Genomic DNA, 57,671 nt, shown 5'->3' on the forward strand with positions numbered 1-57,671 from the left:
TCGTTTGCCACGGTACCCCTTTCATGTCGTGGGCGCGCACGCCCGTTGGGCACCAGAAAAAAGCGCCCGTCCCTGCAAGCTGGGACGAAGCGCCACAAAACGGGCTGCACGCCCGCAAAAGCTCTTCGCTTAACCACCCAGCTTAGATGCCCTCGCCCGCGTATTCGCGCGCTCGCATCCGTTACTCGGCTGGCCTGTATCGACGACCATCTCGGCGATGTCTACTAAGACGAACCTGCGCGGCACGTCCGTTGGGACCGCAGCTCCGGGGTGATTTTCATCGGTCGCATGCACGGGTTCTCAGCGCTCCCCGCTCTCTGTAGCATGCGGACGGCCGACTACTCGTCCCCATCAACGCTTATGCGGAGTATGCTAGCACGTTCCGCGCCAGCGAAAAACCCTCAACACTGGTTTTATACGTTCGAAATTTCTTGCGGCCGTGGACCTTCTCCTGGAGCAAAATACCTGTAAGAACTTTATCGAACGAAAGAAGGTTGCTATGCGCACGATCGGAATGAGCGACTACACCGTTGGCGAGGATTGTTTTACCGAGCTGCCCGCCGCACTGACAGAGTACGGAGCGACCAAGGTCGCCATCATTGGCGGCAAGCGAGCCCTGGCTGCAGCGCTGCCGGGCATCGAGGCGGCTCTTGAAGGTACCGATGTCGAGGTTCTGGAGACGCGCGTCTATGGCACCAACAGTACGCGTGCCAATATCGCCAAAGTCGTGAACTCCCCTGCCTGCCAGGAAGCCGACGTGCTCATCGCCTGCGGCGGCGGCAAGGCGCTCGACACCGTGAAGACGGCGGCCATCGAGCTCAAGAAGATCGTCTTTACCGTGCCGACGATCTGCTCCAACTGCTCCGCCGCGACCGCCATTGCCGTTGTCTACAACGACGATGGATCACTCGAGGGCTATTCGTACCCCAACCGACCGGCGCACATCTTCATCAATCCCAAGATCATCGCCGAGGCTCCGGCGGAGTACTTCTGGGCCGGCGTGGGCGATGCCCTGTCCAAGCAGCCCGAGGTCGAGTACGCCACGAGCGCCGGCAACTTGGAGCACACCGCCGGTCTTGGCCTGGCACTCGCCCACACCTGCTCCGAGCCGCTGTTTACTTATGGCGTCCAGGGTCTTGAGGACGTACGCAAGAACCTGTCGAGCGAAGCCGTCAAGCAGATTGCGCTCGACATCGTGGTCAACACGGGCTATGTCTCGAACCTGACCAACCAGAACGATTACTACTACAACTCGAGCGTGGCGCACGCATTCTACAACGCCACCTGCAGTATTCCGCGTGAGGGATCCTACCTGCACGGTGAGGTCGTGAGCCTGGGCGTGCTGGTGCTGTTCGCCTACACGGGCGATACCGAGAACCTTGAGCGCTACGCCGCCTTTAACAAGCAGATGGGGCTGCCCGTGACGCTTGAGCAGGTCGGGCTTTCCGAGGCCGATATCCCTGCCCTGTGCGAGCACGCGCACGCCACCAACGAGTGGAAGCAGGGCAACCCTGAGCCCTTCACCGACGAAAAGTTCGCCGCCGCCATCAAGGCCGCCAACGCCTACGGCCACACGCTCTAGGCCTAGCCCAAAACCACCACAAGGGAGCAGTGCCCTTGTGGTGGTTTTTTTATTGCTCCAGCATGCTGGAGTCGAACTCACTAACCGGGATCACGCGATAACCGTGGCGGAGCAGTAAATCAACGAAGACAACGTTGCCCACGGTGAGCGTACCGCTGAACATTCCGTCGTAGATGCGATCTACGCCACACGAGGGGCTGCGGTCCTGCAGGATGCACGCGGCGATCTCTTCCGGACCGCCCGCTTGCTCGCACATATCGAGCGCACGTTGAGCGCCTAGGCGAAACTCGCGATCGACCGAGATGCCCTCGCAGGTACGGACCTCGCCGTCCACGATCTCGGACGGCTTGCGCGGTGTGGGCAGGCCGCCAAAGACCTCAGGGCACACCAAGAGAACCTCGGTCCCCGTACGTTCGCAGGCCTCGACCAACGCGCGGTGGTAGTTGTCGAGCCCGTTATACTTGCAGCTCTCGCCCATCAAGCAGGCACTTACCACGATCTTCATATACAACTCTCCCCACGCAAAACGCCCCATTTGAGATAAACACTCAAATGGGGCGATTGACACTGCGCAACCAGTATTACTGCTGCTTTGGCATCAGCGGATTCTCGCGCGTGAGGAGATTCATGAACTCCTCGCCCGTGATCGTCTCCTTCTTGTACAGATAACGAGCCAGCTCGTGGAGCTTGAACTTGTTCTCCTTCAGGATCTGCAGGGCGCGGTCGTGCGCATCCTCGATCAGCTTGGCGACAATCGCGTCCACGCGCTCGGCCGTACCGGGGGCGCAGGTGAGCGACGTGTCCTGGTTAAGGTACGCATTCTGAACGGTACCGAGTGCCATCATGCCAAACTCATCGGACATACCAAAGCGCGTCACCATGTTACGGGCGAGCTTGGTGGCCTGCTCGATATCGTTGGCGGCGCCGGTCGTCATCTCGCCAAAGATGAGCTCCTCGGCGGCACGTCCACCGCAATAGACGGCGAGCTTGTCCAGGACCTCCTGGCGCGTTGTCAGGAAGCGCTCATCCTCCTCGACCTGCATGGTGTAGCCCAGAGCACCGCTCGTGCGCGGCACGATGGTGATCTTCGTGACCGGTGCAGAGCCCTTCTGGCGGGCGGCAACGATGGCATGGCCGATCTCGTGGTAAGAAACAACCTGCTTCTCGTGGTCGGACAGCACCGTGGACTTACGCTGCTGGCCGGCGATGACGACCTCCACCGACTCCTCAAAATCGTCCTGCGTAGCGCGCTTGCGGCCCTCACGGACGGCACGCAGGGCGCCCTCGTTGATGATATTGGCCAGGTCAGCGCCCGAGGCACCGGGCGTGGCGCGGGCAATCGCGGTCAGGTCGATCGGCGGCTGCGTCTTCACGCTCTTGGCATGCAGCTCGAGGATGTTCTTGCGGCCGGTCAGATCGGGCAGCTCAACGGGGATGCGGCGGTCAAAACGACCGGGGCGCAGCAGGGCCGGATCGAGGCTGTCGGGACGGTTGGTGGCGGCGAGGACAACGATACCCTTGTGGTTATCGAAGCCATCCATCTCGGTCAGCAACTGATTGAGCGTCTGCTCGCGCTCGTCGTTGCCGCTAAAGCCGCCGCCGTCACGCTTTTTGCCGATGGTATCGATCTCGTCGATAAACACAATGCACGGGGCCTTTTCCTTGGCCTGCTTAAACAGGTCGCGCACCTTGGCGGCGCCACGGCCGACGAACATCTCGACGAACTCAGAACCCGAAATGCTAAAGAACGGAACACCAGCCTCGCCGGCAACAGCCTTGGCTAGCAGGGTCTTACCGGTACCCGGAGGGCCAACAAGGAGAGCACCGCGCGGCAGCTTGGCGCCAATCTCCTCGTAGCGCTGGGGCTTCTCCAGAAAGTCGACGACCTCCTTGAGGGACTCCTTGGCCTCTTCCTGGCCGGCGACATCCTTAAAGGTCACGCCCACGTCCTTGGAGGCGATCACGCGCGCGCCGGACTTGCCCAGTCCACCGCCGCCAAAGCCACCGCCGCCAAAGTTCATCGAAGGACCGTCATCACCCATGGCCTTCTTCATGCGGCGGTTGAGCCACCAGCCGATCAGGAAGAAAATCGCCATGGGAAGGATGAGCGTAAGCAGGTAGTAGGTCATCAAACCCGAGTTTTTATCGGGAACGACCGACTCCAGCGAAGCGCCAGACTCAAGCACGCGATCGGTAAAGCCCGCATCGTTCGGCACACCGGTCGTCTTATAGGCGATGTTCTCGTCCTCGCCCTTCTTGGTGTAATAAATCGAGTAATCGTCCGTGTTGTACTCGACCTTGTCGACACTCTTCTTATCGAGCGCTTTGACAAACGTCGAGTAATCGGTCTTCGTAATCTGCTGCGTGTGACCGATGTTGGGGAACAGAACGGTCGAGAGCACGAGGTAGACGACGAAGGCGATGAGCACGTAGAGGATCATATTCCGTCTACGCTTGTTGTCATCCATCTCCATCTGCTTGAACTCCATCTACTGGGGTTAATAATGTTTTCTAGAATACCCAACCCGGACGGCGATAAACCGACGCCGGGCACGAAAAGACAGAGATGGCATCACTGGAAGTCGGCAAGGTTCAAATCTATACGGGCGACGGCAAGGGCAAGACGACGGCTGCGCTGGGGCTCGCGCTGCGTGCCACGGGCTATGGACTTAACGTGCTCATGCTTCAGTTTGCCAAGAAGCTGCACTGCGCCGAACATGACGCAGCATCTCGATTGGGGCTACGCATCGTACAAGCCGACCGAGACACACCCGAAGCCTGTGCCGCACAGATCATGGAGCTGGCGCGCGAGCAGATATCACAGGTCGACGTTCTGATTTTGGATGAACTCGGCGAGGCCATGCGCCGCGGCTTCGTGACGCGCGAGGATGTCGAAGCGCTGATCGCGATAAAGCCCGCCACCACGGAGCTCGTGCTAACCGGCCGGGGCTTGCTGCCCCCTCGCGAACCTCGCCGACCTTGTCACCGAAATGCGCCCCATCAAACACTACTTCGACGAAGGACTCCTAGCCCGCCAAGGCATCGAATACTAGCCATTGGGGACGTTCTTAAACGACTAGTCGTTGGGGACGTTCTTGAATGTCTAGTCGTTGGGGACACTCTTTCTTGGGAAAGAGCAAAATCAGGGCCCTAAAACTCACGCCAACCCGACGTGCCATTCGCAACCGTTGCGCGGCCAAGACCAACCGCCCTCACAATTTGATTAACCGTAAGGCCTGATTTCCGCATTTTACAAAGAATCGGCCTACGCTCGGCTGGAGTCATCGCCTTAATGTCGGAAAGAGAAACAGGCAAAGCAATCTCCTTCGCGATTTTAAGCACATCATCGTCGAGAACACGAGGACGGGGCTCGGCATCATAAGGCGCGCTCTCTAGTCGCTCATCAAGATAATGCCGATATTCTAGCGATCCGCCCACGAGGTCCAGCACAATGCCAGGATCGCAAAACCTAAACCCATCATAACCATACGCATATGCTCGATAGCTGGACCAGCGATAATTATCGACAGTCGAAACACCCGCCTTAACGGGATTCATATGGATGTAATCAGCGAGCGCAATTGCCTGGATATCGTTCTCAACTGGAATGTTCTTAAACCGATCCTGAAACAAATGCCCGACACGATCAGTTTTGCGATTGAAATACTTAGCATATGAGGTAAGGATGCCGCTCATGCAAGATGAGATTCTTCCGTTAGGGTCATCAACCATGAGATGAAAATGGTTCGACATGAGGCACCACGCAGTAACGCCGATACCATTCCCAACAAGCTTATCCTCGAACAGCGTGAGCATCCGATAGCGATCCTCATCGTCTTCGAAGATGCAGATGCCGCCATTACCGCGTGCGATTATATGATTATAGCCTGTTAACGAAACGACTCTACCCGTTCTTGGCATATCGCCCTCCCATCACAAACCTACCGGGCAACATCTGATAGGCGCGGACGATCCAATTTGCTAAGCCCATGCTGACAGTTTACAAGGGCATGCAAGACAACCTGGATGAAAACCAGAAAATCGTGGCGCAAAGAGTGTCCCCAACGACTAGTCGTTTAAGAACGTCCCCAACGACTAGTCATTCAAGAACGTCCCCAATGACTAGGCGGTGGCGCGACCTAGCCAGTTGCCGCTGTGGTGGTAGATGGTGAACATTATGGCGGTGATGAGCCAGGTTACGGGGTAGACCAGCAGCAGGTGCTCAAGCGACGGATCGAACGGCATAATCGCAAATACCCAGATCACCCTGAGCACGACGGTGCCAAAAATCGTGAGCAGCATGGGCTGCAAGCTCACGCCGGCGCCGCGAATGGATCCCGACGCGTTCTCGATAATCGAGAAAATCGCGTAGAACGGCGCGATAAAATGGAGGATGGTCGTGGTGTACGCCGAAATCGAAGCATCGTCCACAAACAGACGTGACAACGGACCGGAGAACACCAGCAGCACGGCAGACAGGCCACCAATGAGCATAAACGACAGCACGAGCGACGTATGGTAGCCCTTGCGCATGCGCTCGTAGTTGCGCGCGCCAAAGTTCTGTGCCGAGAACGTGGTGATCGACACGCCAAGCGCCTCGGTAACCATCCAGACAATGCCATCCAGGCGGCCCGAAAGACCCCAAGCCGTGGTGACATCGGCGCCAAACGAGTTGACCGACACCTGAATCAAAACGTTGGAAATCGAATACGCAGCAGACTGAAAGCCAAGCGGCAGACCACATGAGATCATGCTCTTACAAATGTCAGGATCAATACCGAGCTTGGACAGTGAAAGCCGCCACGCACCCGGTGCGTGCATCATACGAATCACGATCATCGCGGCGTTGGAGCAAATGGTCAGCGCCACCGCGATGCCGCAGCCCAGAGCCTCCATATGAAGCACGGCAACGAAGATGACATCCAGCACCGCATTAACAAGGCAACCGGAAGCGATGATCACAGCAGGCCCGCGCGTGTCGCCCACGGCGCGCAGCAATGCCGTTCCCATATTGAGCAGCAGCGCCGCAACCATGGCGGCAAAATAGCAACGGGCATAGGCCACGCCCTCGGCCAATAATTCATGCGGCGTGTTCATAAGCACCAGCATGGGCTCAACGAACACTATGCCAAGAATCGAGAAAACGATACCGCCCACCAGCGCGAGCGTCATGGCCGTATGGACCGATCGGCTCAGGCGCCCGTCATCGTGCTGACCAAAAAACTGGCCCGTAATGACCGCGCAGCCGGCGCCGACGCCAACGCAAAAGCCAATGCAGAGCTCGGTGAGCACCATTGTGGCCTGGATGCCGCCCAACGCGAGCTTGCCGCCAAACTGACCGACGATATAGGTACCGATAAGCGTGTAGGCCTGCTGAAAAAACGAACTAAAAAAGATGGGAACGCACAGAGAAAGCAGCTGCTGCCAAATAACACCCTGCGTTACATCGATAGCCGTAGATTTCTTAGCCACACGCCCTCCCCACTAGCGTACGTCATACAACAAAACGGCAATTTAAGACCAAAGCCAATACCAGCTTAGCACCGACCGATATCGGCCGAAACGCCCCAAACCAGAGCCCGGTGCGAAATATCTGCCTAGTGATACAGCCCCGGCTGGTAGTGATACTCGTTGCTCACGTGCGGGCACAGCTGCCAAAAGGCGACGGCACTCGCCGCGGCCACGTTGAGCGAATCAACCCCGTGCGCCATCGGAATGCGCACGGCTCGGTCGCAGCCAGCAATGGTCTTGGCGCCTAAGCCAGCACCCTCGGTGCCCATAAAGATTGCCAGGCGGTCAATCTCCTGCAGCGCGGGATCGTCCAACGACACCGAATCATCCGTCAACGCCATGGCGGCACACGAAAACCCGGCATCGTGTAACGCCGCCAGCCCATCATGCGGCCATACGCGCGCCTCGCTGCCAATGCGCGTCCAGGGCACCTGGAACACCGTACCCATGCTCACGCGGGCCGAGCGACGATACAGCGGGTCACAGCACGTAGGACTCACCAAAATGCCATCGACGTTCAGCGCAGCCGCCGAGCGGAAAATCGCGCCGACGTTGGTGTGGTCGACAATGCCCTCGAGCACGCACACGCGCACCGGGCGCTCCCCCGCCGCCTCGACGACGCCGCCCAAGAACTCGGCTACCGGAATCTGACGCGGGCGACGGAACGCCGCGAGCGCACCGCGCGTCACGTTAAAGCCCGTCAGCTGCTCCATAAGCTCCATCGAGGCCACGAACACGGGAACCGGGCCCGCACCTTCGCGTACCGCCAGGCGCTCAAACAGCGGCATCATCTGGTCGAGCCAGCGTTCGCCCAAAAGAAAGCTCACCGGCTCGTATCCGGCGCGCACTGCGCGCTCGATGACCTTGGCACTCTCGGCGATAAAAATGCCCTTCTGCGGCTCCAGCACGCAGCGAAGCTCACGCTCGGTCAGTCGCACGTAGGCATCGAGCCGCTCGTCCTCGAGCGAATCGATTCGCAGCACCTCAACGGCATCAGTCATAGCAGCCAGCCCGCACCCTTCTTTACAGCACCTATACAAATATCGGGGCAACGCCATGCGCTGCCCCGCCACTCATTTCAACCCGATAATACCGAAGGGATAATCGGGTTTACGCCTCAACGCGACGATACGTCACGAACTCATAATCGAGACCCTCGTCACCCTCGCCCGCGGCAATCGTGGCAACACCGCCACGCCTCGCAATCTCCCACGCGGGATCGGCATCCAGATCGGGAAAGTACGTATCCACGTCATGCACGCAATGGTTATGCGTAACCTCGGCCTCGACGCAATACGGCAAGAACTGTCGATACACCTCGCCGCCGCCAATCACCCACGCAATGGGCTCATCGGCCACGGCGGCCAAGGCCTCGTCGACGCTATGCACCACGTCGACACCCTCGGCAGCAAAGCTCTCGTCGCGGGTGAGCACGATATTGCGGCGATTCTTGAGCGGTCGTCCGCCGGGAAAACTCAGAAGTGTCTTGCGTCCCATAATGACCGGGCAACCTTTGGTGCACGCTACAAAATGGCGCATATCGGAGCGATTGGACACGACCATGTCACCCTCGCAGCCAATGCCCCAGTCATCGCACACAGCGACAATGGCAGAAAGCTTACACGTCATGCGCGTCACCTACACCGCAATGGGGATGTTCTTGACCTGCGGGCCGTGCTCATAGCCCTCAACAATCAGATCATCGGTCGTAAACGCGTAGAAATCATGCACATCGGGGTTGAGCGTTACCTTGGGAGCCGCAAACTGCGGGCGCTCGATAAGCTCGCGGACGATATCGACATGACGGTCGTAAATATGGGCATCGGCGATCACGTGCAGCAACTCGCCGGGAATCATATCGACCGACTGCGCAACCATCATCAGCAGAATGGCATACTGGCACACATTCCAGTTGTTCGCGGCTAAAATGTCCTGGCTACGCTGGTTGAGAATCATGTTGAGCGTCGGTTTGTCATCCTGCGGGCGCTGCGTCACGTTATACGTCACGCTGTAGGCGCACGGATACAGGTGCATCTCGGACAGATCGCTAAACACATAGGTGTTCGTCATAATGCGGCGGCTGTACGGCGTGTGCTTAAGGTCGTACAGCACGCGGTCCATCTGATCGAAGTCGCCCTCGGCATAATGGCTCTTCTGCCCAATCTGGTAGCCGTAGGCCTTGCCGATAGAGCCGGTCTCGTCGGCCCACTCATCCCAAATATGGCTGTTGAGGTCATGCACGTTATTGGACTTCTTCTGATAGATCCACAGGATCTCGTCCATGGCAGACTTGAGCGCCGTACGGCGCAACGTGAGCGCCGGGAACTCCTCGCGCAGGTCGTAGCGCGCCGTGACACCAAAGTTTTTAATGGTATAGGCAGGGGTGCCGTCCTCCCACACCGGGCGGACCTTTTGGCCCTCGGTCGTGGTGCCATGGTCCAAGATATCGCGGCACATGGCTACAAACTGTTGATCAGCCTTGCTCATTGACCCTCCTGTCAGTCGCCTATAAGCGAGATTCATTGTAGCCCAGGCGCACGCGGCCCCACAGCCCAAACATAAGCCCTCATTTTCTGACATATGACAGAAATTCCTTGCGCAAATCCGCACGTTCGATATTCTATTGTTGACATATGTCAGATAAGGAGTGCGCATGGCAGGAAGACGCGAAAAATTGCGCCGTGTTGGGATCATCCCCGAATATCGCGGTTTTACCCCCGATGGCCTGGCGAGCGGAGACGCTATCGATATGACAGTCGACGAGCTCGAGGTCCTGCGCCTATGCGACCTGGAAGGCCTCAATCAGGAGGAAGTCGCCCAGTGCATGGGCATTGCCCGCGCCACGGTGGCGGCAATCTGCAGCCGCGCGCATCGCAAGGTGGCAAACGCGCTGGTCAATGGACGGGCGATCGTCATCGAAGGCGGAAACATCGCGTACTCCCCCATCACCACGACAACGGCCGCATGGCCAGCAAAGGAGGTCGACACCATGAGGGTGGCAACCACGTACGACAACGGCAACATCTTTATGCACTTTGGCCGCAGCGAGCAGTTCAAGATCTACGACATTGAGGACGGCAAGGTGCTCAACGAGCAGGTCGTGGGCACCGGTGGCACCGGTCACGGCGCCCTGGCGGGTCTGCTCGCCAACGGCGGCGTGGACGCGCTCATCTGCGGCGGTATCGGCGGTGGCGCTATCAACGCGCTTGCACAAGCCGGCATCACGGTATACGCAGGTGCCCAGGGCAACTGCGACACTTGCGTCGAGGCACTTATCGCCGGCACGCTCGCACAGAACGGCGAGGCCACGTGCGGCTGCCACGGCCACGACCACGCCCACGACCACGCCCACGAACATGGCGAGTCCTGCAGCTGCCACGGCCATCACGAGCACGAGGGCCACGAAGGCTGCGGCTGCCACTAACGGCACGGCACCGCGAGCTCGGGGCGCGACGCTAAACGCAACCCCACAATCAAAGCCAACAACAAAGGCCACCCGGTAGCTTCCGAGTGGCCTTTGCCATATCAAGCTTGAATTACAACCCTATTTCTTATTACGCATCTGCGCTTCCATCTGGCGCAGCAGCTCCATATCGGACTTGGGACCGCCCGTACCCAGGCCGCCCATGCCGCCCAGACCCATAGCGTCCAGGCCAGGGATATTGGGCATGCGCATCTTCTTGCCCTTCTTACCCTTTTTGCCCTTCTTGCCGCCGGCCTGTGCCTGATTGGCCATCGTGCGCATGCGGCCCATCATCTTGTTCATCTCGCCCCACTGCTTCATAAGGCTATTGACCTCGGTGGGGGTCACGCCGGCGCCCTTGGCAATGCGGGCACGGCGCTGGCCATTAATGATGGAGGGACGCAGACGCTCCTCCTTGGTCATCGACATGATAATGGCCTCGTTCTTATCGAAGATGCCCTCGTCCAGGTTGCCACCCATCTGGTTGAGCGCACGCTGGCCGCCGGGGAGCATGCCCAGGATGCCCTTCATGCCGCCCATCTTCTTGACGGCCTTCATCTGGTCGAGCATGTCGTTCATGGTGAAGCCCTCGCGCAGCATGCGCTCGGCAGCCTCGAGCTGCTCGGCGTCGGCCGACTCCTGGGCCTTCTCGATGATGCCGACAACATCGCCCATGCCTAAAATGCGCTTGGCCATGCGGTCGGGGTAGAACGGCTCAAGCGAATCGGGCTTCTCGCCCATGCTCACGAACTTGATGGGCTTGCCGGTCACCTGGCGCACGGAAAGCGCGCCGCCGCCACGGGCGTCACCGTCGAGCTTGGAGATGATCACGCCGTCAAAGTCGGTGCGCTCGGCAAAGGTCGAGACGACGTTGACGATATCCTGGCCGGTCATGGCATCGACGACCATCAGCACCTGATCGGGCTTGACGGCCTTCTTGATATCCACGGCCTCCTGCATCATCTGCTCGTCGATCTGCAGACGACCGGCGGTATCGACGATGACCACATCGCGCAGGTGGTCGACGGCCTCCTGGATGGCACCCTTGGCGATATCGACCGGGTGCGCGCCGTCACCGCGGAAGACCGGAACGCCGATCTCTCCACCGAGCGTGGCCAGCTGGTCGGCAGCTGCGGGACGGTAGACGTCGCACGCGGCGAGCAACGGCGAGCGGCCCTGCTTCTTGAGCAGGTAGGCTAGCTTTACGGCAGCCGTGGTCTTACCGGAGCCCTGCAGACCCACCAGCATGATGACGTTGGGGATACGGTTGCTAAAGACGAGCTTGCTCTCGGTGGAACCGAGCATCTCAGTGAGCTCATCGAGCACGATCTTGACGACGTTTTGCGCCGGCGACAGCGACTCCATGACCTCGGCGGTCATGCAGCGCTCCTTGGTCTTGGCGACAAACTCCTTGACGACCTTAAAGTTGACGTCGGCCTCGAGCAACGCCATGCGAATGTCGCGCATGGCAGAGGTGATATCGGCCTCGGTCAGTTTACCCTTGCCGCGCAGGCGGTCAAATGTGTCGTTGAGGCGATCGCTCAGAGAATCAAACACTAGTCACTCCTTAGTTGGACTCGCCCACCAGGGCGCGGCAGAAATCTTTGGCATTAAACTCCTGCAGGTCATCGACCTGCTCGCCCACGCCGATGCGCAGGATGGGAAGCTTGAGCTTCTCGGCCACGGCCATGGCGATACCGCCCTTTGCCGTGCCGTCGAGCTTTGTCATGATAATACCGTCCAGGCCAAGCGCCTCGTTAAACTCGAGCGCCTGGTTCAGACCGTTTTGGCCCGTTGCGGCATCGATCACGAGCACGACATAGACGGGCATGGGGCCGGCGGCCATATTGGCGGCGCGCTTACGGGTCACATTGACCACCTTGGCAAGCTCGCGCATGAGCTCGGGGCTCGTGTGCAGACGACCGGCGGTATCGATGAGCACCAGGTCGCTGCCGCGCTTATCGGCCTCGTCGAGCACGTCATAGCACACGCTTGCCGGATCGGAGCCGCGGTCACGCTTGATAACCGGTACGCCGGCACGCTGACCCCACACATCAAGCTGCTCGATGGCGGCGGCGCGGAAGGTGTCGGCCGAACCGATCACGACGTTCTTGCCGCGGGCGGCCATGGCGCTCGCGATCTTACCGACCGTCGTGGTCTTGCCGGCACCGTTAATGCCCACAAACAGCACGCAGCTCGGCGTATCGGAGAACGGATCGCGCTCGATGGGCACAAAGTGCTGCTCAAGCTGCTCGGCCAGGGCGCGACGGAGTTGCGGGGCGGTCTTGAGGTTCTTCTTAGCCGCGGCATCACGCAGGTCATCGGAGACCTTTATGGCGACCTCGGCGCCCATGTCACCCATGACGAGGGTGTCCTCAAGGTCCTCCCAAAAATCCTCGTCGACCTCGCCGCCAAAGTAGAAGACCTCGTTGAGGGCCTCGCGGCTGCGCTCAAGTCCGCGCGAGAGAGCGTCAAAGAATCCCATTATGCATTCACGACCTTTCCGGTTTCGCGATCGAGTTTTTGCGAGACGACGCGGCTGACGCCGTCGGCTTGCATCGAGACGCCATAGAGAACGTCAGCGTCCTCCATAGTACGGCGCTGATGCGAAATGACCAAGAGCTGTGTATCGGAACGCAGCACATCGAGGGCTCCGATGAGCTTGGACAGGTTGGCGTCATCAAGCGCCGCCTCAACCTCGTCCAGCACATAGAACGGCACCGTGCGCGTACGGTACACAGCAAAGAGCAGGGCGAGCGCCGTCAGACTCTTCTCGCCACCCGACATGAGCATCATCTTGGTGATGCGCTTGCCGCGCGGCTGCGCCACGACCTCAATGCCCGTCTCGGCCGGATGCTCGGGATCGGTCATCTCCAGATGAGCCTGACCGCCCGGGAAGAGCATGGCGAAGATCTCGCGGAAGTTCGCATCGACCTTCTCAAACGTCACCAGAAACGCCTTGCGCATCTTACGGTCGATGGCCACCGTGATCTTGGTGAGCGCCTTGCGCGCGCTCTCCAGATCGGCCAGCTGCTCCTCGATGTAATCGGCGCGGCGCTTGAGCTGCTCGTATTCCTCCATGGCAACCTGGTTCACGGGGCCCAGATTGTTGATCTGACACACGAGCTGGTTGAGCTCGCGCTCGGCGGCGTCGCGGTCGGTGGGAGCAGGAAGCATGAGCGCTTCCTCGAGCACCGTGGTGCCATCGGCGGTAATGGCCTTAATGGCCGCCTCGACCTGCACCTCGAGCTTGCCGCGCGCAACCTTGAACTCATTTTGCGTCGCCGTGGCGGCATCAACCCGCTCCTTAGCGCGGGCAACCTCTGCCTTGGCATCCTCGATGGTCTTCTTGAGCGAAGCGGAGTCCGCCTCCTCCAGAGAGGCCTGATCACGCAGGCGCGCTGCCCAATCCGACGCTCGCTCCAGCAAGGCCGAATAGCGCTCGTGCATGGGGTCGACGCGCAGGCGCAGCAACTCGAGCGAGCGCGAAGCCTGGCGTGTTCCGCGGATACGACGGTCGATGCCCTCAAGACGATGCTCCAGATCGGGCACGCGGCCCTTCAGCGAACGCAGGCGTTCGCTTGTCTGGGCTAGGCGAACCTTGGCGTCGGCGAGCTTGCCGGCAGCCTCGGAATCGTCACGGCGAACGCGATCGAGTTCGTCGTTGGCCTCGGCAATCTGCAAGCCCAGATCGCTTGTCTGCGCGCGGGCCTCGTCACGCGAACGGGTGAGCTCGTCAACGCGCGGGCGCGCAGCGCGAACGGCTTCGGAGGCCTGCTCGCGGCGCTTGGAGATGCGCACGCGCTCGACCTCGGCATTGTTGGCGCTTTGCTCCAAGCGGCCGATCTCGGAGAGCAACGAGCGGCGCTCGCCCTCAAGACGGGCGATCTCGCCGGCGGCATCGCCCTCAGCGGCACGCGCCTCTTCGACGGCCGCATTGGCCTCGACGACCTGATCCGACACATGCTCAAACACGGCAGCCAAATCGGGCTCCAAGCCCTCCAGCTCGCGAATGCGACGCTTGCGCTCCAGGGCACCCGACGCCTCGCCGGCATCGAGGCCCACGCGCACAAGGCCGCCACAGCTTACGCGGGCGCCATCGGGGGTCACATAGGTCACACCGTCAACGACAGGCGCAGCCAGCGCGGCAGCCAAGTCATCGACCACGTAATAGCCACCGAGCAGCGCCTCGACAATCGGGCCATAACCGGCACGCACGGAAAGGCGATCGACCAGACGCGAACCGGCAGCGCCCTCGGAGGCAGCAGAGCCGCTCACGCCGCACGCCACCAACAGCGCCTCACCTGAGGCCTTCTTTTGGTCCAGAGCCGCACGACCGGCACGCTCAAGCGCGGCGGCGTCATCAAACAACAGGGCATCGATATCGCCGGCAAGTAGCTGCTCCACCAGGCCCTCAAGCTCGCGCGGGGCCTCGAGCACGTCGCCCAGACGACCCGAGACATCATCGCCCAACGCACCCACCAGACGGCTCACGAGCGGCGAGCTGTCGGCCATGCGGGCATCAAGCTTCTTTTGGCTGGCAAGCTCCGAGCGCACCTCAGACAACTTGTTGCGCGCCTCGCTCTCGCGGGCACGCAAGTCCTTCAGCGCCGCACGGGCGACCTCGGTGGCCTCACGCGCATCGACCTGGGCCTGGCGCGCTTCCTCAAGAGCACCCTCAAGCTCCTCTGCGCGGTTGCGACGGCTCTCGAGCGAGGCCGTGACCTCCTCGAGCTGCTCGTCAATCTGCTCCAGGCGCGAGACATACATGTTGTCCTCGACCTCAGCGTTGCTCAGCGAGTCCTTCACCTTGGCGAGCTCGAGCGCGGCGTTGTCGGCCACGCGCTGCACATCGCGTTGCTCACGCGTAAGCTGCGAAATCTGATTGTCGAGCGCCGCGCGCCGCTCGTGGAGCTCAGCGGCAGCAGGACCAGCGGCGTCAACGTCCTCCTGGGCCTGCATGTGCGCACCGGTCACTTCCTCAAGCTGCGCACGCGCGTCCTCGAGCTCCTCGACCACGCGACGACGCTGATGCTCGGAGCTCGAAATCTGCCCGCGCATGTCAGACAGGCGCGACACCATGTTGTGGCCCTTTTCCTCGAGCAGGCGCATGTCGGAGTTAATGCGGCCGACCACATCTTGCATATGACGGCGCTGCTCGCCTAAGTCGCCCACAAACAGGCCCTTTTCCTCGAGCATGACCTGAAGCTTCTCGAGCTCGCGCTCCTTTTCGCCCAAGCGGTACTGCGCGAGCTCCAGCTCGGCGGCGCCCTCCTTAGAGCGGCTCTCCAGGTCGTTCCACTGCGATTGCAGCGAACGCAGCTCGTCGACGGCCAGCATCTGCGTAAGCTCGTTCGCGCGCGAGGACAGCTCTTTGTACTTGCGCGCGCGATCGACCTGACGCTCCAGCGGCCGCAGCTGACGGGCGATTTCCTTATTGATGTCGCGGGCACGCGTCAGGTGATCGTCCATCGACTTAATCTTTTTGAGCGCACGCTCCTTGCGGCGCTTGTGCTTGGAGATGCCGGCGGCCTCCTCGATGAGGGCGCGGCGCTCCTCGGGGCGGCTCTGCAAAATGGCGTCGAGCTTGCCCTGGCTGATGATGGAATGCGTATCCTTGCCCAGGCCCGAATCGTGCAGGATGTCCTGAATGTCCATCAGGCGGCACGGACTCGAGTTGATGAGGTACTCGCTTTCGCCCGAGCGATACATGCGACGGGTGATGGCGACCTCGTCAAAATCGACGGGCAGCATATGGTCCGAGTTATCGAGCACCAGTGTGACCTCGGCGACACCCACCGGCTTGCGCGCTGACGAGCCCGAGAAGATGACATCCTCCATGGCCTGGCCGCGCAGCTGCTTGGCGCTCTGCTCGCCCAGGACCCACAGGATGGAGTCGGAGATGTTCGATTTTCCCGAGCCGTTGGGACCGACGATGACGGTCAGGCCCGGCTCAAACGTCATATGGGCGCGGTCGGCAAACGACTTGAACCCTTTGAGCGTGAGGGACTTGAGATACACGGTTCCTCGCTTACACGTGCTTCTTGTTCAGAATCACGCCGTTGGTGGTGTAGCCCATGCGGTCGAGCGCTTCGAGCGCGGCGGCTCCCTCGGCTTCTTTCTTTGAGGAGCCGGAGCCGCGGCCTTGGCGAATACCGTCGATGAGCACCACGGCGGTAAAGGTGGGCGCATGCGCCGGGCCCTCGGAGCCAACGAGCTTGTACGCCGGGGGCTCGTGACCGTCGGCTTGCACGCACTCCTGCAAAAACGACTTGGGGTTCGCAGGATGCTCGGCACGCTCGGAAGCCAAATGCGGCTTAAGCGTACGGTGAATGAACTCTGCCGCGGCATCCCAGCCGGCATCCAGGTACAGCGCGCCCACGAGCGACTCATAAACGTTCTCGAGGGCCGAATGCAGGCCGCGCGCACCGGTACCGGTCTCGGAGGCACCAAAGATGATGATGTCGTCGATGCCCAACTCGTGAGAAACCTCGGACAGCGTAGCGCCCGAGACAAGCGACACCTTCAGGCGCGTGAGCTTGCCCTCGTCAAACTCCGGATAGGACTCAAACAGGGAGCGTGCGACCACAGCGCCCAAAATGGAATCGCCCAAGAACTCAAGGCGCTCATAGCTGGCAGAAACCGGCTGGCCCTCGACTGCCGAGGGATGCGTAAGCGCCGCGCGCAGCAGCACCTTATTGTTGAACTCGTGGCCCAGGATTTCCTGGGCGCGCGTAAGTCGTTCGGATAAAGCCAAGACTTAGGCCTCCTTGGCAGTTTCGATAGCGTCGACGGCGTCGGCGACAGAGTTGAGCGAGAGCAGGGTCTCGTCATCGATCTCGAGGTTGAACTCGTCCTCGATAGCCGTAACCAGCTGCAGGCGCTCGAGCGAGTTGGCATCGAGGTCGTCAAAGGTGGTCTCCTCGCTAATTTCGGCAACATCGACGCCCAGAACGTCAGCAGCGACCTCGGCGATCTTGTCGAAGATTTCGGAGCGGTCCATAGCGCTTCCTCTCATAGTGCATGAATACCAAAAGAATGGTACCGCCCGGGCGGTACCAAGACACGGTTCTGATTCTACCCCACGACGTGCACCGCGAAGCACATAACAGCGCTCTAACTCGCTCTTATAAAACGATACCGTCCATAGAGTTGGCGACATTCTCGACCAGCCCGGCGCGCACGGCTTCGGCCGCCGCGAGCGTACCGTTTTTGACAGCCTCGACCGAGGTGGCACCATGGCCGATCAGGACCACGCCGCGCAGGCCCAAAAGAATCGCGCCGCCCTTGGCGTCGCCCGAAAGTTTGGCTTTAATCTCGCGCATCTGCTTTTTGATGAGCAGCGCGGCAATCTTGGTGCCGAGCGAAGACATAAAGACACCCTTGAGCTCCTGCAGCAAAAACTTGGCAGCGCCCTCGGTGGCCTTGAGCGCAATATTGCCCGACATACCATCGGCAACGACGACATCGAAGTTGCCTGAGGTGAGGTCGGTGCCCTCGCAGTTACCAACAAAGCCGGGAACGGCGGCCTTCATAGCAGGGAAACAGGCCTTGGTAAAGTTAGAACCCTTCTCGTCCTCGGTGCCGTTGGCAAGCAGGCCCACGCGAGGATGCTCGATGCCCAGGACGACGCGGGCATAGGCGCTGCCCATCTGGGCAAAACGCACCATATCGTCAACCTCGACATCGGGGTTGGCACCCATGTCGCACAGCACCGTCAGACCGCCGGCGCGATTGGGCAGCGCATTGGTCAGACAGGGGCGCACCGGCTGCTTCTTGCCTTCGGCCTGATACCTAAACGGCGTCACGTAGGCGGTGGCAGCGGCGGTCATGGCACCGGTCGAGCCGGCGGAGAAGAACGCATCCGCGTTGCCCTTCTTAATGGCGCGGCAAGAAAGCACGATCGACGACTTACGCTTGGTCATCACGGCGCGAATGGGATCGTCATCCATGGCGATAACGTCAGGTGCCTCAAGGGCCTCAACACGTGCATGGGAAGCTGCAAAGGGATTGACGATTTCGGCGGGGCCAGCTGCCAAGACCTCGATATCGGGATCGGCGGCAAGCGCAGCCTCGATACCATCGAGAACAACCTGAGGTTTCTCGTCTCCGCCCACAACGTCTACACAAACGCGAACGTTACTCATATACATGCTCCTTATACAAAAATGGCCGACTCATTGAGCCGGCCATTGTGGTTCCATTTGGAACGGCATCGCATCCAGAGTATACCGTTACTCGGTAACGATAACCTCGCGGTCCTTGTAGAAACCGCAGCTGGGGCACACGTGGTGCGGGAGCTTGACAGCACCGCAACGGGGGCACGTTGACTGAGCCGCAGCCGAGATCTTCATGTTGGCGGAACGACGGGTGTGAGTGCGGATACGACCCTGCTTTTGTTTAGGTACGGGCATAGTGACCTTCCTTATGAACTATCCAGTGTGGCGATTACGCGCAAGTAGCGATACTACCACAGTTTTACTCATCAAGCTTGAGATTCTTCAATGCTGCAAATGGATTTTCCGTGGCAGCGGCCCATTCTGCCTCTGCCTGGGCGGCGCAATCGCATTGCTCGACGTTGAGATTGCAACCGCATGTGGGGCACAGACCACGGCAATCGGGCTTGCAGAGCACCACAAACGGCGTGTCCATAACGACCGCGTCATTGATAGGCTCACCCAGATCGACGATACGGTCCTCACCCAGGAGCTCGTAGCCGTCCTCGTAGGCCTCGGGATCCTCGGGCTCCTCAAAGAGGTAGAACTCCTCAATCTCACCGGCAATATCAAACGAAGCGGGCTCCAGGCAACGGTCGCACTCGCCAGTGGCGTGTGCGCGGACCATACCCGTGAGCAAGACACCGGTACCGGCATTGGTAAAGACAACGTCGTAGTCGATGCCGTCCTGAAGCTGGTACTCCTTCTCGCCCACCGTGTAGGTGGCGACATCGACCTTACCGGTCAGCGGATACGAATCTCCAGGAAACTCGAGCTGCTCGGAAAGATCGACGGTAACGCTCGGGAACTCAGCCATTACCACTGACCATTCTGTTGGGCGGCACCCTCGTTGAGCTGCTGACGGCAACGGGTAACGGTGCCGGTCAGGCTCTTGAGGTTCTCCTCCAGGTGCGTAAAGACCTGCTCTGCGTAGTCCTCGGCAGCATAACGCGTCTCGCGCTCGTACTGCTGGGCACGATCGCGGATGTCGTCGGCCTGCTGCTGCGCAAGTCGGACGATCTCCTGCTCACCGGCAATGGTGAGGGCCTGCTGCTGAGCGTCGGCGATGATGGAATCGGCCTGAGCGGCGGCGGAAGCCATAAGCTCCTCGCGCTCCTTAAGGATACGGCGGGACTTCTGCCACTCCTCGGGATAGCTCATGCGGATCTCGTCGAGGATGTTGAAGAACACGTCGGCGTCGATGACCTTGAACTGAGCGTTCTTGCCGAAAGGCGGCTTGGCTTCCTCGATCAGCCCTTCGAGCTCATCGACCAAGCTGACGATCCTATCGCCAGGAAAATTCTCGCCCGGCATCCGGTCTCCTTTCATAGGTAACATATCATCGTGCTAGTTTACCACATGCCACCAGGCAATAAAAAACGTCACGAAAAGCGATGTCTGAGTGCTTCGACCACGTTGGGCGGCACAAACGTCGATACATCGCTGCCGAGCGAGGCGATCTGGCGAACGACCGAGCTCGAGATATAACCGTACTGCGGCGCACTCATGACAAAGATGGACTCCAGCTCGCTATCCAGGCGATAATTGAGGTCGGCCTGCTGCAGCTCATACTCAAAGTCGGTCATGGCGCGCAGGCCCTTGACCACGGCCCCCGCCCCCTGCTCACGAGCGAAGTCGACCAAGAGGCCGGTAAAGGGCAGGACTTCGACGCCGTCGATATTACCGAGCGCCTCGCGGGCCAGCGCCACGCGCTCATCGAGCATAAACGTGGTGCCCACACCGTTTTTACCCTGCGATTCGGCCACGGCGACAATCACGCTGGGAAAGATGCGTCGGGCGCGGCGGATCACATCGATATGGCCAAACGTGATGGGATCGAAGGTGCCCGGGACGATCACGCGATTGATGGTGTCATTCATGGGCGTCCTCCGGGGATACTGCCTCGTCATTTTCGTTAGCATCAGTGCCGCCGTCCTTGCTATCGCCGACCCAACGAAGCAGGTCGACCGAGGTAATGCCGTAGCGCTTCTCACGTACAGTCTCAAAGCCTGCCGGATGCGCGCCCGCATCGGCGGCGGCATGCTCAAACAGGGCATAAGCGCCAGGTGCAAGCAGACCCTGCTGAGCCAGGTTCTGCAGCATTTCCTCGACCGGCTCGGCACCAAAAGCATAGGGCGGGTCGAGCAGGACCAGATCAAAGGGGCCGCCCGGCACACGACCGCGCGAGGCACTCGCCAGCATGTCGCCCGTGACCACGCGCCAACGCGCGCGGTCACGGCAGAGCGACTCGATATTCTTGGTAATGAGCCGCGCGGCGTTGCGATCAATCTCAAACGTCGTGAGCGAGCGGGCCCCACGAGAGAGCATCTCTAACCCTAAGGCACCGGAGCCGCCAAAGGCGTCCAGCACACGAACCTCGTCCAGATCGAAGTCGAATGCCGACATGACCATAGATGCGCACGCCTCACGTACGCGATCAGTCGTGGGGCGGGTGACATCGCGACCACGGGGCTCCTCGATCTTACGACCGCGCCATTCGCCGCCGATGATTCTCATCCTCCGCTGACCTCCTTAAAAATGTGTCGATATCGCATGGCGACCGCATCGCGCAAGGGGCGCGTCGCCACGGAGTCAAGGGTGCTAGCATACCGCAAGAGCTCGACCGCGTCCAAATGGGCCCACTCGATCAGTTCTTCGTCGGCATCCAGGTCGACAAAACGCAGGGTCACGCCACCATGCTGGCGATAACCCAGGATCTCGCCTTCATGGCGCAGACGCAGGTCCATCTGGGCGAGCGTAAAGCCGTCCGAAGTCTTTTCGAGCGACTGGAGACGGTCTTGCGCCGCCGATGCTCCGCCGTTGCCCTTGGAGTGCGTCATGACCAGGCACGTGCCCGACACGCTGCCACGGCCCACGCGACCGCGCAGCTGGTGCAGGGCAGCCAAACCAAAGCGCTCGCCGTTCTCGATGACCATGACGGTGGCGTTAGGCACGTCGACGCCCACCTCGACCACCGTAGTCGAGACGAGCACGTCAATCTCGCCACGCTTGAAGGCATCGATAACCTGGTCCTTCTCCCCCGCCGGCATGCGGCCGTGAAGGCGCTCGACGGTAAGCCCCGGCAACGCAAGACGCAGTCGGTCGAGCTCGGTTGCCGTATCGTGCAGCGGCACGGGGACCGTCACGCGGCCCTCGTCGTCGCGGGCAATACCGGGCACGTCTTCCAGCTCATCGGCCGAATCACTCGGCTCCACGAGCGGGCAAATCACGTAGGCCTGCTGACCCTTTTCATGCGCCTCGCGGATGGCTCCATAGGCGAGGTCACGGCTCGACTCGGTGAGTACGCTTGTCGTCACGCCAGCGCCAGGGACGGGCCGATGGCGGATGATGCTCGTGTCCAGATCGCCGTAGACCGAAAGCGCCAGCGTACGCGGGATGGGCGTTGCCGTCATAACGAGCAGATCGGCACCGGGGCCCTTCGCGCGCAGGGCGTTGCGCTGGCCCACACCAAAGCGGTGCTGTTCATCGATGACCACGAGCGACAGATGCTTGAACATAACGTCATCCGAAAGAACCGCGTGGGTGCCAAAGAGCACGTCAAGCTCGCCCGATTCCAGCTGTGCATGGATGCGCTCGCGCTCTGCGGCCGGCGTGGCACCCGTCAGAAGCGCCCAGGACATGCCGGCCTGCGAGAGCAGAGGGCCGGTCTTATCGACATATTGGCGCGCCAGCACGCCCGTGGGCGCCATAACGCAGGCCTGCGTACCGCTATCGGCAGCCACAGCCAGCGCGCAAGCGGCAACGGCGGTCTTACCGGTACCGACATCGCCCAGCAGCAGGCGGTTCATCACGCGCCCGCCATCGCACATATCGCGCAGGATATCCTGGAACGCGGCCTCCTGCTCGTCGCTCAGCGAAAACGGCAGGGCCTGCTTGAGCGCGGCCAGGTGCTCGCCCGCGGTGTGGGCATAGGGGACCACATCGACCAGGCCGCCGTCGTTGCGCAGACGCAACGCCAGCTGCAGGTAGAGGCACTCCTCGTAGGCCAGGCGACGACGCGCGATGTCGCGCTCTGCCATACTCGATGGAAAATGGATTGAGCGCAACGCGCGGGCATTGCTCATGAGCTTCCGCTTTGCGCGCAGCGGCGCGGGAATCGGATCGAACGGATTGCCGACGACCTCGAGCGCGCCGCTTACGATGCGGCGCATCCACGCCTGGCTCACGCCATCACTCACGTAATGGACCGGCAGGATGGTGCCTGCGGCACGCCCGTCCTCGAGCTTTTCAAAGTGCGGCGAGGCCATCTGCTTAAAGCAGTAGGCAAACTCGACCTTGCCCATCACGGCCAGGCGGTCGCCCTGCTTAAGCTGCTGGGCAATCCAGGGCTGGCGGAAAAAGGCGACCTGCAGCACGCCCGTCTCGTCAACAAGCGAGACCACGGTCACCTGCATGCGCGGACGCGGCTGCTTTTGGACGATACGGTCGACCGTGGCGATGATGGTGCACACGGTACCGATGGGCGCCATCTCGATAGACCAAGAACGGGTAAAGTCGAGGTATCGATGAGGGATATGGAGAAGGAGGTCCCCCACCGTCCGAATTCCCAGACGGCGAAGGGCCTCCTCGCGTTTACCCGAAACATATTTGAGTCGCGCGATATCCTCGTCGAGCGCATTGCTCTGGGCAAAGCGCTCCGAGACGCGCGGCACGGAGCACAGCTCGGACATGGGCAGTTGCCTACTCGATCGAGAAGATCACGGGATAGAGCGGCTGCTCGCCACGATGGGCGTCGATCTCCAAGTCGGGCTGAGCCTCCTCGATAGCGTCGACGATCTCCTGGAAGGCCTCATCGGACAGCTCCTCGCCGGCCAGAATCGTCAGCGCGTCGCCCTCCTCTTCCTCCTGCATGCGGTTGATGCAGTCGAGCGTGACCTGCTTCACGTCAGAGCCGACCACGTCGATGGAGCCGGCGATGATACCCATGACGTCACCGGAGTGAATCGGAGAGCCGTCAGAGGCGCTGGAATCGCGCACGGCGCGGGTGACCTCGCCATCGCGGACCTCGCTGATGGCGTCGACCATGGCGGCGACGGCGTCCTCGAGCTCGGAATCGGGCAGGACCGCGAACAGCGCGGAGAACGCCTGCGGAACGGTCTTGGTGGGAACGACGGCGACCTTCTTGTCCGTGCAGGCAGAAGCTGCGGCCTCGGCAGCCATGCGGATGTTGCCGTTATTGGGCAGGATGATGACCGAGGTCGCGTTGACCTGGTCCACCGCACCCAGCAGGTCTGCAGTCGAGGGGTTCATGGTCTGGCCACCCGACACGATCACGTCGACGCCGAGGGACTTGAGAATGTCGGCCTCGCCAGAACCGGCGGCAACGGCGACAAAGCCCAGCGCCTTGGCGGGCTCGGCGGCCTTTTCCTGGTCCTCGTGAATCTTAGCGGTACGGTCGTGGGCCTCCATCTCCATGTTGTGGATAAAGACCTCGTAAATCTGACCGAGCTGCAGCATGTGCTCGAGTACCAGGTTGGGGGTGTTGGAGTGCACGTGGATCTTGTAGTCGGGGTAGGCACCCACGAGCAGCTCGCAGTCGCCCATGGAGCCTAGGAACTTAAGGCACTCGTCCTCGTCAAACGGGGCGTCGGCCTTAAACAGGAACTCGTTGCAGTAACGGAACTCCGAGCCCTCCCAGTCGTCGTTGGCCTCGATCTCAACGCGACCGAGGGCCGCATCGCGGGCAGAGCCGGCGGAATCAAACGTAGCGGAGAAATCCTCGACCACGGTGCTGCGACCAAGAGCGGCGGCAACAAAGTTCTCCAGGAAGATGGCAAATCCAAAGGCGCCGGAGTCGACCACGCCGTTCTCCTTCAGAACGGGCAGCAGGTCGGGCGTGCGGGCGACGGACTGGTACGCCTCGACGACGATAGCATCGAGCGCATCCTCGGCCGAGAACTTCTTCTTCTCGCACTCGTCGGCCTTGGTCGAGACATCGCGCAGGACCGTGAGGATCGTGCCCTCGATGGGCTTGCGGACAGCCTGGAAGGCAACCTTGACGGCACGACGGAAGGCGAAGGCAATGTTGGCGGACGTAATAGGCTCGTCGGCAGAGACAAGGCCCTCGGCCACGCCGCGAAGAATCTGCGAGGTAATAACGCCGGAGTTACCGCGAGCGCCCATGAGAGAGCCGTGGGTGATGGCACCGGCGATGGCCTCCATATCGGCATCGGCGGGAAGGACAGAGAGCTCCTTGGTCACCGAGGCGAGCGTGAGCGACATGTTGGTGCCGGTATCGCCATCGGGTACGGGGAAGACGTTGAGCTTGTTGATCTCCTCGGCCTTGTCGGAAACGGCAGCCGCAGCGATCGGAAAACAGGTGCGAATGGTCTTTGCAATCATGGGTATTTGAATCTCCGTTTTCGGATGCTAGTTCAGACGGCTCTTGAGCGCGTCGATATGGATGCCGATCTTAAGGCTGGCGGGATCGATCTGGGCGATCTCCTGCAGAGTGAAGGCAACGGAGCTCGAAAGATTGTGGCAGACGGACTTCATGTTGACGCCGTTCTCGAGCACGACGTGAAGATCGACCGTAAGGCCGTTCTCGTCGGCGGAGACAAGCACGCCCTTGCGGAGGCGCTGACCGGCAAGCAGGCGCACGCTCTCGGCGCCCTGGAGCTGCTCAGCCATCCCGACAACGCCATAGCACGTCATCGCGGCATAACCGGCAATATCGGCAATAACGTCGTTCGAGACGCTCAGGCTGCCGTTAATGGTCTCAGACACAAGAATCTCCTTTTCTTGGTGCTCGCGGCACCATGTCGTGGGAGCAATCATTGCAATATTCTACAACGACCGCGCCATGTTGAGGTGGCGGGCCTCGGGATTACATCCTCGACACGAAATGTTGATACGGTAACGTTCGCGAACGGCGATCGCGGCATGAAAAAACCCGCCGCATAAGCGACGGGTTTTACAACCTGGCTCCCCGGGTAGGACTCGAACCTACAACAGCGCGGTTAACAGCCGCGTGCTCTACCATTGAGCTACCGAGGAATTTAAAGCCCAACAGAAAGGGCTGGAAAATTCTGGCTCCCCGGGTAGGACTCGAACCTACAACAGCGCGGTTAACAGCCGCGTGCTCTACCATTGAGCTACCGAGGAATAGGTGCGTGCTCTCAAGCAACGAAGTTTATTATACGGACGAATCAGCTTAGGGCAAGAACTTTTTTAAGAAATTTTCCGACCTAATCATTGGGGACGTTCTTAAACGACTAGTCATTCAAGAACGTCCCCAACGACTACATTAGAACGTCCCCAACAACTACATGAAAGCGCCCTCAAGCGGATGTGCTTGAGGGCGCTTCTTGCTTGACTAACTTTCGATATAGTCCTTCAGCTTACTACTGCGGCTCGGGTGGCGAAGCTTGGCCAGGGTCTTGGACTCGATCTGGCGGATGCGCTCGCGCGTGACGCCAAACTCGCGGCCGACTTCCTCGAGCGTGCGGGGATGACCGTCGACAAGGCCAAAGCGCAGCTCGATAACCTTGCGCTCACGATCAGCAAGCGAATCGAGCACCTGGGTGAGCTGCTCCTGCAGCATGGAGAAGCTGGCGGCATCGGGCGGAACGATGGCCTGGGAGTCCTCGATGAAGTCGCCCAGCTGGGAATCTTCTTCCTCGCCGATGGGGGTCTCGAGCGACACGGGCTCCTGCGAGATCTTCTGGATCTCGCGGACGCGGTCGGCGCTCATGTCCATCTCGGCACCGATCTCCTCGGGGGTCGGGTCGCGACCAAGGTCCTGAAGAAGCTGGCGCTGCACGCGGACGAGTTTGTTGATGGTCTCGACCATGTGCACGGGAATACGGATGGTACGGGCCTGGTCGGCGATAGCGCGCGTGATGGCCTGACGGATCCACCACGTGGCGTACGTGGAGAACTTAAAGCCCTTCTGGTAGTCAAACTTCTCGACGGCGCGAATCAGACCGAGGTTGCCCTCCTGGATCAGGTCCAGGAACAGCATGCCGCGACCAACATAGCGCTTGGCGATGGAGACGACCAGACGCAGGTTTGCGCTGATGAGCGCCTGCTTGGCTTCGAGGCCCACGTTCTCAATGCGCGTAAGGCGACGCATCTCGGCACGCGTGAGTTCGAGCTCACCAGCATCGGCAGCCTCGAGCTTCTCGGTGGCCTCGAGACCGGCCTCGATCTTCATGGCCAGATCGACCTCTTCCGAGGCGGTCAGCAGGTCGACCTTGCCAATCTCCTTGAGGTACATACGGACCGGGTCGCCGGTCAGTATCACCGTGGAGGCATCGATGCCGCGCACGCGCGAACGCGAACGGGACGTGCGCACGGTGCGCTTCTTCTTGCTCTTGGAAGAACCCATCTCGGCGTCGGCCTGACGGGCCATCTTGAGCTCATGATCGTCGAGCGAGCCGGAATCGTGCTCGTCGTCGTCATCGAAATCGTCGGTATCGGTATCGTTATCGTCATCGTCGACGCCCATGGGGGCGTCGTCGTTACCGCTCGCGGAGATAATCTGGATGCCGCTGTTGCGCAGCGCGGAATACACCGCGGTGAGCTGCTCGTCAGAAACATCGATATCCTTCAGGGCGACCTGAATCTCGTCCTCGGTTACCGAAGTCCTGTTTGAGCCGTTGCCCATGAGCTTTGCAACGTAGGATTCCAGCCCAGTACCCGTGCTCTCAGTCTTTTTTGGCACAGATTCTCCCTTCATAGTCCACAGGACTCAATACTTTAGCACACACATTGACGTCTATACCCAAAAAGAGGACTGGATATAGGCGAGAATACGCTGGTTGACCACAACATCTAGGCCTGTTCGGTGCCTGCGGCCTCCAGACCGATTAAACGGAACGGGTCCGCCACGCCGCCGATCGACTTTTGCAACTCGCGTTGACGCTGCGAATCCTGCGCGGCCTGCACGGTCAGCGCGCGACGGGCCTCATCATCGAGCGAACGATCCTGGCGCAGCTTGGCCTGTGCGGCACGCATGCGGCGCTTGATGGTGTAGAGCTCGAGCGTATCGAGCATAAACACGATGTTCGTCTCGGTGGGGTGCTTGCTCGTCGCCGAGATGCGCCCGGCACTCACAAGCGTTGCCGCCTCGGGACACACCGAGCGCGCCGCATCCATGCAGGCTGCAGGATCGGTTCCCGGCGGCGTTGCCAGAACGGCCCATGCGATGGACTCGTGACGTGGGTCAACCCACTCGATGGAGCAGATGCGGTCGGCATACGTGCGGAACAGGTCGGGGTAGCTCGTGAGCATGGTCAACAGTTCGCGCTCCCCTGCCAAGGACTTGCGCTCTAGATCGGTCAAGACCATCGGCGCCGCCGTAGCCGGTGCGTCCGAACCATCAGGCACAGGAACAGAGCCCATACCATCAGGCACGTCGATCGGCGGCAGGTCGTCGACGACCTCCACGGGCGCGGCATCGTAGGCATCGAGCGGGACGTAGTCGTACGGCTCTTCTTCGACCGGCGCGGACACCGGCGGCGTAGCGCCCGATGCCCAAGCACCGCGACCGGCATCGCGGGAACCCGATGCCCGACTGCCCGCGCTACCAGAGCGCTCGGCCTGCGCCCGCTGGCGCTCATAGTTCTGCTCACGACGTCGTTCCGCATCCTCGCGCTTGGCGACATCGCGAAACACGCGACCCGAGCTCGCACGCACTGTCTCCAGATCCAAACCCAACAGGTCGGCAATCTGGATAAAGTACGTGTCGATCATATAGCTGTTGCGCAGCGGATAGATAAGCGTCAGCGCATCCTCGAGCGCCTTTGCACGACCGCCCGGCGTGGTGATGTCGCTCGACTCCTGCAGCGAACGGTACACAAAGTCCATGAGGGGCTCGGAGGCATCGAGGCGCGCCTGCAATGCCTCGCCACCATGTGCGGTGATGAACTCCATGGGGTCGTTGCCGTCGGGCAGTACCACGCAGCGCAGGTCCATCGAATCCTGCTCGATAAACTGAATCGCGCGGCGAGCGGCCTTTTGGCCGGCGGCGTCACCATCGAACATATATACGATGCGCTTGGCAAAGCGAGTGAGCGTCTTGACGTGATGCTCCGTGAGCGCGGTGCCCAGCGTGGCGACAACGTTTTTAATCCCCGCCTCCCAGCAGGCGATGCAGTCGGTATAGCCCTCCACCACAATGGCGGTATCCTGCGCGACGATAAACTCCTTGGCCCAGTTAAAGCCATAGAGGTTTCGCTTTTTATGGAACACGCTCGTCTCGGCGGTGTTGAGATACTTAGGCTGGCCGTCACCCATGATGCGACCGCCAAAGGCAATGTTGTGACCCTGCTCGTCAAAGATGGGAAACATCACGCGGTCGTAGAAGCGGTCGGCAAGTTGTCCGCGTCCACGGCTCACGGCAACGTTGGCGTCGATCATCTCCTGCGGGGTAAAACCCGCCTGGGACAGGTGCGACACCAGCGCGTTACGGCCCGGTGCAAAGCCCAGGCAGTAGCGACGGCAGACGTCGCCACCCATGCCGCGGCTGGCAAAGTACTCGCGCGGACGGCCGTCCTTACCGCGCATGAGCATGGTGTGGTAGAACTGGGCGGTCTCGGCGCACAGATCGTAGATGCGGGCACGCTTGGTGCCGCGCTCGCGGCGATCTCCGGTGTCATGCAGCTCAATACCCGCGCGATCGGCCAAATAACGGATTGACTCGGGAAAGCTCAGGTTCTCGCGCTTCATGATATACGTGAAAACGTCGCCACCCTCGCCGCAGCCAAAGCAATGCCACACCTGCGTGGCGGGGATAATGTGGAAGGACGGCGTCTTTTCGCCATGGAAGGGGCAGCATCCCCAAAACTCATGGCCGCGGGGCTTGAGCTCGACCGTTTCCTGCACGATGGCAACCAGGTCAGACGCAGCGCGTACCTGGTCTTTTTCCTCATCGCTAATCACGGATGCTCACCCCCTGATCGCCCAAGTTGTGACGAATATCTTCGATATTACCCTCGACGGTCGCGATCAACTCATCCAGCGAATCGAACACGCGCGACGGACGCAGCCAGCGCGTAAACGCCAGCGAAACGGAAGCGCCGTACAGGTCGCCCGTATAACCAATTAAGTTAGCCTCGAGATGCGCCGAAGCCGCATCGTCAGCATACGTTGGCGGCAGGCCGACATTAACGGCAGCGGGCCACACGGTGTCATCGACCAGCACCAGACCCTCATACACGCCATCGGCAGGCACCTGAATACCACCGGGAACTTGTAGGTTTGCCGTGGGAAAGCCCATGCCAGAACCCTCGTGACGGCCGCGAATAACACCGCCACGCACCATATACGGACGGCCGAGTAACTCAGCAGCAAGCTCCACATGGCCCTGTCCCAGCTCATGACGAATGCGGGTGGCGCAAATGGCCTCACCGCCCTCGCAAAGCAGGTCGTGACCATACACGTCAACGCCGTGCTCGGAACCCCAGGCGCGCATCTCGGCAACACCAAAAGCACCGCCACGACCCAGCCTAAAGTCGCTGCCAACGCGAATCGATCGAATGTCGACCAGACGCGACACCAGCGAGAGAAAATCAACATGGTCAAGCGCCGCAACCTCAGACGTAAAGGGAACGGCCACCACCGCATCGATCCCGGTTTGAGCCAGGGCATGCAGACGGTCGGCCGTCGTCATCAATTTTTGAGCGGGCGAAGGGCTCACCACGACGTCCGGGTCCGGATCGAAGGTGACCACGACCGCCTTGCAGCCATGGGCGCGGGCATCACGGACAAGCGCTTCGATGAGCTCCTGGTGTCCACGGTGAACGCCGTCGAACACGCCGATGGCAATCGATGCGGCACCCAAGTGCTCGCACTCATCAAACGCATCGGCAGCAACGATGCGAGCCTCGTCCAACTCGCCCGCGAAAAAGATTCGCGCGAGCTCGCGAGCGGAAAGCATCATCGAACACCGCCGATTGCCTGCGGAAACACATGCTCCATGACAAAGCGGCCGCTCTCAATACGGGCGAGCGCCTTGAGTCCCCCATCGAGTACCAACGCAAACGGCGCCTTCGAGACATCGAAATCGGCAAGCGCACGCTCAACGGGAATGCGTCGGCCGCAGAGCAGGTCGTCGGCAAGATTGCCCGGCAAGTCAACACGCGTGGCGCCCAGGGCCGCGATGGGATCCAGGGCAAAGCCAGCGGCGGACTCGGGAGAAAGCTCCTCCACCGTATGACAGGCGCCAATGGAAACAACACCGGAGGCCGTGCGGCGCAGCGCGGAAATGTGCGCGGCGCTCTCACAGGCACGGCCCAGGTCGCGAGCGAGCGCACGAATGTAGGTGCCCTTGCTCACCGAGAACGCCACCGTCCACACACATGTATCACCTTCGCCACCCACGGCGATCAGGTCAGCGGCATAGACCTCGACGGGGCGCGGAGGTAGGTCCACCGCATTACCCGCGCGAGCAGACTTGTAGGCGCGAACGCCATTGACCGAGATAGCCGAAAACGCCGGCGGCACCTGCATCTGCGGACCCAGCATGGCGGCCAAGCACTCACGGGCATAGGCAGGATCGCGCAGCTCGTTGGCAACAGCCACGGTGCGGACCGCCTCGCCCTCCGCATCATCGGTATTGGTCTCGGCACCAAACGAAATGTCGGCGACATAGCTTTTGGTATCGAGGGTTAGCATGCCCAGCAGACGGGTGGCCTGGCCCACGCCCACCACCATGACGCCGGATGCCATGGGGTCGAGCGTGCCGGCATGGCCGACGCGCCGCTCATGGAGGGCGCGTCGGCATTGCGAGACCACATCGTGGGACGTGCAGCCCACCGGCTTATCGACGGCGAGCAGCATATTCAGTTGAGAAGGCGTACGACGAGCCATGTACCATCCAAAAAGTTAAAGCTCGACGGTCACCGAAGCGGGATCCTCCCCTACCAGCTCGGCCAGCATGGGAAGTGCCACGGTAAGCGTCTCGAGAATCGTTCCGTTATTGGAGAAACCGGCGGCAGCGGGATGTCCGCCTCCGCCAAAGGCAGCAGCGATCTCGGACACGTTGAGGTCGCCCTTGGAGCGAAGGTTGCCGCGCACCTTGGTATCGCCCTCGATACCCTTCAGGAACAGGCAGACCTCCACGCCCATCACCGAGCGCACCACGTCAACCAGGCCGTCGCACTCATCCGAGGTGACACCGCAAGCCTCAAGGTCGCTCTGATAGGCATAGCTATACGCGACGCGCCCGTGCGCCACTGTCTTGATGCGGCCCATAACGATGGACTTGAGATGCAAAAACTCTACGCGCATGCTCTGGTAGACCTCGAGCGCAACGCGCGCCGGATCGGCACCGTGGGCAACCAGACGCGAGGCCGCATGGAACGCAGCAGCATCGGCATTCTGGTACTGGAAACGGCCGGTATCGGTAACCAAGCCACACAGCAGGCAGGTCGCAACGCCATCACGAGCGACAATGCCACAATTGTCCAAGAAACGGTCAATGATCATGGCGCAGGCTGCAGCTTCAACGCGCCTCAGGCTGAGCTCGGCAAACTCCTCACGCGCCGGATGGTGGTCGAAACACACCACATGCTTGGAGCGACGAAGCACCTCGGCGGAATTATTGAGACGCTCGACGACCGGTACGTCCACCGAGATGAACAGGTCCGGATTGCCGGTGTACGTAGATGCCGGCACCAGACGATCGGCACCCTCCATAAAGCGGTAGATGCGCGGAACTGGGTCATCGTCTGCCAGCAGCAGGGCAATGTCCTTGTTGGGGAAAAACTTCATGAGCGAAAGGCCCAGACCCAATACGGAGCCCAAGGCATCGCCATCGGGAGAAGTATGTCCCGAAATCGCAATGGAGGACGCACCCTCGATGAGCTCGAGGATGCGTCGCTGAATATCTGCAGACTCGCACGAGGCGAGGTCGGCGGAATTAGTCATCTAAAGCTGCCTCCTGGGCGGCATCCGCTATCGGATAGCCGTCCTCGTCCTTTTCGATCGCAAGCGTGGCGGGAACGTTTTCCAGCGCACGCGTGATGCGCTCGGCCTCATCGGTCGAGCGATCGATGCGAAAATCGAGCTCGGGCGTAACACGCCAATCGAGCGAGCGAGCCAACAGGCTGCGAATACGGCCCTTAGCGCTTGCGAGCGCCTCCATGACCTCGTCGTAGCGGCTCGCATCGCACGACACGTACACGCGCGCGAACGAACGGTCCACCGCGACCTCGACCGCAGTCAAAGTAACCAGGTCGAGACGCGGATCGGAAACCTCAAAGAGCAGGATATAACCGAGCTTCTCGCGAAGCTGCTCGCCCAGACGGCGGGTTGCCTGCGTTTGCTTCATAGCGCTACCCCCTACTCGGTACGGGCAACCTGGTCGATGCGGTAACCCTCGATCTGGTCGCCGGGCTTGATGTCCTGGAAGTTCTCCAGGCCAATGCCGCCCTCGGAACCGCTCTTGAGGCTCTTGGCCTCGTCCTTGTAATGGCGCATCGAGGCGATCTTGCCGTTGAAGACCACGATACCGTCGCGCACCAGACGCACGGAATCGGTCGCGGCGATCTCGCCCTCTTCGACGCGGACACCGGCGGCGATACCGACTTTGGGCACCTTGAAGGTGTCCAGGACGGTCGCGGTACCCGTGGCGACCTCGACCTCGGTGGGCTTGAGCATGCCGATACGGGCGGCGTCGAGCTCCTCGAGGCACTTGTAGATGACGTCGTAGCAACGGATCTCGACGCCCTCGCGCTCGGCGGCGGAGCGGGCCTTACCGTCGGGACGGACGCCAAAGCCGATGATGATGGCGTTGGAGGCATCGGCCAGAACGACGTCGGTCTCGTTGATGGCGCCAACGGCGGAGTGGATCGTGTTGATGCGAACCTCGGACTGATCCATCTTGTCGAGCGAGTCCTGAAGAGCCTCAATGGAACCCTGGACGTCGGCCTTGATGATCAGGTTGAGCTCCTTGACCTCGGCGTCGGCGATGGTCTCGAAGAGGTTCTCGAGCGTGACGTGCTTGACGCGGCTCTGCTCCTCGATACGGGCCTTGAGCGAACGCTCATCGGCCAGGGCGCGTGCCTCGCGCTCATCCTCGAACACGCGGAACTCGTCGCCGGCGTTGGGCACGGACTGCAGGCCCAAAATCTCGACGGCGTCGGAGGGACCGGCCTCGGTGACGGCGCGGCCCTTGGGGTCGAGCATGGCGCGGACGCGGCCGTAGGTGAGGCCGGCGACCAGCGTATCGCCCACGTGCAAGGTACCGCGGGTCACGAGCACGGTAGCGACCGAGCCGCGGCCCTTGTCGAGCTTGGCCTCGAGGACGTTGCCGGAGGCAAAGGTGTCCGGGTTGGCCTTGAGCTCGAGCACGTCTGCCTGGAGCAGCACGGTCTCCAGAAGGTCGTCGATACCGATCTTCTGCTTGGCCGAGATGTTGACGAACATGTTCTGTCCGCCCCACTCCTCGGGGATGACGCCGTACTCGGTGAGCTCCTGACGCACACGGTCGGGGTTGGCGCCCGGCTTATCGATCTTGTTGACGGCGACGACGATGGGTACGCCGGCGGCCTTGGCGTGGTTGATCGACTCGACGGTCTGGGGCATGACGCCGTCGTCGGCGGCGACGATCAGGATGACGATGTCGGTCACCTTGGCACCACGGGCACGCATAGCCGTAAAGGTAGCGTGACCCGGGGTATCGATAAAAGTGATCTTGCGGTCGTTGATCATGACCTGCGAAGCGCCGATGGCCTGCGTAATGCCGCCTGCCTCGCCGGCAGCAACGCCGGTATGACGGATGGCGTCGAGCAGCGACGTCTTGCCGTGGTCGACGTGGCCCATGACGGTGACGACCGGGGCGCGCGGCTTAAGGTCGGCGGGATCGTCGTAGAACGAGAAGGTGTTCTCCTCCTCGGGGGTGATGATCTTGATCTGACGGCCCAGGTCGTCGGCAACGAGCTCGACGAGGTCGTCGGACATGGACTGCGTCATGGTGAGCGGCGTGCCCAGCAGGAACAGACGCTTGATGATGTCGTTGGCCGGAACGTCGAGTGCCTCGGCAAGCTCCTGGACGGTAACGCCCTGGGAGACCTTGATGGCGTCGAGGTCCTCGGGGTTCACGCCCTGGGCCAGCGCCTCCTCTATCTTGCGCTCCTCCTGAGCCTTGGCAGCCTCGCGCTCGCGCTTCTCCTTGCGCTTCTTGCGGCGACCGGTGGACTCGCGAGAGGCCTCCTCGACGGCAGCACGAGCCTCCTCGAGCACCTTTTCGCGGCTGTACTCCTCGGCCTCGCGAGCCATGCGGCTGTAGTGGTCCTCTTCGTTGTTGTGACCGCCCTTGCGCTTCTTGCCCTTGCCCTGCTTATCGGGGTTGGGGAAGTCCATGCCGGCAGCGACGTTGTTGCTGGCGTTGGTGCGATGGCTGTGCGGACGGCTCTCGGAGGCGTTGCGCTCGGAGTTGTTGTCGGAGGCGTTGCGATCGTTACGACGGCCACCGCGGCGGTCGTTGTTGCCGCCACGACGGTTACCGCGCTCGGCGGCGCGCTCGGCCTTGGCCTTGTCCTCGGCGTCCTTCTTCTCCTTGAGCACGGTCTCCTGTGCGGCGATCTGGTCGAGCAGCGAACGGAAACGCGAACCAGAGTCGGAAGCGGGAACGGCGCGGCGCTGGGCCTCGCGGGCAGCCTCCTCCTTCTCGCGGGCAAGGCGCTCCTGCTCGGCCTTCTTCTTGGCCTCGGCCTCGGCGCGGGCAGCCTCCTCGGCAGCCTGGGCTGCGGCAAACTGGCGACGCTCCTCCTCGCGGGCCTTCTCGGCGGCGATGCGCTCGCGCTCGGCCTCGGCGGCGCGAGCGGCCTCCTCGGCGGCAGCTGCCTGCTCCTCGGCCTGCTTGGCGGCCTCGACTTCCTGGGCGCGGGCCTCGATCACCGAGGCGAGCTGCTTGCGGACCATGGCGACATAAGCGTCCTCCAAGGTGGAGGAAGCGGACTTAGCGGGAATCTTCATATCGGCGAGATGACCCATCAGTTCCTTGGAGGTCATGCCGAACTCTTTGGCCAGGGTGGACACACGGACTTTTGCCATATGACTTCACCTACCCTTTCTGGCACCTTGGGTGCCTAGAGACTGAACGAGCGTGGGAGACGCGCCGGGACCCGCCCGGCGCGACCGCGCGCTAGATCAGGTCCTCCGCATCATCGAAGGCGTCGGTGTCGTGGACACCGCAGAAACGGGAGCCGGGACGAGCCTGGTTGCGGCACTGGATGCCGTCCTCGGACACGTACTCGCAGCGGCGGACGTCCTCGTCCTCCTCGTCACCGATCAGGTCGGCGGCGGGCTCCTCGTGAACGGGAACGTTCTTGAGGATGTCGGCGGCAAGGGTCTCGGACTTGATGTCGATGTGCCAGCCGGTCAGGCGCGCGGCGAGGCGGGCGTTCTGGCCCTCCTTGCCGATGGCGAGGGACAGCTGGTCGTCGGGCACGATGACGCCGGCGTAGGCCTTCTCCTCGTCGATGAGGACGCGAGTGACCTTGGCAGGCGAAAGAGCGTTGGCGACGTAGACGGCAGGATCGGCATCCCAAAGGATGACGTCGACGCGCTCGCCACGGAGCTCGCCCACGACAGCGCGAACACGGCTGCCCTTGGGGCCGACGCAGGCGCCCACGGGATCCAGACGGTCGTCGAGCGAGTGGACGGCGACCTTAGAGCGCTGGCCGGGCTCGCGGGCGATCGACTTGATCTGGACGGTGCCCTCATAGATCTCGGGCACCTCCTGCTCAAACAGACGACGCATGAGCTCGGGGTGAGTACGGGAGATGACAATCGGCGGACGGCTGTGCTCGCCACGAACCGGCTGCAGGTTGGAGTTGGGGTCGCGAACGTCGATAATCACGGCCTTGATGTGCTGGTTGTGCAGGTAGCGCTCGCCCATCGGACGCTCGTTGCGCTCGTTCTCGTAACGGCGCTGGTCGAAGTGCGGCAGCTCGGCCTCGACGCCCTCGCGAATCTTGACGATCGTGAAGTCGGGCGTGGACTGCAGCACGGTACCGCTGATGAGGTCACCGATGCGGTCGGAGAACTCCTCGTAGATCTGCTCGCGGGCGGAGTTGCGCACGATGGCGTTGATCTCGGCCTTGGCGTGCTGGGCAGCGATGCGGCTCGTATTCTTGGGGGTGACGTCGATCTCCTCGAACTCGGTGAAGTTGCCCTCCTCGTCCATGGAATCGTCGATCGGCTCCAGGCGGTAGACGTAGATCTTGCCGGTGGTGCGGTCGATGGTCACCTTGGCGCCCCACTCAAGATGCAGGATCTCGGCATAGCTCTTGGCGAGCGACTGCTCCAGGCGGTCGATCAGGTAGAGCTGGTCGATGTGCTTCTCCTGGCAAAGCTCCATCAGGGCGGACATCATGTCGGATGCTGCCATCTTACTTTCCTTCCTTCGCGGGCTTGAAGTCGTAGGTGGGCTTCAACTTGCACTTTTTAACATCAGAGAAATCGAGGGTAACGGACTCGCCGTCCTCAAGCTCGAGGGTCACGTTCGTCTCGGTGGCGGCGGCAATCTTGCCGGCGTACTTGCGACGGCCCTCGGTAGCGGTGGAGGTGAGCTCACAGTTCTCACCCACAAAGCGGGCAAAGTCGCACGGGCGGCGCAGCGGGCGCGCCATGCCCGGGCTCGACACCTCGAGCGTATAGCTCGAAGAGATGGGGTCGAGCTCCTCAATCACATCGCCGACCCACTTGGTGTTGGCCGTGACGTCGTTGAGCGACAGGCTCTGACCCTCGGCACCCTCGATACGCACGCGCACGCAGGGGGCCTTGGTGGCACCCACGAGCTCGACGTCGACGATGTCGATATCGTGCTGGGGAGCGACGGCCTCGAGCGCGTCGATGATCGCCTGCTCGGTCTTGGTCTTGACCATTGCGGCACCTCCATCCATACAAAAAAGAAGCGGGGCCGAAACCCCACTTCTTTCAATTACAACTTCATTTGCAAGCAAACTATACCAATAGCTGCGGAAACGTGCAAGCACAGTACGAATCTGCAGGTCAGCGTGCGCACAGCTTCTCCACAAGAATAGGACAATTGACCGAAGGCACCTAGGCAGGTACATGCAAAACGAGGGACGACCCAACCGGATCGCCCCTCGTCTTTTATGTGTCAGCTAAGCGCGCAGCGCTTACTTGACCACCAGGTTGACCAGCTTGCCGGGCACGCAGATGGCCTTGACGACCGTCTTGCCGTCGAGCCACTTGGCGACGGCGGCCTCGGCGGCAGCCTGCATATCCTCATTGGAGGCATCGCGGGCAACGTCGACGCGGCCGCGGACCTTGCCGAGCACCTGGACCACGATCTGCACCGTGTCCTCAACGGACTCGGCCAGGTCGAACTCGGGCCAGGCGGCGGTGTAGGCGTTGCCCTCGCAGCCGAGCGCCTCGTGCCACAGCTCGTCGGCCCAAAACGGGCAGATGGGGGCAAGGACGCTCACGATATCCTTAGCCACGCCGTAGCACAGCGCCTTGTCACGGGAAGCGCCCTCGGTGGCGTTGAGGTAGGCGCTCGCCGCGTTGACGAGCTCCATGACGGCCGAGATGGCGGTGTTGAACTGGCCGCGGTCGAAGTCCTCGGTGCACTTGGCGATGGTGCGGTGACGCTCGCGATAGAGCTTCATCGCAACCTCATCGAGCTCGGACTTGTCGAAGGCCACGTTGGCATCGCCGGACTGGACGAGCTGCCAAACGATACGCCAGGCGCGCTTGATAAAGCGGTTGGCGCCCTCGACGGCCTTGGGATCCCAGTCGAAGTCCTTCTCGGGCGGGGCGATAAACAGGATCGCCAGACGCATGGTGTCGGCACCGTAGGGCTCGATGACCGAGCTCGGGGGCACGACGTTCCCCTTGGACTTGGACATGGTGTCGCCGTTCTCGTCCTTGACCATGCCCTGGCACAGCAGGTTGGTGAAGGGCTCGTCCACGCTCAGCAGGCCAAGGTCGCGCAGGGCCTTGGTAAAGAAGCGGCTGTAGAGCAGGTGCAGAATGGCGTGCTCGATGCCGCCGATGTAGTTATCGACGGGCATCCAACGGTCGGCGGCCTCACGGGAGAAGGGCAGCTCGGTGTTGTGCGGATCGGTATAGCGCAGGTAATACCAGCTGGAGCAGGTGAAGGTGTCCATGGTATCGGTCTCGCGCTTGGCCGGGCGGCCGCAGACCGGGCAGGTGGTCTCGTAGAACTCCTTGCACTCGGCGAGGGTCTCGCCGGCGCCCAGGTCCAGGTTCTCGGGCAGCGTCACCGGCAGCTGATCCTCGGGCACGGGCACGATGCCGCAATGCTCGCAGTGGATGGCCGGGATGGGGTTGCCCCAATAGCGCTGGCGGGAAATGAGCCAGTCGCGGAGACGGAACTCGACCTTGCGACGACCGCAGCCCATGGCCTCGAGGTCGGCCACGATGGCAGCCTCGCCCTCGGAGTGCTTGCCGCCGCGCATACCGGTGTACTTGCCGGACTGGACGAGCGTGCCCTCGGCAGCGTGGGCGCAATCCCAGTCGACGGTCTCGGCATGGAAGGTATCGATGGTCTCGCCGCTGGCCTCGACGGCAGCACGGTCATCGTCATCCAGGATGATCGGCACGATGGGCAGATCATACTTGCGGGCGAACTCAAAATCACGCTGGTCGCCGCAGGGAACGGCCATGACGGCGCCGGTGCCGTAGTCGGCAACGACATAATCGGCAACCCACACGGGGACCTTCTCGCCGTTGACGGGGTTCACCACATAGCGGCCCGTGAAGGCACCGTGCTTCTCGAGGGTGCCCTGGGCACGCTCGACGGCAGAGATGTGCTTGGAGTCCTCGACGATCTTGGTGACGGCCTCCTCGTACTCCGTGCCCTCGACGAGCTCGTGCAGGCCGGCGTACTCGGGAGCCAGGACAAAGAAGGAGACGCCAAAAAGGGTATCGGCACGCGTGGTGAAGACGGTGATCTTGCCCTCATCGCCCTCGATGGGCTCGCCATCCTGGTCGCACAGGGTAAAGTCGACCTCGGCGCCCTCGGAGCGACCGATCCAGTTGGCCTGCATCTGCTTGACGCGCTCGGGCCAACCGGGGAGCTTCTCCAGGTCGTCGAGCAGTTCCTGGGAGTACTCGGTGATCTTGAAGTACCACTGCTCAAGGTCGCGCTTCTCGGGCTCGGTGCCACAACGCCAGCACTTGCCCTCGGTGACCTGCTCGTTGGCCAGAACGGTCTTGCAGTTAGGACACCAGTTGACCGGGTTCTTCTTGCGGTAGACCAGGCCCTTTTCCCACAGCTTCTCAAAGATCCACTGACCCCAGCGGTAGTAGTCGGGGCTGCAGGTCTTGACCATGCGATCCAGATCGTAGGAGAAGCCCATGCGCTTCATCGTGGCGAGCGCCTGGTCCATATTCTTATACGTCCAGGCGGCAGCCTGCGTATTGTGCTTAATAGCGGCGTTCTCGGCAGGCAGGCCAAAGGCGTCAAAGCCGATGGGGTGCAGCACGTCGTAGCCGCGCATGCGGGCCTGACGGGCCATGGCATCGCCGATGGTATAGTTGCGCGCGTGGCCCATGTGCAGGTCGCCCGACGGATACGGGAACATCTCGAGCACATACTTTTTGGGCTTGCTGTCGTCGGTGTCGACGGCAAAGAGGTTGGAATCCTCCCAGGCCTTCATCCACTTGGACTCAATGGCCTGCGCGTCGTAGGCAGGGATCTCGTCCTTATGATCTGTGCAATCGCACATATCAGCTCCTTTGTTAGCTGGGTTGGGGCGGGGCGTTCTTACCTTTACTCGCTGCTGCGGACAGTCCTGCTCGCACGAAGAGCACATTAAGTGCTCTTCGGCTCGTGCGGAACTTGCAGCGAGCAAAGGTAAGAACGCCCCGCCACATCGTTAACTCGCATGATGATAGCAAATACAACAAGCGAGATGCCTGCGACTTGCAGGCATCTCGCTTTATCTAAATAACGTGGTTGTGAATCAACCGCTAATTGTTACCCGCCCAGGCATGATCGGGTTTTCCAAGTGCCGCAGATTGCCGTGAAAGAGGGGCGACGCGTACTTTGGTACGCGAGCGACGGTTTGAACGGCAAGGTGCGGTGCTTGGGAAAGCCGCTTAGCGGTAGCTGACGCTTTGCTGGGAGTCCTTGACCACTACGTCGTGGGCGCCGCCTTCGACGATTGAGGTCGAGCTCACCAGGGTCAGGCGTGCCTTTTCCTGGAGCTCAGGAATTGAGAGGGCGCCGCAGTTGCACATCGTGGACTTGACCTTATAGAGCGTGCCGCCCACGCCGTCCTTGAGGGAACCGGCGTAGGGAACGTAGGAGTCGACGCCCTCGACGAAGCTGAGCTTCGCGGCGCCACCCAGATCGTAGCGCTGCCAGTTGCGGGCACGCGCGGAACCCTCGCCCCAGTACTCCTTCATGTACTGGCCGTTCACGTTAACGCGCTCGGTCGGGCTCTCGTCAAAGCGGGCGAAGTAGCGGCCCAGCATCATAAAGTCGGCACCCATGGCAAGGGCGAGCGTCATGTGGTAGTCGTAGACGATACCGCCGTCGGAGCACACGGGCACGTAGACGCCGGTCTCCTCGTAGTACTCGTCGCGAGCGCGGCAGACGTCGATCAGCGCGGTGGCCTGGCCACGGCCGATGCCCTTGGTCTCGCGGGTGATGCAGATGGAACCGCCGCCGATACCGACCTTGATGAAGTCGGCACCGCAATCGGCAAGGAAGCGGAAGCCCTCGGCGTCGACGACGTTACCGGCTCCGACCTTGACGTCCTCGCCGTAGTTGGCGCGAATCCACTCGATGGTGCGCTTCTGCCACTCGCTGAAGCCCTCGGAGGAGTCGATGCACAGGACATCGGCACCGGCCTCGATGAGCAGCGGCACGCGCTCGGCATAGTCGCGGGTGTTGATACCGGCGCCGACCATGTAGCGCTTGTCGTTATCGAGCAGCTCGTTAGGGTTGGTCTTGTGGCTGTCGTAGTCCTTGCGGAAGACGATGCCCATCAGGTGATCGTAGTCGTCGACGATGGGCAGGGCGTTGAGCTTGTTGTCCCAGATGACGTCATTGGCAACCTTGAGGCTGATGTTCTTGTCGCCCACGATGAGCTGCTCACGCGGGGTCATGAACTCGGAAACCTTCGTCTGGTGGTCATCGCGACTGGGGCGATAGTCGCGGCTGGTGACGATGCCCAGGAGCTTACCCTTGGGAGTGCCGTCGTCGGTGACCGGCATGGTGGAGTGACCGGTCTTCTCCTTGAGCTCGATGACCTGCTCCATGGTCATGTCGGGGGTCAGCGTGGAATCGGACTGAACGAAGCCGGCCTTGTGATCCTTGACGGCCTTGACCATAGCGGCCTCGGACTCGGCGCTCTGGGAACCGTAAATGAAGGACAGGCCACCCTCGGTAGCGAGCGCGACACCCATGTCGACGCCCGAGACGGACTGCATGATGGCGGAAACCATGGGGATGTTCAGGGTGATTGCCGGCTTCTCACCGCGCTTAAAGCGGGTTAGCGGCGTCTTAAGAGAGACGTTGTTGGGAATGCACTGCGAGGACGAGTAACCAGGAACCAGCAGATACTCCGAAAACGTGTGGGACTCACCGGGAAAGAACGTAGCCATGTTTCTCCTTTTTCCATGCGACCGGTCGGCTGCAGGCCTCGTAGGACCCAGCCCAACCTTGGGCGCCCAATACTGGGGAAGTATCTTAACGCACTTTGACTGCTACAATGCATGATTTAAGAAGAGCACACGAGGGTTTGACGCATGCTTTGCGTTTGCCCAGCAAACACTTTAGCGGGGAGACGTGGAGCGTATGGAGTACAAGACGACGGCAAAGTTGGTCATTCAAGCGTGCGACAAGGATTTGCCGGGCGTGTTTGGTCATGGCTGCGTCTTGCTGCTGCAGGGCATCGCCCGCGAGCACTCGCTCAACCGCGCCGCCAAGAGCATGGGCATGGCGTATTCCAAGGCCTGGCGCATTGTGAACGAGGCCGAAGGACAGCTGGGCTGCAAGCTCATCGAGCGCGACGGAGCCCGCGGATCCACCCTCACCCCCGCCGGCGAGCGAGCCATAGCGGCCTACGAGGAGCTGCAGACCGACATCAACCAAGTAATTGCCGCAAAGGCCAACGACCTCATCGCCAGCATAAAAGAATAGCCAATTTAGGACGGGGCCTTATAGCCACACAACCCCTTCTCATAAGTTGCGGTGAAATAGGGACTGTTTATGCGGTTAAAGCCGTAAATCAATCCCTATTTCACCGCAGCTTATGAAGTCGAGGATGATTTAGCTAGTTGCGGAGGGCATTATCTAGGGTGGCGGCCACGATCAAGGGGTCGTCGGTGCCGGCGAAGAGGCGGATGGTGCTCCCCTGCTTGCCGCGTGGGGCCGAAAGGCGCGTCGCTGCGCCGCCGGCGGGCGATGTGCGGAACTCCCCTGACAAAGCATCGAACAGCTCCCCTGCGCTAAGCTCGATAAGATCAAATTCAACTGCCGGGCCAAAGCCGTGCTCGAGGATTCCCGTTGCAACCGCATGATCAGGATGCGAGCTCAGTCCGGGATAGCGCACGCTGCGCACCATCTCGTTGGCGGCCAGATACTCGGCTAGCGCACGGGCGCGATCGAAATGCGCCTGCATGCGGACATCGAGCGAGTTCAGCCCGCGCTCCAGTACACCGGCCTCGTCAGCAGGCATATCAAGCTTGGCCAAGCCACAGCCCTCAAGCAGGGCATGCGCGCACTCAGCCGCGGCATCCACGCGATGGCGCTTGAGCTGCGAGCGCGCGACCGATACGGCAACCAACTTGCGCGGAGCCTTGCCGGCGCACACGCGGTCGAGCGCCTCGAGCGACAGCACGGCACCCAAACGCAGCGGATCGCAGCCAAAAGCCGACGCCACCGTGTTATCCACCACAAACAGTGCATGGGCCACGCGAGCCGCGCGGCCAAGAGCGCGAAGGTCGGGCACACGCAGACCAAGCTCGCCGATGGAGTTGACGAACCACCACAGGTGCGGACCCTCGGCATCAAACGAAGCATCAAAACCCTCGGACGCAGCGGCAAACGCCTCGGCGGACGGCGAGCCCACCAGCGCGACATCGCAGCCGTCAAATCCGCTCGCAAACGCATCGGCAAAGTCGTCCGCAAAGGCAACCAGACGATCGCCGGGACACACAATCCCCAGCTGCGACAGCGCTGCTGGCACATGCGAGGCCGCAAGCAACCGCGCCTCACGCGCGCCGGCTCTCAAAGCCCAAGCCTCTTCTAGCTGTTGCACGTCCACGCGGCACCGTCCCTTCATAAGCAAAAACCCACGATGCGGATGTTTCCCGCATCGTGGGCAACGGCTGCAGTATAGCGCCGATATGCGACGAAGCGCCTAGATGTTGAGCGTGTGATAGCTTACGCTCGCACCCGGAGCGCCAACGGTCACGCCATAGGCCTCGGGATAGATGCGCGTCGAAAACACGAGCGCGCCATCATTCACAAACACCTCGACCGACGAGACATCGCCAACAATGCGCACGTTGCGCACCTCATCGACGGGCTCCCAGCGCACGGTACGACCGCAGCCGGCAGAAGCGCGACCCTCATCGGCAAATCGCATCTCAAAGCGCGAGGGCAGTTCGCCCCCGGCGGGCACAAACGCCAGCTTCAGCTCGCCGTCAACGGTCGCGGTGAACGCGCCGTCGACACCGTCGACAACAACGTCAAAGCAGGCGTCGCCGGCGACCTCCAACGAGCCCTCCCCCACACGCACCGAGGCATAATGGTGCTCAATCTCGCGCGCCGGCTGTTGCAGCACCACGCCGCCAACACCGGCTGTAAGCTCACGCGGCACCGTCATACAGTGCTGCCAGCCGCACGCCACGGTGGGCGCGTTGCCATAGGTCGGTTCATCGGGCATGCCCATCCAGCCGATCAGAATGTGGCGACCGTCCTCGGCCGTGAACTCCTGCGGAGCATAGAAGTCAAAACCGGCGTCCCACAGGCGGAACTCGCCCAGCTCATAAGCGTTATTGCCGCCCGTAATGTCACCCGTTACAGGCATATAGCCAGCGGCATACACATTACCGCGGTCCCAACGACCACCTTCGAGCCCCTGGGGCGAGAAGGACAGCCACTTCGCCGGTACACCGCCATCCGACTCAAGCTCAAGGTATCCCGGGCACTCCCACATAAAGCCAAAGCGCTCGGGCGTAGACACACGGCTCTCGAGCTCCCAGCTCAGCATATCGGCCGAACCGTACACCAGGATCTCGCCCACATCGCGCCCGGCACCCTCGCCGTGCATGGCGCAAAATCGACTATCGACATGCGGCCCGTCCACACGACGACGCGCGCCCAGCACCATGTGGTAACGTCCATCATCATCGCGCCACACCTTGGGGTCACGCACGTGGCAGGTCAAATCCTCGGGATAATCCTCGGACGCCAGCACCACGCGCTTTTGGCTGAACTCCCGACCGGCAAGGCCATCAACGCTCTCGACATAAACAGTATCGGCGCGGCGGCCGGTATTGACGTAGTCGTACGTGCCGTCCGCATCGGAAAGCTTAACGTTGCCCGTATAGAGCACGCGAATGCGACCGTCCTCGGCAAGCGCGGAGCCCGAGTACACGCCATGGCAGTCGAACGGCTCGTCGGGAAGCAGCGGCGCGCCAACATATTCCCAGTTCATAAGGTCGCGGCTTGTCGCATGACCCCAGGCCTTAACGCCGCCCTCGACATCAAACGGCGCATACTGAAAATAGGCATGGAACACGCCGCCCGCCTGGCAAAGACCGTTGGGGTCGTTGAGCCAGCCAGCCGGTGGCATAATGTGGAAGCGCTGGCCATACGCGCCATGACCGCACTCAGAGGCGGCGGCGTCAACAGCGGCAACCAGCTTTGCAAGGTCGCGGCCAAGTGCATTAGACATATCAAAGTCCTAACGGATCGAAAGTAACAAGGCGCCAGAGATCGGCACCAGATACGGGAAACGCCCGCGAGTATATAACCCGCGGGCACCCCTCAATCAAAAGCTCTTAGGCCTGCTCGGAAGCCTTGGGCTCGTCCTTGTACAGGACAAACGAGACGGCAAAGGAAACCAGCGCGGCGACCGCAAACATGATCGCGTACTGCACGGGCTGGGCCAGGCACAGCAGGATACCGAAGATGCCGGTAACGCCGGTGCCGGAAGCAGCAAGCGAGGTGAGTGCGCAGACCAGGGCACCGCAACCGCCGCCGATGCAGCCGGCGATGAAGGGCTTAAAGAAGCGCAGGTTCACACCAAAGATGGCAGGCTCGGTAATGCCCATGAAGGCGGACAGGGCCGAAGGAAGCGCCAGGCCCTTGATCTTGGCATCGCGGGTCTTAAAGGCAACGGCGAGCGCGGCGCCACCCTGGGCGATGTTGGCGGCACTGGCGATGGGCAGCCAATAGGTCACACCGTACTGGGCAAGCTGACCCAGGTCGATGGCGGTGTACATCTGGTGGATACCGGTAACGACCGTGGGGGCATAGAACAGGCCGACGATAAAGGAACCGATGCCGAAGGGCAGGGTCAGCAGGGCCTGGATCAGACCGAGGATGGCGTTCTCGGCCCAGACAAAGATGGGGCCGACGGCAACGAGCGTCACGAGCACGGTCACGAACACCGAAACGAGCGGAGTCACAAAGAGGTCGAACATCTCGGGAACGATCTTGTGCAGGCGCTTCTCGAGGAAGGCCAGAATGGCGCAGGCGATAACGATGGGGATCACATGGCCCTGATAGCCGACCCACTCAAAGCTGTACACACCGGGAATGACGGTAACCATGGTCTGAACGCCCTCGGAAGCAACCGTGTAGGCGCTCTGCAGCGAGGAGTTGATGAATGCACCACCGACGACAGCGCCCAGATACGGGTTGGCGCCAAAGGCCTTAGCGGCGGAGTAACCGATCAGGATCTGCAGAATGCCAAAGGACGTGCCCGAGACCAAGTCGGCGATCTTATAAATAAAGTTATTGGTGTCGAGCGCGATAAAGCCGTTGGAGGCCATGAAGTTGAGGGCGCTCATAATGCCCAGCAGCAGGCCCGAAGCCACGATGGCGGGGATGATGGGAACAAAGACGTCGCCGAGCACCTTAATGGCACGCATAAAGATGTTCTGCTGCTGAGCCGCGGCCTCCTTTACCTCGGCCTTGGTGGCAGCCTCGACGCCGCTGAGCGCGATGAACTCTTCGTAGACCTTGTTGACGGTGCCAGTGCCAAAAATAATCTGGAACTGGCCCTGGGCCTCAAAGACGCCCTTGGCGCCATCGACATTCTCGATGGCCTCCTTGTTAACCTTGGAATTATCGGCAATCACCAGGCGTAGACGCGTGGCGCAGTGTGCGGCCGAAACAACGTTGTCGGCGCCACCGACGTTGTCGAGCACCTCTTGGGCTGATTTGCGGTAGTCCATAACTTCCCTTTCCTCCAACGGGCGCATGTGCACCCGGCCATCTTTGACACATACACTGTAATCGTTTTCAGTTTGATATGACTGTAATCGTTTTCATAGTAGGGTGAACGGTAGGAAAAAGCCGGCGAAAGGTAGTTTTGAAGCAAAAACAGGGGTCTCAGAGGCAGGCAGACGTGCCCAAGGCCTAGACATTCATGAGCTGATGCCCAAGTTTGAGCGTCTTGAGACCGCTCTCCCCCTCCTCGCCATCGAGCGTGTTGAGCAACATATTGGTCGCCTCGACGCCACTGGTCAGGTAGCCATAATGCACGGTGGGAATGCCGCCCGTCAGCGCACGCAAAAATGCGTTGTCGCCGAAACCGCTCACGCGACGCACGCCCTCGCCCATGCCGCGCGCCTCGTCAAAAGCGCGCAGGGCGCCGGCCGCCATAGTGTCGGTCGCGCACGCGATAAACGAAACATCGGGATCGACGGAGAGCAGTTCGCGCGCAGCGCGATAGCCCGAGTCGAGCGTAAATGACCCCTGGCGAATCAGGCTCGGATCAAGCACCGCGCCCGCGGCGCGCAAGCCGGCCTCAAAACCGCGACGACGGTCGAAACCGGCCGCGCGGTCCTCATCCGTAACTCCGATGTAGGCAATCTTGCCATCCACGCGACCCGCAAGCGCATGGCCCAGCTCAAAGGCGGCCTCGTAATCGTCGTGATACACGCACGCCGCGCCCTCGACATGTTGGCCGATCAGCACAATGGGCACGCGGCACGACTCAATCGCCCGACGGTGCTCGTCGGTGATCATGGTTGCCACCAGCACAATGCCATCAACCGGGTGGTTTTGGAATAAATCGAGGTACTCGAGCTCGCGATCGGCCGCGTTGTCGGTATTGGCAAGGAGCATCTGGTAGCCACGACGACCGAGCACCTGGCCAATACCGGCGGTAATGCGGCTCACAGATTCCGAGTTGATCTTAGGTACGATGACGCCGATGAGCTTGGTGGAGCCGGTGCGCAGCGCACGGGCCTGGCTGGACCGCACGTATCCGGTCAGCTCGATCGCCTTCTTAATGCGCTCGGCCTTGTCCGCCGAGATATATCCACCGTTGAGGTAGCGAGAGACGGCGGCGCTCGAAACGCCGGCCAGCTCGGCCACATCTTTCATCTTTACCACGAGCACCCCTGTCATTGAAATCGCTTTCACCATGATACCTGTTCGTTCCGGCGTTCTAACGAACGCCGGACTGCTCGACGCTGTGCGGGCATCTGCCGGGCGATCTGCCGCTCAAACCGTCGCTCGCGTACATGAAGTACGCGTCGCTCCTCTTTCGTGGCACCTCGCCACGGCAGCTACCCGCTCGCTGACGTATGCTCGACCAGGAGCGCCCCTCTTTGTACAATCTGCTCGTTAGGGTCCTACCCGTGGTACTCGCCGTTGTACTGGATGAGCGTGAGGTCCTCAACGCCGTCGAGCGCGCGAATGGCGTCAGCATAGGGCATATCCACACCATCCGAGAACACCTCGGCGGCCATTTCGACCTTGTCGCCGCGCATAGTCTTGGACTTAACGGTGAACTTGGTGCGCCCAAATGCACGCACGATATCGTCGCCGGCGGTCTGGCCCGTGTAGTGAATGACCATCATGTACACGCGCGCCTTGTCCTGGTGGCTCGCAAAGCCGGCAATCATCACCACGATCACCACCGCCGTGAGCCCCACGAGCGCATACATGCCGGCACCTGCCGTAATGCCCGTGGTAATGGCCCAAAACAGATACAGCAGGTCGAGCGGGTCCTTGACCGCCGTACGGTAGCGGACGATGGACAGAGCACCGACCATACCGAGCGAGATGACCACGTTGGTCGAGATCGCGAGCGTGACCATGCAGGTGAGCACGCACATGCCCACGAGCGTCACGGCAAAGCTGCGCGAATACACCACGCCGGTAAAAAAGCGCTTGTACACGTAATAGATCAGGATGCCCATGGCGAGCGCCACGAGCAGCGAAAGGCCAATCTTGGCAGGGTCGACCTGGCCAAACGCCTCCAAGACGGAGTTCTTAAAAAAGTCCCTGGTGCTCATGGTCTAAATATCCCCTCGGTTCTCAAAATCCGATTCCCAGTAATTAAATCCGCGCAGGTAGGCGGTCTTGTCGTAGCACAGGCAGTACTTGGAGACCGCCGTAAGCTCGGCCGCGCCCGGCGGCACCAAATCGCGCACCAGCTGCGGGCAAAACTCCGTAAACTTGACCTCCATCACCAGCTTGCCGGGCTCCAGGACCGGCAGCGCGGGCAGCGTCGCGTCAAAGATATCGAAGCTTCCCACCGCGGCACGCACGTTCATGTCAAACGTAATGCGCACGGTGCCCTCATCCATCACCCACGGCTCGCGCTCGTAGTCCACAATGGTCCGCGGGCGCATCATGTTGCAGATGCACTCGATGTAGAACTCGCGACAGAGCGGATAGGGGCTCCTCAGCAAAAAGCCGTAGTCGCCAGCCAAAATCTGCTCAAACTCGCCGCGAGTAAGCGGCGCGTCCTCCTTGTGGATCCAGCTGCCGTACTTCTTTTTGCGCTCGAGCTTAATCACCTTGTCGCTGCCGTTATAGATGCGCACGCGATACTTTTTGCGCATGAGAATGCCGGCGTCTTTTTCCTCGTAGGCCGAGTTGCAGTAGTCGTCAAAATACAGGCTGCGAATGGTGTAACCACCCGCCCGCGCATGCTTGTCCAGTTTAAAAACCGGCGCCATGCGACAGGCAAGCGCGGCGTGCTCGCCCTCGTTAATGAGATATTTGAGCTCGTGGCGGTAACGCTCCTGCGTGGTACGCACAGGCGGAGCCGCCAAGCGCTCAAGCAGCGCGCTAGCCCTCCTCATACGTGTCCTCCACGACCTCACCGCCGTCTTGCACGTAAAAACACTTCATGCCGTAGTGCTTGCCGTCGTCAGTCACATAGTAGTCAAACGCATCTTGCGTAAAGCCGTCGGAGTTGGTGGCACGCACGCGCACAAAATACTGGCCGGCATCGGGCGCATCGCAGGTCACCTCGGGAAGCAGCACGTCCTCGGCCTTAAAGACAACGTCGCTTATGGCATAGTCGCGCGCAAGCTCTACAGTGTAGCGAATGTCGCGCGCCTTAAAGTCGTAGGACGCATCCCAGTTAATGCGCAGCTTACCGTTATCGATCTGCGGCACGCCGATGTAGAACGGCATGGGCTTTTTAAAACTCTCGCGAAAGCTCTTGTAGTTCTCCTCGATCTCGGAGGGAATCGCCGCGGCGATCTGCTCGTATTGGTCCTTGGTGACAGGCAGATTGTCGATATCGGGCGAAGCAAAGACCAGGGATTCAGTCACCTCGCGGTAGTGCTTGATCATCTTGGTCAGGCGCGTCTCGGTCAAATACGTACGCAGGTCCTTGACGGCACGGTCGAGTTCGCTGCGGAACGACTTGCTGCGCAACGCGCGGTTAAACAGCACGTTACCCCAGTAGTTGCTTGCGCCGCGCTCCCAGCTCGCGTAGTCCGAAAACCCGGTAAGAGAAAGCTCCAGCTTACGCAGCATGCCGTCGTTGTCCCAATCCAAAAAGTACCAGGTATTTGAGTTGAGCGGGCTGTACAGATAACAGTTGCGGTTCTGCGTATCGCAGTTGCCCGTAAGGATCTGAAACGCCAGCCAATAGACCAGATTCTCGGAATCAAAGTAAGTGTCGAGCACGTCATCGATCTTTTGTGATTCGTCGTTGAGCGCATCGAGCATCTCGATGAGCTTGGTGTGGTCCGAATCGCCCTTAATCTCGAGCATGCCCTCAAAGTTTGCCTGGTTGTAGTCGGGGTCGTCAGCAAGCTTAATGGTGTCCTCGTAGCGATGGAAATCGAAGTTGTTCACCTTGTACAGATGCCCATTCTTATCCAGACCATGTGCCTTAAGCGCCGTCTTGTTGAGCTGCTCCACCTGCGTAAACAGGCCGTAGTCCTCAAAGGTGTCGTTGGACTTTTCGGTCTGGTCGCACACCCACAGATGCACAAACTGCGTGCGCAGACCCATCATCTGGGGAATTCCACGGATAAGGTCGTAGGCCATCTTGTTGCGAAAACGCATACCCTCGCCCATGTGCTTGTTGAGCGCAATCGCGCGCTGTTGGCGCCAGGTACCCTTGCCCTTTTTGAGCTCCACCTTGTAATTCTTTTGCGAGTTCATGCTCGATGTCTGACCTCGCACCTGCACGGTAGCATTGGGCGCTTCCTCGCCATAGCCAACCTCGCCGGCCACTGGGCCGTCTTCGTCGCCCGGCTGCAGCAGGCCCATAACCTGATAGCGCGTCACGCCCATGTCGGCATAGTCATACACCGAGTACGTGTTGATCTCGGCCCAACTGTGGTCGGTGTTCTCGGAGCTGTTGCCGCGCGAGACCGTCAGATACATGGTCACAATAGCCGAGTCGTCGTAGACCTCGTACAGCTCATCTTTATCGCGTAGATGCTTGGTACCGTCCGAGGACTCGGCCTTTTTAATCTTGTCCTGCTTTTTGACCTTTTTAGTCGAGGATTCGTCCTGAAACGAACAGCCCGAAAGCAACAGCGCGCCAGCAGCCGCCTCGATCAGGCAGCGGCGAGACATCAACTTATCGATCATCAGAACCTCCCCAATATTTGCGATACGCGCGAACTACCGCGCGCTCAAACGCGCCGTGCGGCACGCCCTTATGGCGACGTTCCTCATAGCGCTGTTCGGCACGGTCGAGCATGCGGCCCAGCTGTGTAAAGCGACCCGTTTTGTCTGTCGCCACAATGGGCTGCTGGCTCAGGATACGATACGGCAAGTTGGCGGTATAGGTATCGAGCCGCAGCAGCGCCACGATAAAAAACACCGCTGCACCCAACAAAAAGCCAAAGCCGTAAAACTGCTGCGGTAAGAGCAGAGAAACGGCAGTCGCCAGCCCGGCCACACCGGCAAACAGCCCCGAGGCCAGCACAGCCCCCTTGTAGTCGGTAAAGTACAGCAAGATGAGCAACACCGTATTGCCCACGGCATACAAGCCGTAGCCCACGCACAACGTTCGAAAATACCCGTGCATCAGGTTGTTAAAGCCCAACGGTAGGGCCGAGAGCACCGTGGTCTCGAGCGAAATGACCGCCGCGGTCACAAACAGCTGCTTGAGCGCGCAAAACCGTAGTTCTCGGTTGAGCGTGGCAAGCATTTCCTCCTCGGCCACCACAATGTCGCCCACCACGCCACCGTCGTTGAACAGGCTGTAGTAGTCGCGGTAGCGCGGATAAAAGTTGACCTCGACCGAGACCACAAAGTTGACGGACGTGACCAGGATCGTCAAAAACGCGATGAGCGCCGGCACATCGTGGTAGGGCGCACCATAAAACAAGCCCTTGACCTGTACGCCAATGGGACCGGCCCAAATTATCACCAAATGCGCAAAGAGGCCCAGGTTGGTGAACAAGCCCGTGAGCGCCAACGGCATAAACTGATCAAGCCACCGCAAAAAGAGCCAGGGGCTGCGGTCGCTCTGCGGAAAATACCGGTACAGCAGCACCACGTCCCAGGCGAGCATGACGCCGTAGCCCAGAGCAATTGACGCCAAAAGGCCCTCGACCGGCGGCAGACCCAGCGCCAGCGCGGCCAGGGCGCACAGGCACGCCACGCCAATGGCAGCCGCAAAGCTGCACAGGATACCGCGGTAATCCTTGATGGCCGTGAGGTAACTCATGCCGTTCCAGTTGACGATCATAATGTTGAACAGCCACAGGCACAGCAGCCCCTGCAGCAGCGTGGCGCCCGAGAACAGCAAAAAGACGCCGTAGAGCACCGTGCCCGCAACGAGCATAATGGCGTTGGAGCCCCAAAACGAAGGTAGGATCTCATCCTCGCGCTCGGCATAAAGCATATCGGCCAAAAAACGCGTGACCGACATGGAGAAAAAGCTCGTGAGCGTAAGCGAGGCCAGCAGCGTATAGGTCACCATGCACACCAGCAGATCCTGGTTGGCACGGCCCACACCCCACAGACCGCACAGCACCAAGATACCCACCTGGAGCAGAACGCCCAACAGCATGGGACCCGTGCACACAATGCCAGCGTAGCCGTAAGCGCGCATCGTGGCAAACAGGCCCTTGCGCCTAAACAGGCGCTTGAGCTCAAAACCGATTCCGGCCACCGGCTACTCCCCCTCTCTGGGCAGGTCAAACGCTTGCGCCGTCTCGTCGTACAGCGCGCGATAGTTGGCGAGCATCTGCTCGTGCAAAAAGTACGTGGCAACGCGACGCTGGCCGCGCTCCCCCATCTCAATGCGACGAGCGCGGCTTGTGCACATGCGTTCCATGGCATCGGCCAAGCCCTTGCGATACATAGGCGGCGTCACAAAACCCGCCACGCCAAAGTCGTCGCCCGGGGCGCCTTCTAGAAGCTCGCGACAGCAGCCCACCTCAGTCGTCACGCAGGGACGGCGCGCTGCAAGCGACTCCAGTACGCTGAGCGGCTGGCCCTCGGAGATGCTCGTCAAAATGGTAAAGTCGAGCTTTTCCATGTACTCGACCACGTTGACGCGGCCGGTAAAGATCAGGTCGCGCACGCCCAGGGTTTCGACCAGCGCGTGGCATTCGGCGCCGTACTCCTCGTCGTCCACGCCGCCCATGATGTGCAGGCGCACCTTGGGCAGGCGCTCGTGCAGCTCAAAGAAGGCATAAATCATGGTCTTGACATCCTTGATGGGCGCCAGGCGCACCACCGCGCCAATGTCCACCCAGCCGTCATCGGTCTTTAAGGGAATATCCTTAAAGCGGTCGAACTGGATGCCGTTGGGGATGACCAGGCATTTGTCCGCATCGCAACCCATATCAATCTGCGTCTTGCGGGCGTTATGGAACAAACTCGTCACACGGAAGGCGCGGCGGTAGATCTCCTCCGAAAGCAGGTAGAAAAAGCGAATCCAGCGGTCCTTAAACGACGGCACCACCCAATCGGCGCGAATGATCTCTTCCTCGCGCTCGCGGGTATAGATGCCATGCTCGGTCAGCAGCACCGGCGCATGGTGAACGCTTGAGCCCAGGCAGGCGAGCAGGCCACCGTAGCCGGTCGAGATGGCATGGTACACATCGGCCACCGGCACCTCGCTGCCCAACAGGTAGAGCACGGGCAGCAACATGGAGCGCATGGTGTGCAATGCATCGGCAAAGGGCGTGTAGGGATACTCGGCCAGGCACACGTCGCGAAAGATATCCATAAACGTGCGGCTCTGCAAAAACGAGAGCGGGTGCACGCGACGGCGGTGGAAGATATCGAATAACACGTCCCAGTCCGGATTGGAGAGCGACACCAGACGGCGTAGCGCCTCGCGCTCACGGTCGTTAAAACTGGCTTCATGTTGCTCGCCCGAAAGCCGCAGGGCGTCGTCCAGGAACACCTCGTGCACCTCGACCACGTTGCCGGGCAGCTCGTAGACAAACTTGCCACGGTCGGCAGCATGCGCGCCGATCACCCACAGAACAAACTCGTGCTCGGGCATGGCCGTAATGTAGCCATGCATCCAGGTAGATACGCCGCCGTGCACATAGGGGTAGCAACCCTCGAGTACCAAGCAGATTCTCATTTATCGCCACCCTCCTTGCGCTCGATCGTCACGGTCTTATCATTTGCCTTGAGCAGATAAAGATTACCCGTAAGGTGCGTCAGTTCGCCACCCGTCACCGCACCCGGCTCGCCATTATTGGCGCGGAACATGAGCCATGCCTCGTCGTGGAAATTGCCCAGGCTGAGCGTCCAGGCATCTGCACTTGTATCCACGCTCACCGTAACCGACGAAAAGCGTTGGATGGCACCGGAGCACTCCGACGCCGTCTGGTGCCGCAGGTCGGGCGCGGATTTGGTAAGCCACTCCAGGTAGTCGACCAGGCCGCCCTTGTAGACCTCCCAGCCCTCCTTGGCTCCGCGATCGGGGTCCAAAAGGTCGTCCGGGTGCATAAAGTGCGTGCTCACGTAGTGCATGTTGAGCTCGGACACGGCTGCCAGGCGCATATAGGAATCGTCGACCATGCCGCCCGAGACAATGCGCGGCTGCTCCACAATGCCATCGCTCGCCACGCCAAACTCCTGCACGTACGGCAGGTCGGTGCCATCCTCAAAATACGTGCTGGCAATGGTCTTAATGCGCGGAACATCGGTACCGATAAGCTTGCGCGCGCGGGCCGAAAGGATATTCGACGGCGGCACGTAAACCGAGCCACGAGCGTTGGGCAGGACCTCGTCCTGAAACGCGATAAGTTCGTTGAGCGAAGCGACGAGCGTCTCTTTATTCTTCCAGGTCTTGTAGACGTACAGCGTGCCGTAGTCAGTGTCCCAGAGCGCCAGAGGCTGATGGTTGTAGCCGTGAAAGCCCAGCTCTCCGCCCATCTGCAGCAGCATGCCGCCAAAATAGCGGAACTGCGTGGTATCGGTTTGGCGCGCGGGCTCGGTCTGGTTGACCGCGTCCTCGTAGTTTTCGATCATCACGCCGGCATAGCGAATGCCGTATTTTTGCGCGAGCTTTTGCAGATCGGGCCACCAGACCTTGGTGTAAAAATCGGCAATGGAAAGGCCGTAGTCACGCTTGATATAAGTACCATCGCCCGAGGGCACGGGGCTGGGAAAGTCGTCCAAATAGAACACGGCGCTGTTGATGACCGGATAGGCCGTGGCATCACCCAGCAAGCTTATGGCCGAAGCATAGAACCCACGCATAACCTTGTCGTAGATGCCAATGTTGCACACCACGGTGTGACCGCTGCCGCAATCGTTAGACCAAATGAGAGGCGTGCCCGTGTCACCGGTCTTTGCCCATACGTGGGCCGTTTCGCGCAATGAAACCGAGAGCGAAGAATCGAAGGGATCCGAGAGCTCGTAGCGCTCTCCCCCGCCCAGCATAAAGTCCTCACTCGGCACAATGCTTTCGGCTTTTACATAGTCATATCCGGCCGATTCAATGCCAAGCTTGGGGGCAATCGCTTGCAGATAGCTCGAGTTATCCGGCGGCATGGCGAGCATAAGCGAACCGCCGGCACTCACCCAACTCATAATGTCGCTCAGGTGCGTACCGAGCCCATCGAGCGACGGCATGAGCAAAATCACGCGATCGAAGGAGGTCAGCGAGGGAATGGCATCCGCGCCATCCAGGGCAAGGTCAACGTCGCGATGAGCGATCTTCATGTCCAGCAAAATCTGGTCGAACTGGTCTTTGACATCGTCGACGCTATCTTGGTCCGAGTCGGTAATGACCAGGCACGTGGGCTTTTGGCCAAAGATTGCCGACGAGGCCGGCACCGCATCGTTGGCGGCAAGCATCCCCAGCTTATGCTGGCCCGCACTGTACTGCACGCCGGCGCGTTCGATCAGCAGCACGGCGGCCATGACGATAAAAACAGCCCACACCACGAGGAGTCCCATCCAACGAAAGCGGCCTGCTCGGTCGCGGATATGCTGCGCCACGCTCATCTGGCCTCCCCCCCGTCGCGCCAAAACGCCAACTTTTCGCGGTTGTCGGCGCTTAAATACACATGTTGCTTGTCAATCGCATCGATCACACGGTGGACTTCGTCACCGTCGCGGCGCATCACGACCAGGCGCAGGCAAAGCATCCAAACCTCCTGCTCGTCGGGCACGTCGAGCACCAGCTGGTCGGTCACGGCCTGCGCCTCGTCGATCTGTCCGACATCGGCCAGCGCCGTCGCGTATCGAATGCGCAGCTCAAGGGTATCATCGCGCTCGCAGCGACGCGCAAGCAGGAGCGCGTACTGTTGGCGCTGAATCTGAGCCACGCGCCCCTCAGCCAAGCCCGAGCCTAAGTATTCACCAAGAAAATCGCAGTATTCGATGAGGTTTTGCGCGCTCGGGTCCGTCTTAAAGGCGCGCTCCAGCTGCTGCAGTTTAAGGTCGGACTCCTTGGAGATCTGCGCCACCGCCGTCGCGGCATAGTGCGCCACCTCAACGTCGTCGTTAAGCTTAGCCGCCTGCAGCTGCGCCAGGTACGCGTCGGGCTCCTCGGTGAGCATGGAGAGCATTAGGCGGCGCCGGTATGCCGGGTCGTTGACAATGAGCGCCTCCTCGAGCGGCACTACGCCTGCATCGTCCTCACCACTCGGTACCGACATGCTGCGATGCAGATCGTCGTTGAAGCGCAGCGACTCCAGCGCAGACTCTTTCAGTCCCTCGCCAAACACCGCGCTGCGGACCGATAGCAGAACCACCAGCAACGGACCCCACAGCGGCACCAGCACTATCACAGCCAGCATGTGCCCGCGCACTGGCAGCAGGCCCAGCTTCATGAGTGTCCACAGCATCAGGCAAACCAGCGCATGAATTAACAGCAAGACGGCAGCAACGACAAGCGAGATCAAGCGGCACCCCCCTCACCGTCACCGGTGTAAGCGATGTGCTGCAGCAGCGCCACGATGCCCTCGCCGTCGACGGGCTCCACCGCAATATGCTTTGCGCTCAGGCGCTTACGGATAATGGGAAGATCGCACGCCTTTGCCTGGCGCA

49 protein-coding genes and 2 tRNA genes (2 of these 51 running past the window's edge) are annotated in these 57,671 nt (G+C 60.9%); 4 read left to right on the forward strand and 47 right to left on the reverse strand.

The window, feature by feature from the left end:
* Positions 1 to 11, reverse strand: partial view of an isoleucine--tRNA ligase gene (gene ileS / locus GDJ93_RS05695; protein WP_152068068.1) — the 5' end (the start) only. 2,791 nt of this gene lie to the left of the window's left edge; 11 of the gene's 2,802 nt are visible here — the first part of the coding sequence; it begins with the start codon at positions 9 to 11; its stop codon lies off the left edge, out of view.
* 488 nt (positions 12 to 499) lie between these two features.
* On the opposite strand from ileS, the gene GDJ93_RS05700 reads away from it, so the two are divergent.
* A complete protein-coding gene (locus GDJ93_RS05700; RefSeq protein WP_152068069.1) occupies positions 500 to 1,582 on the forward strand; it encodes an iron-containing alcohol dehydrogenase family protein in 1,083 nt (360 codons plus the stop codon).
* A 49-nt stretch (positions 1,583 to 1,631) separates the two neighbouring features.
* Here the strand turns inward: GDJ93_RS05700 and GDJ93_RS05705 are convergent, their stop codons facing one another.
* Both GDJ93_RS05705 and ftsH read right to left on the reverse strand, forming a co-directional pair.
* Complete coding sequence (locus GDJ93_RS05705) at positions 1,632 to 2,087, reverse strand: 2-thiouracil desulfurase family protein (RefSeq protein ID WP_152068070.1); 456 nt, start codon at positions 2,085 to 2,087, stop codon at positions 1,632 to 1,634.
* Between the two features lie 76 nt (positions 2,088 to 2,163).
* The gene (gene ftsH, locus GDJ93_RS05710) at positions 2,164 to 4,056 is read right to left on the reverse strand and encodes an ATP-dependent zinc metalloprotease FtsH (protein ID WP_172544932.1); all 1,893 of its coding nucleotides are present in this window, start codon (positions 4,054 to 4,056) and stop codon (positions 2,164 to 2,166) included.
* Positions 4,057 to 4,148: 92 nt separating this feature from the next.
* On the opposite strand from ftsH, the gene GDJ93_RS10370 reads away from it, so the two are divergent.
* Positions 4,149 to 4,736, forward strand: coding sequence for a cob(I)yrinic acid a,c-diamide adenosyltransferase (locus GDJ93_RS10370; RefSeq protein ID WP_442339729.1), 588 nt, complete (start codon positions 4,149 to 4,151; stop codon positions 4,734 to 4,736).
* Here GDJ93_RS10370 and GDJ93_RS05720 read toward each other — a convergent pair.
* From GDJ93_RS05720 to thyA, 5 genes are all read right to left on the reverse strand, one after another.
* Positions 4,733 to 5,503, reverse strand: coding sequence for a transposase (locus GDJ93_RS05720; protein WP_152068071.1), 771 nt, complete (start codon positions 5,501 to 5,503; stop codon positions 4,733 to 4,735). The genes GDJ93_RS10370 and GDJ93_RS05720 overlap by 4 nt on opposite strands.
* A gap of 201 nt (positions 5,504 to 5,704) precedes the next feature.
* Positions 5,705 to 7,054, reverse strand: a complete 1,350-nt coding sequence (locus GDJ93_RS05725; protein WP_152068072.1) for an MATE family efflux transporter — start codon at positions 7,052 to 7,054, stop codon at positions 5,705 to 5,707.
* Positions 7,055 to 7,179: 125 nt separating this feature from the next.
* Positions 7,180 to 8,094, reverse strand: coding sequence for a TrmH family RNA methyltransferase (locus GDJ93_RS05730; RefSeq protein ID WP_152068073.1), 915 nt, complete (start codon positions 8,092 to 8,094; stop codon positions 7,180 to 7,182).
* 109 nt (positions 8,095 to 8,203) lie between these two features.
* Positions 8,204 to 8,722 (reverse strand): dihydrofolate reductase, encoded by a 519-nt coding sequence (locus tag GDJ93_RS05735; protein WP_152068074.1) that lies wholly within the window; start codon positions 8,720 to 8,722, stop codon positions 8,204 to 8,206.
* A 9-nt stretch (positions 8,723 to 8,731) separates the two neighbouring features.
* A complete protein-coding gene (thyA, locus tag GDJ93_RS05740) occupies positions 8,732 to 9,580 on the reverse strand; it encodes a thymidylate synthase (RefSeq protein WP_006234017.1) in 849 nt (282 codons plus the stop codon).
* A gap of 166 nt (positions 9,581 to 9,746) precedes the next feature.
* Between thyA and GDJ93_RS05745 the strand changes: the two genes are divergently transcribed.
* A complete protein-coding gene (locus GDJ93_RS05745) occupies positions 9,747 to 10,517 on the forward strand; it encodes a DUF134 domain-containing protein (RefSeq protein WP_152068075.1) in 771 nt (256 codons plus the stop codon).
* A gap of 120 nt (positions 10,518 to 10,637) precedes the next feature.
* Here GDJ93_RS05745 and ffh read toward each other — a convergent pair whose 3' ends face one another.
* From ffh to GDJ93_RS05880, 27 genes are all read right to left on the reverse strand, one after another.
* Positions 10,638 to 12,113: a signal recognition particle protein gene (gene ffh, locus GDJ93_RS05750; RefSeq protein WP_152068076.1), complete on the reverse strand. Its 1,476-nt coding sequence runs from the start codon at positions 12,111 to 12,113 to the stop codon at positions 10,638 to 10,640.
* Between the two features lie 10 nt (positions 12,114 to 12,123).
* The gene (gene ftsY / locus GDJ93_RS05755; protein WP_152068077.1) at positions 12,124 to 13,041 is read right to left on the reverse strand and encodes a signal recognition particle-docking protein FtsY; all 918 of its coding nucleotides are present in this window, start codon (positions 13,039 to 13,041) and stop codon (positions 12,124 to 12,126) included.
* Positions 13,041 to 16,577, reverse strand: a complete 3,537-nt coding sequence (smc, locus tag GDJ93_RS05760) for a chromosome segregation protein SMC (protein WP_152068078.1) — start codon at positions 16,575 to 16,577, stop codon at positions 13,041 to 13,043. Before smc ends, ftsY begins: the two co-directional genes overlap by 1 nt.
* 10 nt (positions 16,578 to 16,587) lie before the next feature.
* Positions 16,588 to 17,313, reverse strand: a complete 726-nt coding sequence (gene rnc, locus GDJ93_RS05765; RefSeq protein ID WP_117716046.1) for a ribonuclease III — start codon at positions 17,311 to 17,313, stop codon at positions 16,588 to 16,590.
* A 3-nt stretch (positions 17,314 to 17,316) separates the two neighbouring features.
* Positions 17,317 to 17,559, reverse strand: a complete 243-nt coding sequence (locus GDJ93_RS05770; protein ID WP_152068079.1) for an acyl carrier protein — start codon at positions 17,557 to 17,559, stop codon at positions 17,317 to 17,319.
* Between the two features lie 124 nt (positions 17,560 to 17,683).
* Positions 17,684 to 18,703: a phosphate acyltransferase PlsX gene (plsX, locus tag GDJ93_RS05775; RefSeq protein ID WP_152068080.1), complete on the reverse strand. Its 1,020-nt coding sequence runs from the start codon at positions 18,701 to 18,703 to the stop codon at positions 17,684 to 17,686.
* Positions 18,704 to 18,790: 87 nt separating this feature from the next.
* Positions 18,791 to 18,970 (reverse strand): 50S ribosomal protein L32, encoded by a 180-nt coding sequence (gene rpmF, locus GDJ93_RS05780; RefSeq protein WP_022094017.1) that lies wholly within the window; start codon positions 18,968 to 18,970, stop codon positions 18,791 to 18,793.
* A gap of 64 nt (positions 18,971 to 19,034) precedes the next feature.
* Positions 19,035 to 19,589: a YceD family protein gene (locus GDJ93_RS05785; RefSeq protein WP_055309521.1), complete on the reverse strand. Its 555-nt coding sequence runs from the start codon at positions 19,587 to 19,589 to the stop codon at positions 19,035 to 19,037.
* On the reverse strand, positions 19,589 to 20,086 hold the full coding sequence (locus tag GDJ93_RS05790; protein WP_040358176.1) for an ATP synthase subunit B family protein: 498 nt from the start codon (positions 20,084 to 20,086) through the stop codon (positions 19,589 to 19,591). Before GDJ93_RS05790 ends, GDJ93_RS05785 begins: the two co-directional genes overlap by 1 nt.
* Before the next feature lie 68 nt (positions 20,087 to 20,154).
* Complete coding sequence (gene coaD / locus GDJ93_RS05795; protein ID WP_152068081.1) at positions 20,155 to 20,652, reverse strand: pantetheine-phosphate adenylyltransferase; 498 nt, start codon at positions 20,650 to 20,652, stop codon at positions 20,155 to 20,157.
* Positions 20,645 to 21,289 (reverse strand): 16S rRNA (guanine(966)-N(2))-methyltransferase RsmD, encoded by a 645-nt coding sequence (rsmD, locus tag GDJ93_RS05800; RefSeq protein WP_152068082.1) that lies wholly within the window; start codon positions 21,287 to 21,289, stop codon positions 20,645 to 20,647. Before rsmD ends, coaD begins: the two co-directional genes overlap by 8 nt.
* The gene (locus tag GDJ93_RS05805) at positions 21,286 to 23,463 is read right to left on the reverse strand and encodes an ATP-dependent DNA helicase RecG (protein ID WP_152068083.1); all 2,178 of its coding nucleotides are present in this window, start codon (positions 23,461 to 23,463) and stop codon (positions 21,286 to 21,288) included. Before GDJ93_RS05805 ends, rsmD begins: the two co-directional genes overlap by 4 nt.
* A gap of 10 nt (positions 23,464 to 23,473) precedes the next feature.
* Positions 23,474 to 25,135 (reverse strand): DAK2 domain-containing protein, encoded by a 1,662-nt coding sequence (locus GDJ93_RS05810; protein ID WP_152068084.1) that lies wholly within the window; start codon positions 25,133 to 25,135, stop codon positions 23,474 to 23,476.
* A 27-nt stretch (positions 25,136 to 25,162) separates the two neighbouring features.
* Positions 25,163 to 25,519, reverse strand: a complete 357-nt coding sequence (locus GDJ93_RS05815; protein ID WP_022093773.1) for an Asp23/Gls24 family envelope stress response protein — start codon at positions 25,517 to 25,519, stop codon at positions 25,163 to 25,165.
* Between the two features lie 195 nt (positions 25,520 to 25,714).
* Positions 25,715 to 25,789, reverse strand: a tRNA-Asn gene (locus GDJ93_RS05820).
* A gap of 33 nt (positions 25,790 to 25,822) precedes the next feature.
* A tRNA-Asn gene (locus tag GDJ93_RS05825) sits at positions 25,823 to 25,897 on the reverse strand.
* 211 nt (positions 25,898 to 26,108) lie between these two features.
* Positions 26,109 to 27,458 (reverse strand): RNA polymerase sigma factor RpoD, encoded by a 1,350-nt coding sequence (gene rpoD, locus GDJ93_RS05830; RefSeq protein WP_152068085.1) that lies wholly within the window; start codon positions 27,456 to 27,458, stop codon positions 26,109 to 26,111.
* 110 nt (positions 27,459 to 27,568) lie between these two features.
* Positions 27,569 to 29,677 carry a DNA primase gene (dnaG, locus tag GDJ93_RS05835; RefSeq protein WP_152068086.1) on the reverse strand — a complete coding sequence of 703 codons (2,109 nt, stop codon included), beginning with the start codon at positions 29,675 to 29,677 and terminating at the stop codon, positions 27,569 to 27,571.
* Positions 29,670 to 30,677, reverse strand: coding sequence for a riboflavin biosynthesis protein RibF (gene ribF, locus GDJ93_RS05840; protein ID WP_226812494.1), 1,008 nt, complete (start codon positions 30,675 to 30,677; stop codon positions 29,670 to 29,672). Before ribF ends, dnaG begins: the two co-directional genes overlap by 8 nt.
* Positions 30,674 to 31,606, reverse strand: a complete 933-nt coding sequence (truB, locus tag GDJ93_RS05845; protein WP_152068087.1) for a tRNA pseudouridine(55) synthase TruB — start codon at positions 31,604 to 31,606, stop codon at positions 30,674 to 30,676. The genes ribF and truB overlap by 4 nt, the downstream gene beginning before the upstream one ends.
* 15 nt (positions 31,607 to 31,621) lie before the next feature.
* Positions 31,622 to 32,665 (reverse strand): DHH family phosphoesterase, encoded by a 1,044-nt coding sequence (locus tag GDJ93_RS05850; protein ID WP_152068088.1) that lies wholly within the window; start codon positions 32,663 to 32,665, stop codon positions 31,622 to 31,624.
* A complete protein-coding gene (gene rbfA, locus GDJ93_RS05855; RefSeq protein WP_006234038.1) occupies positions 32,658 to 33,068 on the reverse strand; it encodes a 30S ribosome-binding factor RbfA in 411 nt (136 codons plus the stop codon). The genes GDJ93_RS05850 and rbfA overlap by 8 nt, the downstream gene beginning before the upstream one ends.
* A gap of 11 nt (positions 33,069 to 33,079) precedes the next feature.
* Positions 33,080 to 35,794 (reverse strand): translation initiation factor IF-2, encoded by a 2,715-nt coding sequence (infB, locus tag GDJ93_RS05860; RefSeq protein WP_006234040.1) that lies wholly within the window; start codon positions 35,792 to 35,794, stop codon positions 33,080 to 33,082.
* Positions 35,795 to 35,885: 91 nt separating this feature from the next.
* Positions 35,886 to 37,133, reverse strand: a complete 1,248-nt coding sequence (gene nusA / locus GDJ93_RS05865) for a transcription termination factor NusA (protein ID WP_152068089.1) — start codon at positions 37,131 to 37,133, stop codon at positions 35,886 to 35,888.
* 1 nt (position 37,134) lies between these two features.
* Positions 37,135 to 37,629, reverse strand: a complete 495-nt coding sequence (gene rimP / locus GDJ93_RS05870) for a ribosome maturation factor RimP (RefSeq protein WP_152068090.1) — start codon at positions 37,627 to 37,629, stop codon at positions 37,135 to 37,137.
* 258 nt (positions 37,630 to 37,887) lie between these two features.
* Positions 37,888 to 40,464, reverse strand: coding sequence for a leucine--tRNA ligase (gene leuS, locus GDJ93_RS05875; protein ID WP_152068091.1), 2,577 nt, complete (start codon positions 40,462 to 40,464; stop codon positions 37,888 to 37,890).
* A 373-nt stretch (positions 40,465 to 40,837) separates the two neighbouring features.
* Positions 40,838 to 42,349, reverse strand: coding sequence for an IMP dehydrogenase (locus GDJ93_RS05880; protein WP_152068092.1), 1,512 nt, complete (start codon positions 42,347 to 42,349; stop codon positions 40,838 to 40,840).
* 193 nt (positions 42,350 to 42,542) lie between these two features.
* Between GDJ93_RS05880 and GDJ93_RS05885 the strand changes: the two genes are divergently transcribed.
* On the forward strand, positions 42,543 to 42,887 hold the full coding sequence (locus tag GDJ93_RS05885; protein WP_138341302.1) for a winged helix-turn-helix domain-containing protein: 345 nt from the start codon (positions 42,543 to 42,545) through the stop codon (positions 42,885 to 42,887).
* Between the two features lie 133 nt (positions 42,888 to 43,020).
* Here the strand turns inward: GDJ93_RS05885 and GDJ93_RS05890 are convergent, their stop codons facing one another.
* From GDJ93_RS05890 to GDJ93_RS05945, 12 genes are all read right to left on the reverse strand, one after another.
* Positions 43,021 to 44,013, reverse strand: a complete 993-nt coding sequence (locus GDJ93_RS05890; protein WP_193221466.1) for a PLP-dependent transferase — start codon at positions 44,011 to 44,013, stop codon at positions 43,021 to 43,023.
* A gap of 96 nt (positions 44,014 to 44,109) precedes the next feature.
* Positions 44,110 to 45,651, reverse strand: coding sequence for a glycoside hydrolase family 32 protein (locus GDJ93_RS05895; protein ID WP_152068094.1), 1,542 nt, complete (start codon positions 45,649 to 45,651; stop codon positions 44,110 to 44,112).
* Positions 45,652 to 45,757: 106 nt separating this feature from the next.
* A complete protein-coding gene (locus tag GDJ93_RS05900) occupies positions 45,758 to 47,158 on the reverse strand; it encodes a PTS transporter subunit EIIC (protein ID WP_152068095.1) in 1,401 nt (466 codons plus the stop codon).
* A 184-nt stretch (positions 47,159 to 47,342) separates the two neighbouring features.
* Positions 47,343 to 48,314 carry a LacI family DNA-binding transcriptional regulator gene (locus GDJ93_RS05905; protein WP_226812499.1) on the reverse strand — a complete coding sequence of 324 codons (972 nt, stop codon included), beginning with the start codon at positions 48,312 to 48,314 and terminating at the stop codon, positions 47,343 to 47,345.
* Positions 48,315 to 48,565: 251 nt separating this feature from the next.
* Complete coding sequence (locus GDJ93_RS05910; RefSeq protein WP_152068097.1) at positions 48,566 to 49,231, reverse strand: DUF4956 domain-containing protein; 666 nt, start codon at positions 49,229 to 49,231, stop codon at positions 48,566 to 48,568.
* Positions 49,232 to 49,234: 3 nt separating this feature from the next.
* Positions 49,235 to 50,026 carry a polyphosphate polymerase domain-containing protein gene (locus GDJ93_RS05915; protein ID WP_152068098.1) on the reverse strand — a complete coding sequence of 264 codons (792 nt, stop codon included), beginning with the start codon at positions 50,024 to 50,026 and terminating at the stop codon, positions 49,235 to 49,237.
* Positions 50,013 to 51,782 (reverse strand): CotH kinase family protein, encoded by a 1,770-nt coding sequence (locus GDJ93_RS05920; protein WP_152068099.1) that lies wholly within the window; start codon positions 51,780 to 51,782, stop codon positions 50,013 to 50,015. Before GDJ93_RS05920 ends, GDJ93_RS05915 begins: the two co-directional genes overlap by 14 nt.
* Entirely contained in the window at positions 51,772 to 53,316 is a 1,545-nt protein-coding gene (gene pelG / locus GDJ93_RS05925) for an exopolysaccharide Pel transporter PelG (protein ID WP_152068100.1), read from the reverse strand. The genes GDJ93_RS05920 and pelG overlap by 11 nt, the downstream gene beginning before the upstream one ends.
* A 3-nt stretch (positions 53,317 to 53,319) precedes the next feature.
* The gene (gene pelF / locus GDJ93_RS05930) at positions 53,320 to 54,747 is read right to left on the reverse strand and encodes a GT4 family glycosyltransferase PelF (RefSeq protein ID WP_152068101.1); all 1,428 of its coding nucleotides are present in this window, start codon (positions 54,745 to 54,747) and stop codon (positions 53,320 to 53,322) included.
* The gene (locus tag GDJ93_RS05935; RefSeq protein ID WP_152068102.1) at positions 54,744 to 56,624 is read right to left on the reverse strand and encodes a DUF2194 domain-containing protein; all 1,881 of its coding nucleotides are present in this window, start codon (positions 56,622 to 56,624) and stop codon (positions 54,744 to 54,746) included. The genes pelF and GDJ93_RS05935 overlap by 4 nt, the downstream gene beginning before the upstream one ends.
* On the reverse strand, positions 56,621 to 57,526 hold the full coding sequence (locus GDJ93_RS05940) for a tetratricopeptide repeat protein (RefSeq protein WP_152068103.1): 906 nt from the start codon (positions 57,524 to 57,526) through the stop codon (positions 56,621 to 56,623). The genes GDJ93_RS05935 and GDJ93_RS05940 overlap by 4 nt, the downstream gene beginning before the upstream one ends.
* A protein-coding gene (locus GDJ93_RS05945) for a DUF4118 domain-containing protein (protein WP_152068104.1) crosses the window boundary here: on the reverse strand, positions 57,523 to 57,671 show its 3' end. The gene runs 1,990 nt beyond the window's last position; 149 of the gene's 2,139 nt are visible here — the last part of the coding sequence; its start codon lies beyond the right edge, outside the window; the stop codon is at positions 57,523 to 57,525. The genes GDJ93_RS05940 and GDJ93_RS05945 overlap by 4 nt, the downstream gene beginning before the upstream one ends.

It is taken from the genome of Collinsella aerofaciens (genome assembly GCF_902501475.1).
GTDB lineage: Bacteria > Actinomycetota > Coriobacteriia > Coriobacteriales > Coriobacteriaceae > Collinsella > Collinsella aerofaciens_AL.

What these genes read in the sequence shown, in the direction of transcription:
- ribF (WP_226812494.1), bottom strand. Translation starts at nt 30,677, where the DNA reads ATGATGCTTTCCGCTCGCGAGCTCGCGCGAATCTTTTTCGCGGGCGAG.
- GDJ93_RS05705 (WP_152068070.1), bottom strand. Translation starts at nt 2,087, where the DNA reads ATGAAGATCGTGGTAAGTGCCTGCTTGATGGGCGAGAGCTGCAAGTAT.
- ftsY (WP_152068077.1), bottom strand. Translation starts at nt 13,041, where the DNA reads ATGGGATTCTTTGACGCTCTCTCGCGCGGACTTGAGCGCAGCCGCGAG.
- GDJ93_RS05895 (WP_152068094.1), bottom strand. Translation starts at nt 45,651, where the DNA reads ATGTCTAATGCACTTGGCCGCGACCTTGCAAAGCTGGTTGCCGCTGTT.
- ftsH (WP_172544932.1), bottom strand. Translation starts at nt 4,056, where the DNA reads ATGGAGATGGATGACAACAAGCGTAGACGGAATATGATCCTCTACGTG.
- thyA (WP_006234017.1), bottom strand. Translation starts at nt 9,580, where the DNA reads ATGAGCAAGGCTGATCAACAGTTTGTAGCCATGTGCCGCGATATCTTG.
- coaD (WP_152068081.1), bottom strand. Translation starts at nt 20,652, where the DNA reads ATGAATGACACCATCAATCGCGTGATCGTCCCGGGCACCTTCGATCCC.
- GDJ93_RS05735 (WP_152068074.1), bottom strand. Translation starts at nt 8,722, where the DNA reads ATGACGTGTAAGCTTTCTGCCATTGTCGCTGTGTGCGATGACTGGGGC.
- truB (WP_152068087.1), bottom strand. Translation starts at nt 31,606, where the DNA reads ATGGCTCGTCGTACGCCTTCTCAACTGAATATGCTGCTCGCCGTCGAT.
- GDJ93_RS05790 (WP_040358176.1), bottom strand. Translation starts at nt 20,086, where the DNA reads ATGCCGGGCGAGAATTTTCCTGGCGATAGGATCGTCAGCTTGGTCGAT.
- GDJ93_RS05850 (WP_152068088.1), bottom strand. Translation starts at nt 32,665, where the DNA reads ATGACTAATTCCGCCGACCTCGCCTCGTGCGAGTCTGCAGATATTCAG.
- rpmF (WP_022094017.1), bottom strand. Translation starts at nt 18,970, where the DNA reads ATGCCCGTACCTAAACAAAAGCAGGGTCGTATCCGCACTCACACCCGT.
- plsX (WP_152068080.1), bottom strand. Translation starts at nt 18,703, where the DNA reads ATGAGTAACGTTCGCGTTTGTGTAGACGTTGTGGGCGGAGACGAGAAA.
- rbfA (WP_006234038.1), bottom strand. Translation starts at nt 33,068, where the DNA reads ATGAAGCAAACGCAGGCAACCCGCCGTCTGGGCGAGCAGCTTCGCGAG.
- rimP (WP_152068090.1), bottom strand. Translation starts at nt 37,629, where the DNA reads ATGGTCAAGACCAAGACCGAGCAGGCGATCATCGACGCGCTCGAGGCC.
- leuS (WP_152068091.1), bottom strand. Translation starts at nt 40,464, where the DNA reads ATGTGCGATTGCACAGATCATAAGGACGAGATCCCTGCCTACGACGCG.
- GDJ93_RS05730 (WP_152068073.1), bottom strand. Translation starts at nt 8,094, where the DNA reads ATGACTGATGCCGTTGAGGTGCTGCGAATCGATTCGCTCGAGGACGAG.
- infB (WP_006234040.1), bottom strand. Translation starts at nt 35,794, where the DNA reads ATGGCAAAAGTCCGTGTGTCCACCCTGGCCAAAGAGTTCGGCATGACC.
- GDJ93_RS05910 (WP_152068097.1), bottom strand. Translation starts at nt 49,231, where the DNA reads ATGAGCACCAGGGACTTTTTTAAGAACTCCGTCTTGGAGGCGTTTGGC.
- GDJ93_RS10370 (WP_442339729.1), top strand. Translation starts at nt 4,149, where the DNA reads ATGGCATCACTGGAAGTCGGCAAGGTTCAAATCTATACGGGCGACGGC.
- GDJ93_RS05935 (WP_152068102.1), bottom strand. Translation starts at nt 56,624, where the DNA reads ATGAGCGTGGCGCAGCATATCCGCGACCGAGCAGGCCGCTTTCGTTGG.
- GDJ93_RS05745 (WP_152068075.1), top strand. Translation starts at nt 9,747, where the DNA reads ATGGCAGGAAGACGCGAAAAATTGCGCCGTGTTGGGATCATCCCCGAA.
- GDJ93_RS05785 (WP_055309521.1), bottom strand. Translation starts at nt 19,589, where the DNA reads ATGGCTGAGTTCCCGAGCGTTACCGTCGATCTTTCCGAGCAGCTCGAG.
- nusA (WP_152068089.1), bottom strand. Translation starts at nt 37,133, where the DNA reads ATGGCAGCATCCGACATGATGTCCGCCCTGATGGAGCTTTGCCAGGAG.
- GDJ93_RS05905 (WP_226812499.1), bottom strand. Translation starts at nt 48,314, where the DNA reads ATGAAAGATGTGGCCGAGCTGGCCGGCGTTTCGAGCGCCGCCGTCTCT.
- GDJ93_RS05880 (WP_152068092.1), bottom strand. Translation starts at nt 42,349, where the DNA reads ATGGCTACGTTCTTTCCCGGTGAGTCCCACACGTTTTCGGAGTATCTG.
- GDJ93_RS05770 (WP_152068079.1), bottom strand. Translation starts at nt 17,559, where the DNA reads ATGGACCGCTCCGAAATCTTCGACAAGATCGCCGAGGTCGCTGCTGAC.
- GDJ93_RS05915 (WP_152068098.1), bottom strand. Translation starts at nt 50,026, where the DNA reads ATGAGGAGGGCTAGCGCGCTGCTTGAGCGCTTGGCGGCTCCGCCTGTG.
- GDJ93_RS05920 (WP_152068099.1), bottom strand. Translation starts at nt 51,782, where the DNA reads ATGATCGATAAGTTGATGTCTCGCCGCTGCCTGATCGAGGCGGCTGCT.
- GDJ93_RS05900 (WP_152068095.1), bottom strand. Translation starts at nt 47,158, where the DNA reads ATGGACTACCGCAAATCAGCCCAAGAGGTGCTCGACAACGTCGGTGGC.
- GDJ93_RS05720 (WP_152068071.1), bottom strand. Translation starts at nt 5,503, where the DNA reads ATGCCAAGAACGGGTAGAGTCGTTTCGTTAACAGGCTATAATCATATA.
- GDJ93_RS05805 (WP_152068083.1), bottom strand. Translation starts at nt 23,463, where the DNA reads ATGTCCGAGCTGTGCTCCGTGCCGCGCGTCTCGGAGCGCTTTGCCCAG.
- rsmD (WP_152068082.1), bottom strand. Translation starts at nt 21,289, where the DNA reads ATGAGAATCATCGGCGGCGAATGGCGCGGTCGTAAGATCGAGGAGCCC.
- pelF (WP_152068101.1), bottom strand. Translation starts at nt 54,747, where the DNA reads ATGAGAATCTGCTTGGTACTCGAGGGTTGCTACCCCTATGTGCACGGC.
- GDJ93_RS05810 (WP_152068084.1), bottom strand. Translation starts at nt 25,135, where the DNA reads ATGATTGCAAAGACCATTCGCACCTGTTTTCCGATCGCTGCGGCTGCC.
- GDJ93_RS05700 (WP_152068069.1), top strand. Translation starts at nt 500, where the DNA reads ATGCGCACGATCGGAATGAGCGACTACACCGTTGGCGAGGATTGTTTT.
- GDJ93_RS05885 (WP_138341302.1), top strand. Translation starts at nt 42,543, where the DNA reads ATGGAGTACAAGACGACGGCAAAGTTGGTCATTCAAGCGTGCGACAAG.